We start from the raw sequence: 57,671 nt of genomic DNA, 5'->3' as shown, positions 1-57,671 counted from the left end.
ATCGCGCCGGAAGTCGCAAGCGCAAGGCCGCCCGCCGACTGCAGCGTCCCCTGGTTGTCGACCGGGCCGCTGAAGCTCAGGCTGCCGTCGGCGCCATTGCTGGTGCTGGCGAGGAAGGTACCGGTGTTGCTGAAGCTGGCGCCGGAAACGGCAGTGCCGGCGGTCGCCTGCACCGTGCCCGCGTTGGAGACGACGCCGGCCTTGATGTCCAGCTGGTTGGCGAGCAGCACGCCGTCCGCCTGATTGCTCAGGCTGGACGCCGCGTGGCCGGTTTCGCCGATCGCCAGTTGCGTTCCTGCCTGGATCAGGCCGGCGTTGGCCACGGTGAAATTACCGCCGGCGGTGCTCAGCATGACGCCGGCTTCGCCGATTACCGTGCCGCTGTTCCCGATCGCCGCACCGGTATTCAACCGCATGTCGCCATTCGCGTGGAGCCCACCGCTGTTGCGGAAGCTGGTGCCGTCCGCGGCGGCCGCACTCGCAAGCAGCGTGCCGCCGGCGTCGATGGTGCCGCTGTTGTCGAACGTGTCACCGGAGATCTGCATTGCACCATTGCTGCCGCCGCTTTCGGCGGAGAACGCGAACAGACCACCGCTGTTGGTCCAGGCACCGGCAGCATCGATCGTCACTGCGCCCTTGCCTTGCAGTATGCCGCTGTTGTCGAAGCTGTCGCTGAGCGCAAGGCTGGCGGCCGCGCCGCTGATGTCGGAGGCAATGAAAGTGCCCGCGTTGTCGAGCCGGGCTGCCGCCAGCGTCGTCCCGGCGTTGGCCTGGATCGCGCCGGCGTTCGTCACCGCGCCGGCCCGGATGCTGAGCTGGCCGGCCAGCATCGCAGCGTCGGCGAGGTTGGCGATGCTGGCCGCGACATGGTTGGCGTCGCCAATGTCCAGCCGCGTGCCGGCTTGCATCAGGCCGCTGTTGGTCACCGTGAAATTGCCGGCCGCGGTGCTGACGCTGACGTCGGCGTCGCCGATCACCGTGCCGCTGTTGTCGAGCGCGGCGCCGGCATGGAGCGTCATGCTGCCGGTCGCCTGCAGTGCGCCGCTGTTGCTGAAGCTGGTGCCGGTGTTGGCGGCCGCGCTGGCCAGCAGGGTGCCGGCGGCGTCGATGGTGCCGCTGTTGCTGATCGTTTCGCCGGTCATGCGCATCGCGCCCGCGCTGCCGCCATTGGCGGTGGAAAGCGCGAACAGGTCGCCGCTGTTGGTCAGGCTGCCGGCGGCGTCGACGTTCAGCGCGCCCTTGCCTTGCAGCGTGCCGCTGTTGTCGAAGCTGCCGCTGAGCGTAATGCTTGCGGCAGCGCCGCGGACGTCGGAGGCGATGAAGGTGCCCGCGTTCTCCAGCTTTGCGGCCGACAGTGTGGTGCCGGCGGTTCCCTGGATCGCGCCGGTGTTGCTGACGCTGTCCGCCCGCACGCGCAGGGCGCCATCGGCAACCAGGGTGCCGCTGTTGACCAGGCTTTCGCCGCCGCCGCCGTTGCGGTCGGCCAGGTCCAGCGTCCCGCCGGCGTGCAGCGTGCCGCTGTTGGACGCCGTGCCGTCGATACGGGCGGTCATGCTGCCCGCATCGGCGGTGATGGTGCCGGCATTGTGCAGGCCGTTGCCTGCGTTCAGCGTCAGGTTGCCGTCGGCGCTCTGGATGCCCTGCGCAGCACCGTTCACCGTACTGATCGCGCCGCTTGCGGACAGGTTCAGGTCATTCTTCGCGCGAATGCCGGCAGTACCCAGCGACAGGTCGCCCTGGTCCGCCGTGAGGTCCAGCGTGCTGCCCGCGTAGAGCGTGCCACCACCGGCGCCTACCGCGAGATTCCCGGTATCCGTCATCAGTGCGCCGCCGGCTCCATAGCTGACGCCATCCAGGCTGGCCGCGCCGCTCACATCCAGGGTCAGCCTGCCTGCCGCGAACCGCTTGTTGTTGTCGGCGCCGCCGGTGCTGCTCGCGTCGTCGGTCAGGCTGCCGAGGACACCGGTGAGATCGGTTCCGGCAACCAGCGTGCCGCCGGAGATCGTGGCGCCGCCGCCAGCGGCGGTGAAGTCGAGCTTGCGCTTGGCCGACAGGCTGGCGTCGCTCAGTCGGATCGCGTCGCTGCCGCCCGCCGTGCTGGTCAGCGCCAGGTCGCGTTCCGCCGATACCTTGCTCCTGATGTCCACCTTGCCGGCGGACGTCAGCGTGAAGTCGTCGGCGCTGGCGGCGGCGTCGCCGAGCATGCGCACGCCGACGCCTGCTTCGGTGGCGATGATCCGGATACGGCCGGCATACATGCCGCCCAGCGCGGTGGAGTCGATCGCATAGGCCGGCTTGCCGTCGGCCGGCGCGGTGCCGCCGGTGACTTCCCGCGTCACGTAGCTCCACTGGTTGAGCCCGGTGAAGATGCCGATGCTGCCGCCAGCGGCGGTATTGATCTGGCCGTCGATCCGTACCGACCGGGTGACCAGGTCGAGGATCTGCTGGGCGCTGGTGTTCAGGCCGCCGCCGTTGACCAGGATGTCGCCACGATTGACGCTGAAGCCGGTCACGCTGCCGTCATAGCCGAAGTTCGGCGTGCCGGTGGTGAGGGTGACGCGGTCGGTGTTGATGAAGCCGCAACCGGAGCAGGTGATGCCATACGGGTTGGCGACGATGACGTCGGCGCGGCCGCCGAGCACTTCGGTGAAGCCGTTGAGCGCGCTGCGGTTCGGCGCCACCACTTCGTTCAGGATCACCCTGGCTTCGGCTGCCAGGTTGACGTTGCCGACCACCTGTCCCGCCAGCTGCGACTGCCTCGCCGCCTGCGACGTATTGCCGTTGTTGAGCACCATGCCGTTGGTCTGCACATCGTACCGGGTGTACTGGTTGTGCGAGACGCCGGCGCCGTTGGCGGTATTGATGTTCACCACCGGCACGCCGTTCGGCGAAATGTAGGCATTGGCCTTGCCCCCGGCGACCGGGACCACGGTGGTCGCCGGCACCACCTGGGCCAGCGCGGGCGGGCCGAGGATGACGGCGCCGACCGCGGCGGCGGCAATCGCCTTGGCCCGCGTCGAACGGCTCGCCTTGCTGCGCCCGCGGGCGATTTCCGATGCGACGACGTAGGCGCCGCGGGCGGCGCTCCATACGATACGGTAGGCGCGGTTCATACTTGCATGCTTGTCCATGGTCGGCTCTGGGTCAGATCGAATAATTCAGGCGCACCCAGGTCTGGGAGCCTTCGCGATGAAAGAAACTGGGCATGGAAATCGGACGGGCGTTGGAGATGTCCACGCTGAGGCCCTTCCATGCAGTCGAGATGCCGATCGCGCAGCCGATCAGCTCGCCGCTGGGAATGTCCGCCACGCGGTTGCTCACCTTGCCGTAGTCGAGGCCCGCGTAGACGCGCAGCGGCAGCTGGGTGCCGGCGAGGTTGACGACAGGCTGGGCAGCCAGGTCATTGCGGATGAAGAAGCCGTTGTCGCCGGACAGCGCGTTCTTCACGAAGCCGCGCACGCTGTAGATGCCGCCGATGAGCAACTGCTCCGAACCGTACAGCGTATGCTCCGAACGCTGCCCGGTGAAGCTGGTGGAGATGCTGAAGTTGGTCCCGCCCACCTGGAACGGCCGGAAGTAGCTCAGCGCAAGCTTGTACTTGTTGAACTGCGCGCGCGGCGCATAGCCAGGCAGATAGCCCGGGTCTTCGAGAGCACCGGCGAAATCGAGGCCGCGCGAGATGCCGGGTGCAATCTCCAGCACGCCGCCGGCAACACCAGTGCTGAAGCTGGCGTCGAGATCGAGCACCGACAGCTTCCGGCTGCTCACCGCCAGGTATTCGCCCGCCAGGTAGTTCTTCGAATTCTTGATGTTGAGCGTGCCCGACATGGTCAGGCGCGTGGCCTGGTCCCGATACATCACCCGGTCCAGCCGCCAGGTATCGTTGGCGCTGTTGCCGGTGGCGCGGAGGTCGAGGCCGCTCGGCATGTGCAGCGTGCTGACGTAGCGCGAGCGGCTGGCCGAGACCGAGAAGGTGGAATAGCGCAGCGGCAGCACGAAGCTGGCGCTGTCGCTGGCGGAAAAGGTGCGGCGCGTGGTGTCGGGATGCGATTGCCGGTGGCTGAACAGCAGCAGTTCGTTGAGGCTGAGCAGGCTGTCGCCGATGACGCTGGCGCCAAGCTGGGTCTTGCCCGTGCCTTCCGAACCCTGGTTGTCCACGCTGAGCGACGCATGCAGCGGCGTGCGCGGCGCGTTGCGGATGACCACCTTGCTCGCCCCCGGCCGGTCGCCCGGCTGTATGTCGAGCTGCGCGTTGTTGGAAGAGAGCTTGTTGACCTGGTCGATGCCCTGCTCGAAATCCCGCAGGTTGAACAGCTCGCCGGCATCGGGGAACACGGTGCCGATACGGATGCTGTCCTTGCCGCCGTCTTCAAGCATGATCTCCTCGATCACGCCTTCCAGCACGGTGATCTCCAGCCTGCCGCTGCTCAGGTCCTGCTGCGGCAGGTAGGCGCGCGTGGTGATGAAGCCGCGGCCGATGTAATCCTTGGTGATCTCGCCCAGGATCTGCTCGATCTCGCCGACGCCCAGGCACTGCCCAGTGAAGCGGCGGGAAATGTCCTCCCGCACCCGCTCGCTCAGGTTCGGCGACCCGGTGATCACGATCTCGCGGATGTCACGGCATTTCCTGCCAATGCCGGAAGCGTCGATCCTGGGAACCAGGCTGTCGGTGTCGATGCCGGACGGCACGCGCCGCGGCTCGGTGATGGCCTCCAGCTCGCGTTGTACCCGCTCCTGATTCTGACGCTGCAGGATCTCGGCCTGCCGTGCGGCTTCGCGCGTGTCTGCGGCAGTCTGGGCAAATGCGGCGGGCGCCAAGGCGACGCTGAGGCAAAACAGGAATTGCAGGCGTCGCGCCGACCTGGGCGAATAGCTGCGTGGATGATGCAAGGGCATGGGTATTTCCGGGGGATGAAGCAGTAACTGGCGGGTTTGGTGGATCTTCGGCTATTGACGCAACGGGGCAACCGCAGGAGAAGGAGAATTCTCTGAAGAAATATTACGAGGTGTAACAGTACTGATGCTGGCCGAAGATTTCTAGAGAGAAATAAGAGAAATCGCGGAATCGGTGCGTTCGGTTGCGAAGGAGCAACAAGGGAAACCAGATGGCGCTGAGGCAGGACGTAAAGGCCGAGTTTGTGGACAGGCGCTCGTCGTTGCCCCAGGCGGTATCACGTCGCAGTTATCGACCTGCAGTATGAATTGTGACCGGGAGTCGGTAAGCGCCGCGTCGCGCGCGTGACGGCACGCATCGCCTGCCCCGCAAGCAATCCGATGAACTGAAACTTTTTGCATCGCCTTGCCACGGATGAAGACCGCAACTCCACTTTCTTCCCTATGCCCTTCCCGCCAGTGCACGCTTTGCAAACTGTGGCTCCCATGACGCAGCAGCCTGCTGCCGCAAGCGAAGCCAACGAATCGACAACGACCACCGAAGGATGCGTCCGCCGCCCGGACAGTGAGCCGCCATTGGTCCATCAGGTCGGTGGAAAAAGACCGAGGAGGCTCGTGGATGCGACGCAGAGAGAGATTGCAGCCGCCGACGTTTACCGCGAACAAGTCCTGTATCACGTGACCACTTCCGAGGCGAAGCAATCGATCCAGGCACGCGGCTTCCTCGGAAAGGCGAAATCAGCAGGCGCAACGGCCGAGCTTGCGGCGCAGGTAACCATGCAGCCGGGCTTTAACCGAAACGCCGGGACGCATCATTACGCGTTCACGGATACGACGAGCGCAAAGACATTTCAGAATGCGAATCTCAGAACAGCGCGCAACCCGGCAATCACGCGATTCTTTCGAGGGGAGATCCCGTTCGAGAACGATCCTGATTTTTCGTCGCCCAGTGCGAGAAGGACGCCGATGGACGTCCCTGCCGGGCAAGTGCTGAAATCGCGCAGGCGCCCCGCCACCGCGGAGGAAGGAGAAATGATGCGACGATTGCTCGTTCAGAGAGGGATCGACGTCACGGGACCGGAAGGCGGCCGGCTCCTGCGCGAGGTTCAGTCCGATTCAGAAGACGATTTCTCTCATGATGAAAGCACTGCAAAGCCGTTCTGGCAGGGGATACGCGAAAGCGGGACACCGCATTCAAAAGAGGCATTGACGAAAGAGCTTAACGCTTCGTCAAAATAAGCCCTGGGGCGGGGGGCAGACCCGGAAGGTACGTACCTGACCTTTCCGCACATGCGCCGGCGGCATCACCATCACGCGTGCGAAGTGGAAATGCCAGCCGCCCAGCCATCCAGCCGCCTCCAGCAGGCGAAGCGGCTCATTTCTGCATCGCGCCAAATGCAACCCCCAATGCGAGCCCGATCGCCGTGCCGACCGCCAGACTGTCATACATGGAACCGATTGCGGCACCCAGCGCCAGTCCGATCGCCATCCAGTTGCCCATCGTTTTCCTTCATATAAGAGGGTAAGTCGCCGGGCCCACCCCGGCTTCTTCACCCGCTCCGCAAGCTCGCCTTCATGCAGGACGCGGGGAATGGCAAGCGCCGTGGATCGAAGCGCGGCATGACGATGTGACAGGACGGGGCAATACCCCTCCCGCACCCGCTTTGTTTCCATGCGGCTTCAGCCTCGCTTAAGCTAGCGCAACTATGCTTGGCGCTCCATTCATCCGTTCGCTTTGCCATGACCCGTCGTTCCGGCAACAAGGAGCCGATCCCGGTTCGCGTCTTCCTTGCGGCGGCCCTGCTACTTGCGCCCGTGATTGCGACCGCCTCGTCTCATGGTGATGTATTGCGGCTGTCGCCTGCCGACGGTGTCTTGGACCTTCCGGACCTGCCCGGTGTGCCCGAGGCCGGCAACTGGCAGCTCGACATCGCCGAATCGCAGGCGGCGCTCGGATTCGCGAGCGCGGGAGAACGCTGGGATGCCCGGGTCGACTACCCCTTGGGGATGCCGCCTTCGATGCGACTGACGCACACGCGCCGACTGACCGACAAACTCGGCGCCGGCGCCAGGATGCAGCATGGCGCGGACGCCTCCGAGGTGCTGCTCAATGCCGTGTATGCACACAAGCAGAACATGCGGATCCGCATGGCGGCCGGGCAGCGCAGGATTCCGGGCGACGAGAATGGCGGCGCGCCCGTGGTGCAGCAGAGCTATCTCCTCGGCGCCAGGAAATACTGGCGCCGCACGCCCTGGACCGATGCGTCCATCACCATGTACGCGGGCAGGGCGCGCAATTCATCCGGGTCCATGCCGGAGGTGTTCGAGGACGACGGCATGGCTGCCGCCGACGACCTGCCCTGGCGGGACATCGGCAGCAGCAGGATTCGTGGCTCCTCGCTGCGGCTCGGCTTCGCGCCGGCCATGCATACCCGCGTCGAGCTGCAGCACGACTTCCTGCGCACATCGCAGTATGTCCATGGCCGTTTGCTGGATTCGGAGGCCGAACGGGTCGCGCGGGTCCGGCTCCGGCAGGAGTTCAGGGGTTGCGTCATGCTGAGCGGCGGCTATGCGGACGGACAGGGCGGACGGCAGCTCGACCTGCAGCTGCGACACGCGAACTGGCGCGTCCATTTGCAGCAGAACCTGGCCACCGAAGCAGCGCCCTCCGTCTGGATCGGCTATTCGCGCACCCTCGGCGAGTCAGGCGCTACGGCCACAGCCTGCGCGCGTGCGCAAGACGACCAGCGCTTCGAACCGATGCTCAGTGCGGCGGCAAGCCGGCCGGTCGACTTCGCGTATGCGCCGCCGCCCGACCTTCCTGTGGAATAGGGGCGCCTTCAGCCGCGACGACCATCTTCCGGTGTTCAGCACCCGTTATTCAGCACGCCGATGCGCGCTAGTCACGGATCTCCAGCGCGCGATTGAGGCTGAGCGCAGCCAGCGAACAGACCGCGCCCGACAGCAGGTACAGGCTGACGTAGGACAGCCCGAAATGTGCCGACAGGCCGAGCGCCACCAGCGGCGCGAAACCGGCGCCGACCAGCCAAGCCAGGTCCGAGGTCAGGGCCGCGCCGGTATAGCGGTACTTCGCCGGGAAGTTCGCCGTCACCGCGCCCGACGCCTGTCCGTACGACAGCCCGAGCAGGCAGAAGCCGAGCAGCACGAACAGGTTCTGGCCGAGGACGCCGCCGGCCAGCAGCGTCGGCACGAACCAGCTGAACAGCGCGATCAGCGCCGCCAGCGCACCCAGCGTGGTGCGCCGTCCGTAGCGGTCGGCGATCGCCCCGGAGGCGACAACACCGCCGGCCGCCAGCATGGCGCCGGCCATCTGCACCAGCAGGAACTCCGCCACCGAACGGGTCGAGTACAGCGTGATCCAGGACAGCGGAAATACCGTCACCAGGTGGAACAGCGCATAGCTGGCCAGTGCGGCGAGCGCGCCGATGACCAGGTTGCGGCCTTGCGAGCGTGTCATTTCAATCACGTTGGTCGGCTCGAGCTCGCGTTCGGCCAGCAGCCGCGCATATTCCTTTGTGGAGACCAGGCGCAGACGCGCGAACAACGCCACCACGTTGATGGCAAACGCGACATAAAAAGGATAACGCCAGCCCCAGCTCAGGAATTGTTCATTCGACAGCTCGCCCAGGAGCAGCGCGAACAGGCCGGCCGCGAACAGGAAACCGAGCGGCGCGCCGAGCTGGCCGACCATCGCGTACCAGCCGCGCCGGTGCGGCGGCGCATTCAGTGCCAGCAGTGATGGCAGGCCGTCCCAGGAACCGCCGAGCGCGATACCTTGTCCGATGCGCAGCAGCGCCAGCAGGACGATGGCATTGAAGCCGAGATGGGCATGCGTCGGCAGGAAGGCGATGCCGGCGGTGGACAGCCCGAGCAGGAACAGCGCCGCGGTCAGCTTGGCCTCGCGCCCGAAGCGGCGCTGCAGCGCCATGAACAGCACGGTGCCGAACGGGCGCGCAATGAAGGCGAAGGAAAAAATCAGGAACGCATACAGCATCCCGTACAGGCGTTGCTCGAATGGAAAGAACACCGCCGGGAACACCAGCACCGAGGCGATGGCGTAGACAAAGAAATCAAAGTACTCGGATGCCCGGCCGATGACCACGCCGATGGCGATTTCGCCGGGCGAGATATCCGGGCGGGCGGCGCGCGTGTTGAGTAGGTCGTCCACGATCGAACGCGCGGGCGGAGTACCGGGGCGGCCGCTGCCGCCGACGGTGGTCCTGGATATCGTCATTGCTCCTCCAAACTGGATCAAACGCGTGCGCGCCCCAATATCGTTTTGTTATGGGCGCCGCGGGGACCGGACAGGGGTGGGACAAAATGTCCAATCGCGAGCGGGAACACGCGCGAGTAGAGTAGCAGAATCTTGACCTGTATTCTTGACTCCGCAGAATGACTCTGATATCCGCCCGTCGCTTGCTGATGGCGCTGCCGCTGGCCCTGCTCGCGGGCTGCAACACCATCGTCATGAATCCCTTCGGCGACATCGCCGCCCAGCAAAGCAAGCTGATCGTCATCTCCACCCTGCTGATGCTGCTGATCATCGTACCGGTGATCGCCCTGACCGTGCTGTTTGCCTGGCGCTACCGCAAGGGCAACACCAGCGCAAAGTACGATCCGGAGTGGGACCATTCCACCCGACTGGAACTGGTGATCTGGGGCGCGCCGCTGCTGATCATCATCGTGCTGGGCCTGCTGACCTGGATCAGCACCCACAGGCTCGACCCCTACCGCCCGCTGGAACGCATCGACGCCCAGCGTCCTGTCCCCGAAGGCACCAAGCCACTGGTGGTGCAGGTGGTGGCGATGGACTGGAAATGGCTGTTCATCTACCCCGAGCAGGGCGTGGCCACGGTCAACGAGCTGGTGACGCCGATCGACGTGCCGATCCGCTTCAAGCTGACCGCATCGCATGTGATGAACTCCTTCTACATCCCGGCGCTGGCCGGCCAGATCTATGCGATGCCCGGCATGGACACCACGCTCAACGCGGTGCTCAACAAGACCGGCGAATACGAGGGCTTCTCCGCCAACTACAGCGGCGCCGGCTTCTCCCACATGCGCTTCAAGTACCACGGCGTGTCCGATGCCGACTTCGACAGCTGGGTCGCCAGAACCAAGTCCGCCGGCGGCACGCTGGAGCGCGACGACTACCTGGCGCTGGAGAAGCCGAGCGAGCGCGAGGCGGTGCGCCGGTACGGCCGCGTGGCGCCCGCGCTGTACGACGCCATCGTCAACCGCTGCGTCGCGCCCGGCACCACCTGCATGAAAGACATCATGGCGGCCGACGCCAAGCGCATCCGCGACGCGGCCGCCCGCAATGGCGCGGCCCGCAACGACGCCGGCAGCCGGCATGAAGCGCATAAAGAGCATGACGCGCACGCAGCGCCCGCCCGGACGCCCGCCCCGGTCGCCCGCGCCGAAGGCGACGCCGCCACGCACCAACATACGCACTAAGAGTCCTTATGCAAGTTCATCACGAAACGACCAGCTTCCTCTTCGGCCGCCTCGGCTGGCATTCGCTGCCCTACCACGACCCGATCATCGCGAGCACTTTCGCGATGGTGGCGCTGGGCGGTCTCGCGGTCTTCGCCCTGATCACCCGCCACAAGCTGTGGGGCACGCTGTGGCGCGACTGGATCACCAGCATCGACCACAAGAAGATCGGCATCATGTACATGATCCTCGGCCTGGTGATGCTGCTGCGCGGCTTTGCCGACGCCATCATGATGCGCATGCAGCAGGCGGTCGCCTTTGGCGGCGACCCCGGCTTCCTGCCGCCGCACCACTACGACCAGATCTTCACCGCCCACGGCGTGATCATGATCTTCTTCGTCGCCATGCCGCTGGTCACCGGCCTCATGAACTACGTGGTGCCGCTGCAGATCGGCGCGCGCGACGTCGCCTTCCCGTTCCTGAACAACTTCAGCTTCTGGATGACGACCTTTGGCGCGGTGCTGATCATGGCGTCGCTGTTCATCGGCGAATTTGCCACCACCGGCTGGCTCGCCTATCCGCCGCTGTCGGGCATCCTGCAGAGTCCCGGCGTGGGGGTGGACTACTACATCTGGGCCTTGCAGATCGCCGGCGTCGGTACGCTGCTGTCCGGCGTGAACCTGATCGTCACCATCGTCAAGATGCGCGCGCCCGGCATGAGCATGATGAAGATGCCGGTGTTCACCTGGACCTCGCTGTGCACCAACGTGCTGATCGTGGCATCGTTCCCGGTGCTGACCGCGGTGCTCGCGATGCTGTCGCTCGACCGCATCTTCAGCACCAATTTCTTCACCAACGACCTTGGCGGCAACGCCATGATGTACGTGAACCTGATCTGGATCTGGGGCCACCCCGAGGTCTACATCCTGATCCTGCCGCTGTTCGGCGTGTTCTCCGAAGTCGTCGCGACCTTCTGCGGCAAGCGCCTGTTCGGCTACACCTCGATGGTGTACGCGACGGTGGTCATCACCATCCTGTCCTACCTGGTGTGGCTGCACCACTTCTTCACCATGGGCTCGGGCGCCAGCGTCAACTCGTTCTTCGGCATTACCACGATGATCATCTCGATCCCGACCGGGGCCAAGATCTTCAACTGGCTGTTCACCATGTACCGCGGCCGCATCCGTTTCGAACTGCCGATGATGTGGACCGTCGCCTTCATGATCACCTTCGTCATCGGTGGCATGACCGGCGTGCTGCTGGCGGTGCCGCCGGCCGACTTCGTCCTGCACAACAGCCTGTTCCTGATCGCGCACTTCCACAACGTGATCATCGGCGGCGTGCTGTTCGGCCTGTTCGCCGGCATCAACTACTGGTTCCCGAAGGCCTTCGGCTACAAGCTCGACACCTACTGGGGCAAATGGTCGTTCTGGCTGTGGGTGACCGGTTTCTGGATGGCCTTCATGCCGCTGTACGTGCTCGGCCTGATGGGCGTCACCCGCCGCATGAGCCAGTTCCAGGATCCGTCGCTGCAGATCTGGTTCCAGGTTGCCGCCTTCGGCGCACTGCTGATCGCCGGCGGTATCGGTGCGATGCTGATGCAGTTCTATGTCAGCTACAAGCGCCGCCATGCGCTGCGCGACGTCAGCGGCGACCCCTGGAACGGCCGCACGCTGGAGTGGGCCACCTCGTCGCCGCCGCCGGACTACAACTTCGCGTTCACCCCGCGCGTGCATGCGCTGGACGCATGGGATGACATGAAGAAGCACGGCTACGTGCGTCCGCTGGAAGGCTTCGTGCCCATCCACATGCCGAAGAACACCGCGGCCGGCTTCATCATCGCCGCGCTGTCGGCGCTGATCGGCTTCGCCCTGATCTGGCACATGTGGGCGCTGGCTGCGGGCGGGTTCGCGGTCCTGGTGGCCGGCACGATCGCCCATACCTTCAACTACAAGCGCGACTATTACATCCCGGCGGACCAGGTGGTCCGCACGGAGAATGCGCGCACCCGACTGCTGGAAAGCCATGTCTGACATCACTGCAAATAGCGTCGACGCCCTGCAGGAGGCGTCCAGCTCGCGCTACTTCGTGCGCGAGCATCATCCCGAAAACGGCACGCTGCTCGGTTTCTGGCTCTACCTGATGAGCGACTGCCTGATCTTCGCCTGCCTGTTCGCCGCCTATGCGGTGGTGGGCCGCAACTACGCGGGCGGGCCGACCGGCGCCGAGCTGTTCGACCTGCCGCTGGTGGCGACCAATACCGCGCTGCTGCTGCTGTCGTCGATCACCTACGGCTTCGCCATGCTGGAGTCGCAGCGCAAGCGCCTCAACAGCGCCCTGGTCTGGCTCGGGATCACCGGCCTGTTCGGCGCCGGCTTCATCGCGCTCGAACTGTACGAGTTCGCCCACCTGCTGCACCAGGGCGCCGGACCGCAGCGCAGCGCCTTCCTGACCGCGTTCTTCGCGCTGGTCGGCACCCACGGCCTGCACGTGAGCTTCGGCATCATCTGGCTGGTGACGCTGATGTTCCAGCTGAAGAAGCACGGCCTGATCCCCGAGAACAAGCGTCGCCTGATGTGCCTGTCGATGTTCTGGCACTTCCTGGACGTGATCTGGATCGGCGTATTCACCTTTGTCTACCTGATGGGAGTCCTGCCTTGAGCGCGCACCACGATCTTGCGGCGCATGCCGCCGGCCACGGCCATCACGATCAACACGACCACGGCCACCACGGGGACGACGGACACGACCACGGCAGCGTGAAGAGCTACACCATCGGCTTCCTGCTGTCGGTAATCCTCACCGCCATCCCGTTCTGGCTGGTGATGGGCAATGTGTTCGAGAGCTCCAGCACAACCGCGATGGCCATCCTCGCCCTGGGCGCGGTGCAGATCGTGGTGCACATGGTGTACTTCCTGCACATGAACTCCCGGTCGGAGGGCGGCTGGACCATGCTGGCCTTCCTGTTCACGCTGGTGCTGCTGGTGATCACGCTGGCCGGCTCGATCTGGGTCATGTACCACCTCAACCACAACATGATGCCGGGCATGACGGCGGATTCGCCGCATCAGATCCACGACATGCCATGACCCGGGTGCGCGGCCAGGGGTGCTCCAGGACGTGCCGGCGGCCGTCCGCCCCGCCCGCGCGTCCCGCCGGCCGCGTCGCCCCGGCACTGCTGGCCGTGCTGGCGCTGCTGGCCTGCGCCGTGCTGCTGGGCCTGGGTACCTGGCAACTGCAGCGTTTGCAATGGAAGCTGGCCCTGATCGAACGCGTCGAGCAGCGCGTCCATGCCGCGCCGGTGACGGCGCCCGCCCCGCCCGCCTGGCCCGCTGTCACCGCCGCCGCCGACGAGTACCGCCGGGTCAGCCTGGCCGGGACTTTTCTCGACGACAGGTCCGTCCGCGTGCAGGCGGTGACCGCACGCGGCAGCGGTTACTGGGTGCTCACCCCGCTGCGCACCGATGCCGGCTGGACCGTGCTGGTCAACCGCGGCTTCGTCGGCGTCGACGCCACCGGACGCGCGCCGGCCATTGCCGACCCCGGCGACGCGCGCGTCACGCTCAGCGGCCTGCTGCGCATGGCCGAACCCGACGGTGGTTTTCTGCGCAAGAACGATCCGGCGACCGGGCGCTGGTACTCGCGCGATGTCGACGCCATCGCGCAGGCACAGGGCCTCGGCCAGGTCGCTCCCTATTTCGTCGACGCCGACGCCACCCCTGGCGCTGGCCGCCCGGGTGTGCCCGTCGGCGGCATGACCGTCGTCCGCTTCCACAACAATCATCTGGTCTATGCGCTGACTTGGTATGCTCTTGCCTTGATGGTGGCGGGCGCCGCTGGATGGATCTGGCGCCAGGAACGCAAACAGCGGACGGAGCGGGCACAGTGACGATGGCAGGCGGCAACGACGTGGCGGTACGCAAGGAAGGACATGCCCGGCCGGGCAAACCGGCGGCGGCGGCCGGGCATGCGGCCGGCCACAAGAACATGTTGCAGCTGATACAGCTGCGCTGGCTGGCGGTGATCGGACAGGTCACCACCATCGCCGTGGTGAGCGTCGGCCTCGGCATCCAGCTGCCGCTGCCGCAGATGCTGGCGGTGCTGGCCTGCCTGATCGCGTTCAATATCGCCGGCCACCTGCGCCTGCACAAGTCGTCGGCGGTGACCGACCGCGAGCTGTTCTTCGCGCTGCTGGTCGACGTGGGCAGCCTGACCGCGCAACTCTATTTCACCGGCGGCACCGCCAATCCCTTCGCCTTCCTGTACCTGCTGCAGGTCATTCTCGGCGCGGTGCTGCTGAAGCGGCGCTTCACCTGGACCATCGTCGCCGTCACCAGCCTGTGCCTGGCCGGCCTGTCGCTGTATTCGTTGCCGCTGGCGCGCCCGCCCGAGGGATGGTTCAGCATCACCAGCCTGTATGTACAGGGTCTGCTGCTGTGCTTCGTGCTCAATGCCGGGCTGCTGGTGTTCTTCGTCAACCGCATCACGGAAAACAAGCGCGCGAGCGACGCCATGCTGGCCGACCTGCGCCAGCGCGCGGCCGAGGAGGAGCACATCGTGCGCATGGGCCTGCTGGCGTCGGGCGCCGCGCATGAGCTCGGCACCCCGATGGCCACCATGTCGGTCATCCTCGGCGACTGGAAGCGGATGCCGGAGTTCGCGGAGGATCCCGACCTGCAGGAGGAGATCGCGGTCATGGAGGCGCAGCTGCAACGCTGCAAGAAGATCGTCAGCGGCATCCTGCTGTCGGCCGGCGAGGCCCGGGGCGAGTCCTCGGCCCGCACCACCATCAACACTTTCCTGAACGACCTGGTGAGAGAATGGCGCGCCGGCCGCAACGTGGCCTCGTTCAGCTTCGACAACCACATCGATCCCGACCTGCCAGTGGTGTTCGACTCGGCCCTCAAGCAGACCATCTTCAACCTGCTCGACAATGCCAGCGAGGCCTCCCCCGACTGGGTCTGCCTCGACGCGCGCCGCAAGGACGGCCGGCTGGCGTTCACGGTCACCGACCGGGGTCCCGGGTTCGCCCCCGAGATGCTGGCCCAGTTCGGCAAACCCTACCAGTCCAGCAAGGGGCGGCCAGGTGGCGGCCTCGGGCTCTTCCTCGCCGTCAATGTCTCGCGCACGCTGGGCGGCACGGTGGCTGCCCGCAACCGCGTAGAAGGCGGCGCCGAGGTCGAACTCAGCCTCCCGCTGACCGCCATCGCGCTCGTCCCGGAGAATGCCGATGTCCGATGAACGCCTGCTGCTGATCGTCGAGGACGACGCCGCCTTCGCGCGAACGCTGGCCCGCTCGTTCGAGCGGCGCGGCTACCGGGTACTGCAGGCGGCCGGCCTCGACGAGGTCGAGCGCCTGCTGCAGGCGCATACCCCGGGCTACGCGGTGGTCGATCTCAAGCTCCATGGCAGCACCTCCGGCCTGGCGTGCGTGCAGGCGCTGCACCGGCACGACCCGGCGATGCTGATCGTGGTGCTGACCGGGTATGCCAGCATCAATACGGCCGTTGAAGCAATCAAGCTCGGCGCCTGCCAGTACCTGGCCAAGCCATCCAACACCGACGACATCGAGGCGGCGTTCGGCCATGTCGCCGGCGCCGCCGCGATCGAACTGACCAACCGTGCAACCTCGATCAAGACTCTGGAGTGGGAGCGCATCCACGAGGTGCTGGTCGAAAGCAACTTCAATATCTCGGAGGCGGCGCGCAGGCTGGGCATGCACCGCCGCACGCTGGCGCGCAAGCTGGAGAAGCAGCGGGTGAAGTAGGCTGGTCCGGCGGCTTCGCTGTCGCCGGGAGTCCCTATTGTGGAGTGCCGCGCCGCCTGCCCGCTTCCGCAAGGATCGCCTGCGCCTTGAGAATGACCGGACGGTCAACCATCCTGCCGTCCAGTGCGACCGCGGCGCCATTGGCGGCATCGGCGGCGTCGACGACGCGTCGGGCCTGCGCGATCTCCGCTTCGGTCGGTGCAAAGGCCGCGTGCACATGCGCCACCTGTCTTGGATGGATGCACAGTTTCGCGCCGAATCCAAGGGCGCGCGCCCTGGCGCTGTCCTTGAAGACCTGCGCGTCGTCGTCGATCGCCGTCGTCACGCCATCCACCGGCGCTTCGATCCTCGCCAGGCGCGACACGAGCACGAGATGCGAGCGAAAGTACAGCAAGGGATCCCCCTCGCCGTCGATCCCCATGTCAAGCTGAAAATCGATCGAGCCGAACAGGAGTCGCCGCACGCCGCGCACTGCCGCAATCCCTTCCGCAGCGGCGAATCCTGCGCCGGTCTCGATCAGCGGCAGGATGCACGGGGCGCCGGCCTGCATCACCCGCTCCAGATCATCCCGGCGCTCGGATTTCGGGAGAATGACACCGGCCACGCCGGCTCTGCCGCAGAGCGCAAGGTCCGACTCGAACCATTCGGTATCGGCGCCATTGATGCGAAGGTAGACCGGCGTCGCCGGCGACAGCCAGTCGTCCACCGCTGCCCTGGCGGCACTCTTCTCATCGAGGGCCACCGCATCCTTGAGATCGACGATGACGGCGTCGGCGCCGGCGGCGCATGCCTTGTCGAACCGGTCGGCGCGATTCCCCGGGACGAACAGGTAGGAGCGTATGGAAGATGGTTTCATAAGGGCACCAGCAGCGGTTCAGATTGCGCCCGATTCCCGCATCGATGCGATCTCGCGCGTGCCGTAGCCCAGCTCGGCGAGTATCGCACCGGTGTGGCCTCGGCAGGCCGCACCAGGTTCTCGGCGGTCTCCAGCCCAAAGAACCCGTGTTCGGTATCGATGATGGTGAAATCGAATCCGGAATAGCCGAGGATTTCCAGCATTTCCGGACTCGCACTCTGGGACCAGGTGCCCAGCAGGAATCCGCCGGCATCGAGTTGCTGCTTGAGGTTGGGAGTAGGCATTGCTTTCCACACTTTCGTTGACTGGGCGCCGGAAGGGCGCAACCGCGGGTCAGGGAAGCCGCCCCTGCGGAAGCGAGGCAACCCATGGCGCCGCCGAAGTACCGGCGCGGTTCAACCGTCGATACGTCCGGAGGTGCCGCCCTTGTTGGCAAACCGAAATCGTTTCGGACGAGTGTGGTCTTCCCTGCAAGGCAAGACAATCGGTATTTTCTTAACCCCCCCTTCGGGCTGGACAGAGGGGGAGGAAAGGGACCGAGGGGCGCGACGCCTGGCCTGTTTTCGACACCCGCGCGGCACCCGGTGTTCTCGTCCCAGGCGGTGGCATTGGCAAAGCACCATCCGCGCTTCGGCAAGGCACCGCTTTGCCGATTCCCGACCTCATTCCGATGCCGCGGTCTGTATTGCCTTGCCCAGGTGCTCGGTAGCGCCGTGAGGGCCGGAGCCAGCGGCTTATCCCTGGTTCGCCGCCGCATTCCGTTGTTGCGGCAAAACCATTAAGATAGGCAAGCTTCACTCGACCGGTTTCCGGCTGACCCGGCGTCGTACGGGCAGGTTTGAAACTGCCCGTACGCTGCGGCCGGATTCCCGACTGCTCTCAAGGGTGTACTAGAAAAGCGATGGCAAGCGCTCCAACGGTTTCCGCAGCATGGGTCAAGGGTATCGTGCGATTGTTCGAGACGGTCGGGCTGGACGCGCACGCGCTGTTCCGCCAGGCCGGAATCGACCCCGCCGAGATCGACAACAGCGACGCCCGCTTCCTGCCCGAGCAGATCAGCACCGTGTGGGACGTGGCGGTAGCCCGCACCGGCAATCCCTACCTTGGCCTGGCGATGCCCGACATGGCCCATCCCGGCAGCTTCGACGTTGTCGTGCATGTGATGATGGCCTGCCCCAACCTGCTGAGCGCACTGGACCGCTTCCTGCGCTATATCCACATCGTCAGCGACGCGGCCGAGATCGAACTGGAGAGCGACGCGGCAGGCTACGGACTGACGTTCAACCTCGCCGGCAACGGACATCCGGTGCCGCGCGCGCGGGTCGAGTTCGTGGTGCTGACCATCCTGAACATCCTGCGCTGGCTCACCGGCCTGAGCCTGCGGCCGAAGGCGGTGGACTTCCCCTATCCCGAGCCGGACGAACTGCTGCCCTACCAGACCGCGTTCCGCTGCCCGCTCCGCTTCAATGCCCGCATCCACCGCATCCACTTCTCGCGCTCGGACCTGATGGCGCCGCTGCCCACAGCCAATTCCGCGCTGGTGGAACTGAACGACCGGCTGGTGAATGACCACCTGACCCGTCTCGGCGCGGCAAGGATATCGGTACGCGCCCGCCAGATCATCGTGCGGCGCCTGCCGGACGGCGATCCCTTGCGCGCGGACGTCGCCAGGATCATGTGCATGAGCGAACGCACGCTGCAGCGGCGGCTGCAGGAAGAAGGCACCTCGTTCAACGACCTGGTCGACGACGCGCGGAGAGAGCTCGCCGACCAGTATTTGCGCTCCAGCCGGATCACGCTCGCGCAGGCGGCCTACCTGCTCGGCTTCGCCGACCAGAGCACATTCTTCCGTGCCTGCAAGCGGTGGTTCGGCACTTCGCCGAGGGAATACCGGTTGCGGCTCGCGACCGGCAAGTAGGCGGCTGCGGTCGCGCCGTCCGTCCCTGCGCCATGCAGGAATGCGCAGGTGTCCGGAAGCAGCCAAAGCCCGACCCGCCGGTACAGGCGCGACCGCCTGCACTGCTGGTTCCTGTCCGCCGCATCGCACCTGCGGACTGCCGGGTACACGCCGCCCGGTGCGCATCGAGAATGCCTGCCGCCTGAAAAAAAGTCCCCGATCAACCCGCGTTGGTCGGGGACTTCCTGCTTCGTCACAGGCGTCAAGCGGACGTCGTCGCCTGGCCCAAGTCGCTGCGTTGCCGCCTTACTGAACCGAGATCGCCTTGTCGGTCAGCGTGGCGTCGAAGATCAGCTTCTGCGGCCACGCGTTCCATGTGACCCCGAGCGCGGCATCGTTCGGATTGCCGTTCTTCGCGAACGCACCCAGGCTCTTCATCATGGTATCCGACAAGGCAAGCCGGCCGCCGCGGTTGGCATTGGTGTTCATGATGTTGGACATCAGCGAAGGACCGAAATTGCCGAACATGAAGGGCAGGTCAAAGAGGTGCGCCGCGCCGTAGATGTCGTTCCATGGCGCCGGCTGCTTGTCCCAGTTGAACTGGTAATACCAGACCTCGGACTGCTTCGCCTTGAGTGCGTCGAGGATGTTGTCCCGGCTGGCGAGGAAGAACACCGTGTTCAGCTGGTGGGCCCGCGCCGTGAAGCCGGTGGTCGGTGTATTGACCGGCAGGTAGGACGCATGGATCCAGTCCGAGATGCTGATCGCCGGGGCGGCCTCGGGGTTGTAGTTCAGCTGGGTCGAGAACAACTGCGCATCGCTGACTATCCGGGCATTGGCGGCGCCGCCCACCAGCGGCAGGAAGGACGGGAACAACTTGCCTTCATCCCGCGTGTTGCCCGCCATGACGGGCGCCTTGACATAGTTGCCGGCGTTGATGGCGGCAATGGCGTCGGTCGGCACCGCTGTGCCCTCTGGTATCGGGCCGGAGCCAGCCAGCGCGGGGAGCCTGGTCAGCAGCGTGTTGAACAGCACGGCCGGCGTCTTGCTGCGCATGTATTCGGCGATCTGCGTCGCGCTGCGTCCGGCGATGTAGGCGTTGGCCGTGGCCGTATCGACCGCCAGGTTGTCGGCGATGACGAGTTGCTGCAGCAATGTGGTGCCTTGCAAATCATAGGTCGTCGCTGGGCTCATCGTCGGTATGCTGCCCGCTGGCAGATTGGAAGCCAGCGACAGGCCGCCGCTCATCGGAACGACCTTGTGGAACAGTTTCGGATTGGCGGCGACCATCATCGGCGAGGTCATCAGCGCATAGACGTTGATCGCGCCGGCCGACTGGCCCATGATGGTCACATTGGCCGGATTGCCGCCGAAGCTGGCGATGTTCTTGTTGATGAACTGGAGCGCCTTGATGCTGTCGAGGATCGCAAAGTTGCCCGAATCGGTGGCCGCGTCGGTGCCCGTCTTCAGCTGGGGCACGGCCAGGAAGCCGAGAATGCCGAGGCGGAAGTTGGGCGTGATCACCACCGCGTTGGCGGCCTTGGCGAGATTGGCGCCGTCATATACCGGGTCGGCCGTGTAGCCGGACACGTTGCTGCCGCCGTGGAAAAACACGATGACCGGCAGGTTGGTGTCCGTCGTCGCCGGGCGCCAGATGTTCAGGTAGAGGCAGTCTTCGCTGCCGACCGCCTGGTTGAGCGTGGTGCCGATCGTTTCATCGTAGCGGTTGTTGGTGCCCGGTCCGTAGATGCGTCCGTACTGGGCGCAGGCATTGCCGTATTCCTTGGCGGCTTTCGCCGTGGTCCAGGCGTCCGGGTCGACCGGCGCCTTCCAGCGGAGGTCGCCCACCGGCGGCTTCGCGAACGGTATGCCCTTCCACGAATACGTGCCCGACGTGGCCGAGCTGTCCACGCCTTCGACCTGGCCGTAGGTGGTCGACTTCAGTACCGGCGATACGCTGGGTGCCGGGGCGGGCGCGGGGGACTTCCCGTTGCCGTCGCCGCCGCAGGCGGCAAGCAGTGGTAGCGCAATGCATGCCGCTGCAAGCAGGCGGCGCTTCTGGCTTGCTGATTTCATGTTGTCTCCTCCAATGATTTGGATTTTTTGTGTTGGCAGGCGCGCAGAAAGCGGCGTGTCAGATGGGTTCTGGCGGCGAGTTCATGCACGGCTGCTTGATAGTACCGAGCCGAAATCGCGACAGGTTCCGGCGCATCTGTTTTGTCTTCCGTTGCCAGTAGTTTGGCTTGCGGCGCAAGTGACCATGAGAGAAAAGCTTGCAGTACAGAAAGTTATTGCTGCTGTGGCAGCGCCAGGGATGGGTGTGCTGATGTCAGCAACGAGCGTTTGCTTTCATGTAGAAAGAAACAAGGGGAGGAAGTGCTGTGGCGCAGCGGGTGCTTCGCCGAGGAGCTGCGCCGCCCGGTACTCTCGGCGGCAGTTCGCGGGGACTGGAAGGCCGGTCGCACGCCGGCGCGTCAACCTGCGCCAGGGAAACCAGTACATCGGCCGCCAGCTCAATGGCTGCGATAAGGCTTGCGGTGCGGCTTCCGTGCCTTGCTTCAGCGCGACTCTCGAAAATCGAGGGCAGCGCGAGCGCGACCATGCGCGGGATGCGTTACTGTGCGGGAGCATCCGGTCGCGCAATCGCCCCGACCCTTCATGAAGGGACCTGCGCCGATCGCTGCGGGTGAACGCTGCTCGTGACAGGTCAAGCGCACCGCGCGGCGCGCCTGCCCGGCGAATCAGGATTTCCGGACGCCGTCTACTGCGCGCCCCGCGGCTGAAGCTCGACCTTCAGCCAGCCAGGCTGCCGCGTATCGAAGGCCTTGTATGCTTCCAGCACCGAGGACATGGGTTCATGGCGGGTGACGATGCTGGTGGGATCGATGCTCCCGTTGCGTATCAGTTCGATCAGGTGCGGAATGTACTTGCGATGATTGCAGTTGCCCATCCTGATCGTGAGGTTCTTGTTCATCGCCATGCCGATCGGGAACGAGGTGTCGCTCGGCGGGTAGACGCCGATGATCGACAAGGTGCCTGCCTTTGCCACCGCCTGTATCGCCCATTGTTGCGCCTGCGACGGCGCCTGCCCCGGATGCCAGTTGTCCCCCTGGGGATTCTGCGTCGGCGCGATCTGCTGCAACTCCTGCTGGAAGGCCTGCTGCTTTTGCTGGGCCTCCTGCGCCGCCGGACCGTGGTGCGGGCATTCCGCATCCACCCCCACCGCGTCGATTGCCCTGTCCACGCCGATGCCGCCGGTCAGCTCCTTGATCGCCTGCACCGGATCCTCCTCGTCGAAGTTGATGACTTCCGCGCCCTGGCGCCGCGCCATGTCGAGGCGGTCGGCGCGGTTGTCGATGGCGAGGACACGGCCCGCATCCATCAGTTTCGCCGACGCGATCGCAAACTGGCCCACCGGACCGCAACCGAAGACCGCCACCGTATGACCCGGCTTGATGTCGGCGAGATCGGCACCGAAGTAACCGGTCGGGAAAATGTCCGACAGCAGGATGGCCTGGTCGTCGCTGATCTCGTCCGGCAGCTCGACCAGGTTGACGTGCGCGAACGGCACCCGCGCCTTCTCGGCCTGCCGCCCGTTGAAGCCGCCTGCCGCCTGGGGACCGCCGTAGAAGGCGGTGCCGGCCGAGGCGCCGTTCGGATTGGCGTTGTCGCACTGGGCGTAGTGGCCCTCCCGGCAGTAGGAGCAGTAGCCGCAGGCAATCGTGGATGGAATGACCACGCGGTCGCCGACGACCAGGTTGCGCACACCCTCGCCGACCTGCTCCACGATGCCGATGCCTTCATGGCCGAGGACCGTGCCTTCCTTCATTCCGGGAAAGGTGCCGCGCACGAAATGCAAGTCGGTGCCGCAGATCGCACTTGCCGCCAACCGGACGATGGCGTCGGTCGGCTGCTCGATGCGCGGTTCCGGCACATCGTCCAGGCGGATATCTCCGACGGCGTGAAATACGACTGCTTTCATGTATGCGCTCCTGTGATTCATGCATAAGGGTTGACGCGGGCGGTCTCCTCGCAGCCTGGCCGCTGCTGTCGTGCGGGATTCAACCGCCGGCATGTGCACCATTCGTGGCCGGCATTGCCTCGGGGCGAAGCAATCAGCGCTGCGGAAGATCGCGAACTTGCACTGCGCTGCGCCACGGCGCCACCCTGCCCGTATTGGACACACTTTCAACCGCAGATTTGTCCGCCCGGTGAAGGTTCCTGTGCATGTTCCTTCCTGCTGCTGACGGTCGGCGACCTTCCTGGATGCACTCCGGCAGCATGAGAACAAGGCGATGCCGGTGCGCACGGGGAATGCTGCAAACGCCACCGGCAGTGCCGCTGCCTGAGCGGGCGCGGGATTCGCGATAACCAGCGTGCGCCGGATGCAGGTCGCGGAAATCAGTAAGGCTCGCCGTCACTTCGGCTGGAACGCAATTCGCCGTCGATGACCGATACCGAGTAGCGCATCGTGCTGTCGGCGGCGCCTGTCCAGCGCCTGATGTCGAATCTGCCCGCCCCTTCCAGGCGTTCCACCCGGATGTCATGGGCGGTCAGGGGCGCGTCCGGCACAAGGACCTCTGGCGCTTCCGTCATCTCGAGAAAGTGCACTGCGCCTCCACCGCTGACTTCCGCCCAACCGTTCTCCACCAGGAGCGCCGTCCCGACCGCAACGCCTATCCCCCGCACCGGCCGCTTGCGTGTCTCGGACATCAGGCGTGACATGAAGACAATCAGTCGGCCAAGGCGGTTGCGGCTGTCGAAATGGCTGTCCGTGATGAGGTTTCCAAGGTCGCGGAGCTTGAGGAAATCGCCGGTGAGGGTGATGGATTCATGGAACGGACTGGCCAGCGCGGTAGCAGACCGTAACGATCCCCGTTCTGCCGAGAACGCATACTCGCCGAGTACTGCAAGTCCTGCGCTGGCGCCGGCAATCGGCACGCCTTTCCTGGCAAGGCGGTGGATTTCCTTTTCCAGCAGGCTGCCCTTCCACTGACGGACGTAGTCGCCCTGATCGCCGCCGGCGATCAGCAACGCATCGGCGTTGCGCACCCGCCGTGCAACGAACTCATCGTTCGCCGCATCGCGACTTGGAATAACGAGCGTCTCGACCGAGGACACGCCGCCCAGCGCGTAGATGTACCGATTGTAGGCGTCGGTGCCCGCTGCACGGATGACCACGAAGTTGCCGCCGCCGCCTTTGCGTATCATCCAGCGGAACGCGTCGTCGACCGCCGGTCCTCCCCCCATCAGGACCGCGCGCGGGAGCGCAGGGATGGGTCGCCTGACATCGACGTCAGTGCCGACGAGTGTATGTTCGTATGGTTTGCCGGTCGACGCCGCCGCGCCGCGCCCGGCGAGCACGACGCACGCCATCAGCAGCAGCCAGTATGGAAGGAGCGCGCGCGACACGCCGTGCCCTCTGGCCTGCCTGCAGTGAACGGCTTGTCGATGCATTGCGACGGACGCGTGCCGCGAAACGCTCAGTCAGCCACCGGGTCGTCCGGACCGTCGTCCGCCGGCTTTGCGCGCTCTGCAAGCTCGCGCGGCACTGCCTTCACGTCCGTCCGTGTGGAGGGCCCGCCGTTTCCTGTGCCGGCGCCCTGCCCGGCGGTGAATTCCGCCGGCCCCCCGCGGGAAGAATCGACATCCTTATCGTTGTGCTGCGTTCCGGATCCACCGCCCTGCATGTCCTGCTCCTCTGATGTTCACTGGACTGGCTGTTTGAACTTGCACGGGTCCATCGGTTCACGCGGAATACGCCGAAAACAGACGGATTTCCGAAGGGGGCTGCAGGGGTGAAAATGTGGTTGGAATCGACCGGGAAGAGATAAGCGGCCATGCATATTGGAAGCAATGACGGCCAGCATTGCACGGCTGACGTCCTGTTTCCCGGGAACACCGCTTGTTCCGTATTCGCGCGAGTTGTCCTGCGTGGCGAGAGCCGCTGAACTGCCCGCGACGTTCAGCGGGCGAAGCAGCGACGCGGCAAGAAAGGACGTGCCGTCATGCAGCAAGCGCGACACGTCCAGTGGGTCGGCCAGGCGCTACCGGCCCGGCCGTTCCGTCCTGGGCAAAAGCGCAGCCAGGATCCCCAGCAGCGGGAGGAAGGAAGCGGCCTGGTACACCCGTTCGATTCCCCACACGTCGGCAATGCTTCCCATGGCCGCCGCGCCGATGCCGCTGATCCCGAACATCAGTCCAAAGAAGATCCCGGCGATCATGCCGACTTTTCCAGGCACCAGTTCCTGCGCAAACACGACGATTGCCGAGAAAGCGGATGACATCACGAGTCCGATGATCACCGACAGCACACCCGTCCAGAACAGGTTTGCATACGGCAGCGCGAGCGTGAACGGCGCAGCGCCCAGTATCGAGAACCAGATCACCCGCTTGCGCCCGATGCGGTCGCCGATCGGGCCGCCGGCGAAGGTGCCTGCGGCCACCGCAGCCAGGAACAGGAACAGGTATATCTGGGCGGAGCCGACCGGCAGGTGGAATTTCTCGATCAGGTAGAACGTGTAGTACGTGGACAGGCTGCTCATGTAGATGTATTTCGAGAATACGAGCAGCGCCAATACCACCAGCGCGCCGACGACGCGCGAGCGCGGCAGCGCCGGACCGGCATGTCCGGCAAACTTCGGGGCCGCGTTCCTCAGGTGCGCGCCGTACCAGCGGCTGACGCCCACCAGCACAAGGATGGCCAGCAGCACGAGCAGCGTGAACCAGCCGATCCTGCCCTGCCCGTGCCCGACGATGATCACGGCGGCCAGCAGCGGACCGAGAGCCGAACCGGCATTCCCGCCCACCTGGAACAGCGACTGCGCAAAACCGAAACGTCCTCCTGAGGCCAGCCGCGCCACGCGCGACGCTTCCGGGTGGAAGGTGGAGGAGCCCACGCCGATCATGCCCGCGGCAAGCAGCAGCATGGCGAAGCTGGTGGCCGAGGCCAGCAGCGCGACCCCGCCCAGCGTCACGCACATCCCGGCAGGGAGCAGGAACGGGATCGGGCGCTTGTCGGTGTACAGGCCGATCCACGGCTGCAGGAGCGACGCGGTGCACTGGAAGGTCAGCGTGATCAAGCCGACCTGCGTGAAGCTCAGCGCGAACTCGTGCTTGAGCAGCGGGTAGATCGATGGCAGCACTGCCTGCACGCAGTCATTCAGCAGGTGAACGAAGGCGACGGAGAACAGGATCTGCATGACGGCGCCCTGTGGGGCGGCCGGGGCACCGGCGGAAGCGGCGGAGACGGGTGAAGCCATGGCGGGAGGCAGTAATGGATGGAGCACCAGTGTAATATGTGCAGGCCGAACGCATATTCCATTTTTCGTCGCGTAAATGACATCCTCGCCCCGCCCCCCGAGACCCCGCAAGCTGCGCTCGCTGCCGCGCAGCGTGACCGCCATGCCCTTGCTCGCGCAGCACGGGGAGCACGTGGAAGCGCACAATCATCCCTGGGTGCAGCTGCTGTACGCCAGCGAAGGTGTGATGCGGGTGCGTACCGAGCTTGGCATGTGGATCATTCCGCCGCGGCGCGCGTTGCTGATTGCACCGGGCATCACGCATGAGCTGACGATGCTCAGCCGCGTGAACATGCGCACCGTCTATATCGATGCCGCGGTGGCAGGCGGGCTGGCCGAAGGCTGCAAGGTGCTGGAAGTCAGTCCGCTGCTGCGGGAACTGATCCTCGCCTTGTCGGCGGAGCCGGTCGCCTATCCACTGGGCGGCCGGGGCGAGCACCTCGCATGGCTGATCCTGTCCGAGCTGGCCGCGATGGAGACCGTGCCGATCGCCGTGCCGTGGCCGCGGGACCGCCGGCTGCAGGCGCTGTGCGCGGACATGATGGACCATCCCGGCACCTCCCGTACGCTCGAAGACCTGGCGTTCGAGGCGGGCGCCAGCGCACGCACGCTGATCCGGCTATTCCCGAAGGAGACCGGGTTGCGCTACCGCCAGTGGGTACAGCAGGTGCACCTGGCGCACGCGTTCGAGATGCTGGCGCGCGGCGAAAGCGTCGGCGCGATTGCGCAACAACTCGGCTATGCCAGCCCGAGCGCCTTCACCAGCATGTTCCGGCGGATACTCGGCAAAACGCCGCAACACTACCTGGCGGAGTGGCGCGGACGCGCCTGAACGCCGCAGCCTGCGCGCTCCGCCCCAATCCGCACTGACGTTGCGCCGGCCGCCGCGCCTCGCGCCACGCAACCTCCGGCTCTTGCCGCGAGTGCGCTGGACGCGCCTGCCGCTTTATCCTTTCAGGAGGCGGGCCAGCAGTCCGGTCAGCTCCGGGGTGCTGATCGGCTTGACAAGATGAAACGCAAATCCGGCCGCGAGCGCCGCCTCCCTGTCTTGCGGCTGCCCGTACCCGGTGACCGCGACCAGGTGCATGGGCTGCTCCTGCGGCAGGGCACGGAGCCGGCGGGCAAGCGCGAAGCCGTCCATCTCCGGGAGGCCGATGTCGAGCAGGCAGACATGCGGCCGAAAGACCGCCGCGCGTTCCAGCGCGCTGGCGGGGTGATGCTCCACCGCGACCTCGTATCCGGCGGCGCCCAGGAACATGCCGAGCATGTCGGCGGCATCGACATTGTCGTCCACCAGGAGTATCCGGTACGGCCGGCTCGGGCGCGACTGCGCCCGATGCTCGACTTCGGGCCGCCGCCCTTCTGCCTGGTCGACCCGCGGCAGCGAAACGGTGAATTCGCTTCCGGCATCGATGCCCTTGCTGTAGGCCGCGACCGTGCCGCCATGCAGTTCCGCCATGCTCTTGACCAGGGCCAGGCCGATGCCCAGTCCGCCCTGGGACCGGTCCGCGGTACGCTCGCCCTGGGAAAACAGCTCGAAGGCACGCTGCACCAGCTCGGGCGTCATGCCGCTGCCGTTGTCACGTACGGAGATCGCGACCCGCTCTGCATCGACGCGCACGCCCAGGTCGATCCTGCCCCGGCCCGGCGTGTACTTTGCCGCATTGCTGAGCAGGTTCGCGAGAACCTGGACCAGGCGCTTCTTGTCACCCAGGACGACCGCGCTTTCGAAGGGAAGGTGCGTTTCCAGCGCGTGGCCCCGTTCCCCTACCAGGGGACGCACCTGCTCGAGGGCTTCGGCCACCACCATCTTCATGTCCACCGGCTCCTTGTGGAGCGTGACCAGCCCGCGCGTGACCCGGGACACGTCCAGGAGATCGTTGACAAGCTCGGTCATGTGATGCACCTGTCGCCCGATCACGGCGGCGATGTGGTTCATGCGCGCGTCCGCGCCCGCCATCATCGATAGCAGCTCTGCGGCCGCGCTGATCGGCGCGAGGGGGTTGCGCAGTTCATGCGCGAGCATGGCCAGGAATTCGTCCTTGCGGCGGTCGGATTCCTTCAGCGCCTCCCGGACCAGCTTGTGCTCATGGATATCCGTGCACGTTCCCATCCAGCGCGTGATGCGGTCGTGATCGTCGCGGACCGGAAGCGCGCGTCCCAGTACCCAGCGGTACTGCCCGGAACGGTGGCGCAGACGGTACTCGATCTCGTACTGCTCGCCGGTCTCCAGGCAGTGCCGCCACAGTGCCATGGCGCGTTCCTGGTCATCGGGATGGAAGATGTCGTTCCATGCATCGCCGTCGGTGGAACCCTCCGGCATGCCCGTGAAATCGTACCAGCGCTGGTTGTAGTAGTCGTGGTAGCCATCGGGCGTGGTGGACCAGACCATTTGCGGCATGGCGTCGGTGATGGTGCGGAACCTGGCTTCGTTTTCGCGCAGCGCCGCTTCACTTCGCACCCGGTCGGTGATGTCCATCTGCGCCACCACGCCGCTCACGATATCGCCTTCCGCATTGCGCACCGGGGACGCACGCAGCAGGACGGTCCGCCGCGTCCCCGGCATTCCGAAGGGTTCGATCTCGATGATGTCATTCGTCACCTCCGTGCCCTGCAGGGCGCGCACCAGTCCCCATTCATGCGGCTGGATGCGCTGGCCGTGCCGCGCCGACTGGTCCGCCCACCAACCTTTCCATTCGGCGTACTCGGCGACGCTTTCGGACATCGGGTGCTCGCCCCAGATACGGCGGTTCTCGCTATTGCCGAGAACGATCCTGCCCGATACGTCGGCGAAGGTGATGCCCACTGGGGCGGCCTCCAGCAAGGCCCGCAGGCGGCTCTGCTCGGTGCTCGTCAGTCGCGCGGCGTCCATCGCCTGCCGCTCGCTGCTGCGGAGGCGCTCCTCGGTATGCTGGTGATCGGTGACGTCGTACCCTTCGATGAAGATGCCGTTGACCGCGCCCTGGACATCCCGGATGGGCTCGAAGACGAAATCGATGAAACGGTCGTCGAGCGGGCCTCCGGATTGCCGCTGGAGCCGGACCTGCGCCTTGCGCCCGACGTACCGCTCGCCCGTCCGGTACACGGCATCGAGGATCTCGAGGTAGCCCTGCCCCGAGAGTTCCGGGAAGACGTCCCTGACGGACTTGCCGACCAGTTCGCGCTGCCCGACGAAACGCAGGTAGGCGTGGTTCGCCAACTCGTAGATATGGTCAGGACCGGAGAGTACCGCCATGAAGCTGGGGGCGCGCTCGAACAGGCCGTAGAGCCGCTCGGTCTGGCGTTCGCGCTCCCGCTCGGACAGCACGTGGTGTGTCGTCTCCACCAGGGCGCAGTGAAACCCGCCTATCGTGCCGTCAGCCGCGCGGATGGGGGTATAGCCGAAACTGAACCAGGCACTTTCATCCTTGCCATTGCGGTGCAGGGTGAACAGCTTGTTGCGATAGCGAAGCGGTTCGCCGGCCATCGCCCGCTTCACCAGGGCTTCGATGTCGGGCCATACTTCCGGCCATGCTTGCTCCAGCGGGGTGCCGAGCGCCGACGGGTGCTTGTCGCCCAGGACATCCAGGTAGGCATCGTTATAGAGCAGGCACAGGGCCGGCCCCCAGGCGATGAACTGCGGTGTGCTGGAATCGAGGACCAATCGCACGATCGTCTGCAACGACTGCGGCCACGCCAGGGGGTTGCCGAGCTTGGAAGTCCGCCAGTCGAGGGACCGCATCAGCTCCCCTACTTCGCCCCCGCCGGCCATCAGCAAGGGCGGCAATTCAGCTTGTGCGGTCACAGAGGAGTCCCGATTCAGTTACACGGCTGCAGACGGTGCAGGGAAGCGGGAATCTTACCTCATGAGGCGAACCTGTTTCGCGGAGCGTGTGGTGGGAAGCCTCGCCGACGGCACTGCATCGGCCGTGCAGGAGGTCCGGGCAGTGGCGTCGGATTCGTCGCGCACGGGCAGGACGCGACACGCCGGCAGTACCGGGGAATGCCGGCGTCGCGGCGCGCGACGAGTGGCGGCAATGCCGCTTCAGGCATATTGCGCAAGCCCATGCCCGAGCGACCAGTTTTCCTTCGACACTTCGACGAGGCTGACGAAGACATCCTCGGGCCGGAGGCCGGGACTGTCTGCGAGCAGTTCGGCGATGCGGCGGAACAGCGCCTTCTTCTGGTCCAGGGTCCGCGTATTGTTCGCGGTGATCTGGATGTAGACGAGATCGTCGCTCCGGTTGACGCCGAGATAGGTCGCGCCGTAGCGGAAGTTCGCCGCGTCGTGCTCGGTGATGGTCATGAACTGGTCGTCTTCCGGCACGTTGAACGTCTCGTGCAGTGCGCGGTAGACATTGTCGAAGATGGCTTGCCGGTAGGTTTCCGGCTTTCCGGCGCGCAGCGCGATATGGGCAAGTGGCATGGCAGGTCCTTTCGAAATGGGTAACCCCATGTTATCCATGCTGTTATGCTATAGCCATTTATACCAGTAATAAACATTTGAAATGATTGAGCGCACCCTCGACCTGGACGCGGTCCGGGCCTTCGTCCGCATCGTCGAGCTCCGCAGCTTCACGCTGGCTGCCGAGGCAATGGGAACCACACAGGCCGCAATCAGCCTGAAGCTGAAGCGGCTTGAAGAACGGCTGGGCTTGCGGCTGGTCGAGCGCACCCCCCGCTACGTGGAGCTGTCGGTGCAGGGCGCCGCGTTCCTCGACCATGCGCGGGAACTCCTGGAAGTCCATGACCGCGCGCTCGGCGTGTTTGCCGGCGCCCGGCAGCGTCTCGCGATCGGCATCAGCGACCATGTCGCGGGACCGGAGTTGCCCATGTTGATTGCAAGGATGAATGCCCAGGACGCGCAGCTGCTGACCGAGATCCGTATCGGGTCATCCGGCGAGCTGCTGCAACGGTTCGACCGGCGGGAGCTCGACACGGTGATCGTCCGGCTGGATGCCGGGCGGCGCGACGGCGAAGTCCTTGCCGAGGAAAAATTCGGCTGGTTTGCGGCGCCGGGCTGGCAGCACCGCGCGGACGAGCCGCTGCCGGTCGCCACGTTGGCGGAGCCGTGCGGCGTGCGGGTGATGGCGGGCCAGCTCCTGGACGCGGCGGGCGTGCCATGGAAGGAAACGTTCGTCGGTGGCGGCGTCGCGACGGTGGCGGCAGCCGTCATGGCCGGCCTGGGCGTCGCGGCGCTGGCGCCGCGCATGCTGCCGTTCGGCGCCGTCGACGTCGGGCCGAGGCTCGGCCTTCCCGAGCTGCCGCGCTTGCCGGTCGTGCTGCACACCCGGGTCAAGGACAGCCAGGCGCGCAAGGCTCTTGCCGCGCTGTCGGCAGCGTTCAAGGGCGCAGTGCGGAACTGACGAACCGGCCTGCCCCGGGGGCGGCACCGGCAGCTGCGGCGACAACGTCTCTCTGCCGGCCGCGCGAAAAGGAAGCATGCGCGCAGGTTGCGTTCGACACCGAAGCGGCATGCAATATGGCGAAAGGAGTTCGTGATGGAACACGCTCTGCGGCACCGTCGGGTCAGGGTCGGCAATGTCGACGCCTTTTACCGCGAGGCGGGAACGGAAGATGCGCCGGCCTTGCTGCTACCTCACGGCTACCCGTGCTCGTCCTACGAATTCCGCAACTTCATGCCGCGGCTGGCGGACCGGTGGCGCCTCCTCGCGCCCGACTATCCGGGCGCCGGCTACAGCGCGACTCCGCATGACTTCGACTACAGCTTCGACGGCTACGCCGACTTCCTCGACGACTTCGTGAAGACGCTCGGCCTCGACCGGTTCGCCTTGTACCTGCATGACTTCGGGTCCCCGATCGGCGCCCGCCTGGCGATCAAGGATCCCGGGCGCATCGCCGCGCTGATCATTCAGAACGGCGACATTCCTTACGAAGACGCCTTGGGGCCGAAATACGCGGAGATAGAAAAGACCTGGGCGCTGCCGATGCCGGCGATGCGGGAGCAACTGGCGCAAGCGGTCAACGAGGAGACATTCAGGGAAGAGTTTCTGAACGACCTGCGACCGGAGCTGGCCGACCGCATCTCGCCCGACCTGTGGGCCCTGCACTGGTCCCTGGTGACGCCGCAGCGCAAGGAGATTGCGGTGAGCCTGCTTGCAGGCCTGAAGGAAAACCGCGCGTGGTTCCCCCAGCACAGGCGCTACCTCGCCGAACATCGGCCGCCAACCCTGATCGTATGGGGGCCGCAGGACGGCTACATGCCGGAACAATCGGCGCGCGCCTACCTGCGCGACCTGCCCGATGCCGAGCTCCACCTGCTCGATGGCGGACACTGGCTGCTGGAGACGAGGCTCGATGAAGTCGTGGCGCTGGTCCGTGACTTTCTCGGACGGGTCCATCCAGGCTGAGGCGTCCGCGGACCGCGCTCCCGACCGATCGGGGAAAGCGCCACCCGGCACCCGCGCCGGGACAACAGGTCACCGTGAGGCCACCAGCAGATGCACGCCGAGTGCGATCAAACCAAGGAACAGGCATCTGCGAAAGACGCTCAGGCTCAATCGTTGCCTGATCCCCTGTCCAATCGCCATGCCGGCAAGCGCGGGGAGCAGCGCGAAGATCGACAGCGTTGCTTCCGACGTGCCGATATCGCTGCGCAGCCCGAGCATGATGGCCAGCGCCACGGTCGATACCGTGAATGCCATCCCCAGCGCCTGCACCAAGCCGTCCTTGTCCAGCCCAAGGCCCTGCAGGTAGGGAACGGCAGGTATCACGAACACGCCCGTCAGCGACGAGATCGCGCCGGTCAGTACACCGGCTGCCGGCCCCGCCCAGCGCTCCATGGCCGGCGCCACCCGCAGCCGCAGCGATGACAGACCGGACAGGCCGTAAAGCACCAGCAACACGCCCAGCAATGTCTTGCCGTGGCCCTCGACCTCCGGCGCCGCCAGCATGCCGGCCGCAAGCGTTCCCGCGACAATCCCGGCAAGCAGCGGCCAGAGCCGCGCGGCAAGCGGCAGCAGGGCATTCCCGGCCACCATTTGCCACAGGTTCGTGACGAGCGACGGGATGATCAGGATGGCGGCCGCCTGGGCCGGCGGCATCGCAAGGCTGAGCAAGGCAATCGATACCGTAGGCAGGCCAAGGCCGACGACGCCCTTCGTGACGCCGGCAATGAAGAAGATGCCGGCGACGGCGGTCCAGAGCTGCGCGGTGGGATGCAATTCCATGTAAATTCCTCCGAAGAAGTATTCTGCGCAAGCCGGAGCACTTCCGGATATGCATTTGCAAAAGGCTGTCTCTTGCGAAGCGAGAGGCCTGCGAAGGAGAGAAGGAAGCGATGCGCTACGACATTACCGACCTCAGGCTGCTGCTCGACATCGCGGAGACTGGCAGCATCACCAGCGGCGCCGAGCGCAGCAACCTGTCGCTGCCGGCCGCGAGCGCGCGGGTGCGCAACCTGGAAAGCGAAGTCGGCGCCCCGCTTTTCCTGCGCAACAGCCGCGGCGTGTTGCCCACCCGGGCGGGCGAGGTCCTGCTGCACCATGCGCGTATCGTGACGCTGCAGCTCGAGCAGCTCGACGGCGAGATGGCGGAGGTCCGCGGCGGCATGAAGGGCCGGGTGCGCCTGCTGTGCAATACCTCCGCGCTCAGCGAGTTCCTGCCCGATATCCTCGGCGCTTTTCTGGCACGCCACGGGGACGTGGACGTCGACGTGGAAGAACGCATGAGCTACGACATCGTGAAGTCCGTCCGGGACGGGGCCGCGGATATCGGCATCGCGGCCGACTCGGTGGACATGGGCGGCCTGCAGACCCGTCCGTTCAGGCGTGACCGGCTGGTCGTGATCGGCGATGAAGCGCGCCTGCGGACGCAGGCGGGGACGGCCGGCAGTATCCGGTTCCAAAATCTGCTGGACGCCGACTTCGTAGGGCTGACCGCGGACAGCGCGCTGCAGCGTTACCTGTCACAGCACGCGAGGACCGGCGGACGAACGATCAGGCTGCGCGCCCGGGTCCGCAGTTTCGATGCTGTCTGCCGGCTGGTGCACGCCGGCGTCGGGATCGCCGTCATCCCGGAGACCGCTGCGGTGCGCGGCGCAAACGCATATCGCCTCGGCGTGCGCCCGCTATCCGATGCCTGGGCGTCGCGGCTGCTGCAGATTTGCGCGCGGGATTTTTCCGCCTTGCCCCGCCATGCACAAGCCCTGGTCGAACGAATGGCCGATGCGGCAGCTGCAGGGATCGAACACGGCTGAGCGGCAGACCGCGATGCAGGTGCGACGCAAACGGCCTTGCATTCCTCTTCCCGTGATGCTTGCGCGAGCGACGCACGCCGCAATCCTGTTCGGTGTCGGCGCGCTTACCTCACCTCCGGCGTCCAGCGCTTCCGGACGGCGAAAAGTCGTCTTCGGAATCCGACTGAACCTCGCGCAAAAGCCGGCCCGCTTTCTCGATATCGACATCGATGCCCTCCCCGGCCAGGAGCGCGCGCATCATCTCGCTCTCTCCTTGCGCTGCCGGCATCCTGCGCGAACCGAGGATCTGGCGGGCCGGAATATCCTCTTTCGTCCTTTCTGCCGTTGCCCATTCATGAAAATCGGGATCCGGCTCGAACGGAACCCCATCCCGGAAGAACCGCACCACGGCATGCCCGCCCGGAGATAACAAGCGGAATTGTCTGGCGCTAGCAAGGCCGGTGAAGGCGTAGTGGTGCCGGCGCGCGTTATCAAGAAACGCCGGGTCGGTATCGAATATTGCGGAAACCAGGGATGCCGCACCGGCCGACTTTGCGTCCGCCAGGAAGCCACGCGCACGAATCGACTCCTTGCCGGCGTCGCTGGTGAGGTGATAGAGCACCTGTTCGCGGTAGATGCGCGCCGCGGCGACCTTCGTTGCCGCCTCGTCACGCGGCCTCAGCACCGCGGGCCTGTTCATGCCGGCGGCGTGTACAGGCGCTCGCTCGTCGCTTGGCCTGACGGCGGGGCCGGGTCTGGAGGCCGGGGCCCCGGCATTGTCATCGGCGGCCGGGTCGCTGCCATGGGGTTGCGGGACTGGCATTGCACGCGCTGGTTGGATTGGCATCGCTACGGCGCTCCTTGAAATAGAGCTGTGTGGCGCCAGGATCCTTGCGGTTCCGCCCGAGGCATCCGACATGTGGTGATGTCGTCTGCAGGCTGTTTCCACGGCGCGTGAAGGCCTGGCCATCCTGCGGCAGCCGCATATTCGCAGGAGTAACCCACCAGAAGCGTCTGCCCTGGCGTCGCTAAGGATTTTGGCTGAGCAGATCGTTGATGAACCGAAAAGTCACGGAGCAACCCAGCAAGACCTAGAGGACGCAGTGGTGTTTTTAAAGACGGCCAATACAAGAAATCCGCAGCCGGAACTATGTTCGTTCATTCCTTTCCTGGAGTCTCGTCTTGGTGCTACAAATGAGCCATCTTCATAACTTGTCGCCGGGGACCGGCACGCAAACGAGCCGGCTAGCTCAGCGTTAATGTCTGCTTTCGCCGCCCGCGGCCAGAGGCGGCCTTTTCGAAGCCTGACATTTGCGCTCGGAGCGTGACCGGTAACGTGTGATAGTACGGCGGCGCAAGGCTGAAGTGCTGCGTCTAGGATAGCTTTCGGACTTCGGTCTCATCAGGGGACACGACACGGCCATCGGCGGCGCGGGGGGCCATGAAATGCAAGGGCCTGCCTGTTCTCTTCTCGATGAGCTCGGCGTGGCGCTCACCCTCTGCGAACAGATGCTGCTCCCCCCACTGGCGAAGCGCCACGACAATCGGAAACAAAGCCTGCCCTTGCTCGGTAAGAACATACGCCTGATAGGCGCTGCCGTTCGCCGCAGGTTGAACCGCCAGGATTCCCGCATCGACCAATCGACGCAGTCTGTCGGACAGGATATTGCGCGCGGCCCCAAGGCTTCGCTGGAAGTCACTGAACCTGCGCACGCCATCGAATGCGTCGCGCACCACGAGCAAACTCCAACGGTCACCGATCACATCGAGTGAGCGAGCGACCGGGCAGGGTTGCGCGTCCATAGTCTTGCTGTTGTTCATCTATCACTCGCCGGCTGAGAAGCGGTTGCAGTTTAAAACCGATTCGCGTATCCTTCAACTGGTAGCGTTTTGAAACCAGTTGGAGATGGCACTCATGCAAGCAGAACATGCCGGCGCTTTCCCTGCCCACGGAGCTTCATTGCCGGTGATGCCTCGCAGCACCGTGCTGCTGTTTGCGTGTGCGAGCGGACTGAGTGTCGCCAATGTGTACTACGCCCAGCCGCTCCTCGACGCGTTGGCGACGGCTTTCTCCCTTCCTCTTGCGACGATAGGTGGCGTGGTCACGGCAACGCAGGTGGGCTGCGCTCTTGCGCTGATGTTGCTCGTTCCGCTTGGCGATCTTCTCGAGCGTCGACGCCTGATGCTGGTGCAGGCACTTATGCTGACGGCCGTCCTGGTCCTCCTAGGCCTGGCGCGAACCCCTGCCATGCTGTTCGCGTCCATGCTCCTGACGGGAGCGCTTGGAACTGCAATGACGCAGGGGCTTATAGCCTACGCTGCCAGTGCTGCGACAGAGAATGAGCGAGGACGCGTGGTAGGCGCCGCCCAAGGCGGTGTCTTTCTCGGATTGCTACTTGCCCGGGTGCTGGCTGGAGGCATCAGCGACATGGCTGGCTGGCGCTCGGTTTACTTCTGCTCCGCGGTGGCAATGCTCGTGCTTGCCGTGCTGCTCTGGTCAAGGCTGCCCCGCATTGCGATCCCACTGCGGAGAATGAGCTATCTCCGTCTGATCGGCTCCATGTTCCAGCTGCTGCAGCACAACCGCGTACTGCAAATTCGCGGTGTGCTTGCGCTCCTGATGTTCGCCGCTTTCAACATCTTCTGGAGCGCGCTGGTATTGCCGCTGAGCGCACCACCGTACGCGTTTTCACACACGGCCATCGGCGCTTTCGGTCTGGTTGGCGCTGCGGGCGCGCTCGCTGCGGCCCGTGCTGGTCGTTGGGCGGACCAGGGATTTGAGAAGAGCGCCACATTGGCTGCGCTTGTGCTGCTACTGGTCGCCTGGCTGCCATTGTCCTTGCTGCCTACGTCACTGACGGGGCTTGTCATCGGCATAGTGCTGCTCGATCTCGGTGGGCAGGCGATTCACGTCACTAACCAGAGCCTGATCTTCCGATCCCATCCAGAAGGACATAGTCGCCTGGTGGGTGCGTATATGCTCTTCTATGCAGTCGGGAGTGGCATGGGGGCTCTGTCGACTACAGCGGTCTATGCAGCCACTGGCTGGCTCGGCGTCTGCCTCCTGGGGTTTGCAGTCAGCCTGCTGGCGCTTGTTTTTTGGGCCGCAACCCTGCCATACATGAAGGTCGCCACATCGGCGAATTAACGCGCAGGCAGTACCGGGACATGTTCCGACGTGTTCTGCTGGCCAGCCAAGATCAGAATCAGCACGCAATGCGTGAAGTCCCTGCGCTAAGCGACGGAGCGCGGCACTTTGGCGGGGAGCGGCGGTATCCACTCATCAGCCTCAACCAGGGCGAGGCTGTGCAAGGACGTGCCTTCGAGCTGGCGATGAATTGGCGTTTATGCCTCACCGGCCGCGGTAGGCAAGTGAGGCGGTCACCAAGTGGACAACCGGCTCACCGTTGTCCATCCGGTTATCCCCGCGGTCTCCCGTAGGGAGTTGTCCACGGCCTGCGATTGATCTGACTGCCGGTGCTAAAAAGACAGGCGAGGTGTAGACGTAGACTTATCCCCGGTTTCAGTGGGCAAGTCTGTGGGTAAGCTTGGGGCATGTACCCTAAGTGCCTGTTCTGACAGTGAAAGTTGAGCATGGCTCAACGCAAGCGCCACTGCTCCTGTCCACAGGGTTGCACGTCGCCCCATCCGCAGGAAAACCGCCCGGCTTGTACACACGCTGCCCGTGGAGTCATCAACAGGCGGCGCAGAGCTATCCCTTTCCTTGCCGACCTCTGTAATCAGGGAGGGGACGGCTGAACGGTAACGGGGGCCAGGCGCTGTGCCTGGGCTGGTCCACGTCGACTTAGCTCTTTCGAGAGACGCGTTGCTGGAAGGTGTTCGCGATCGGCCAATTAGGGCCGATACGGCATAGCAGAGGCATGAAAACCATTCCACTCTTTAATGCCTCTGCCCCCTTGAGCAGTTCCTAGATCTCGATAGCGAGTTTGCCCCTTTTTATCTGGCCGTGTACAAGTCGTCAATACGTCACTACAACACTATTGGTACCTGATACTACATAGGGCGAGCCTGGAACGTCGTTGATCAGGTTTCCATCAGCCGGGTCAATCCTGTATACCCTGATCCGCGCCGCAGTGGTATGAGCCACATAGATGAATTTGCCGGCGGCGTCAGACGTGATTTGGTACGCCATGCCTGTACCGAAATTCACAGTGTTAGTGAACGACAGACTGCCATCCGTGTTTACCGAATACACTCTAATCGCGGCCCCATTGACGGCATAAACATACTTTCCATTCGGCTCGACCACCAAGCTGAACGCCGCACTGGATGGCACGCCGGCCCCGATGAGGCTGAGAGACCCATCAGAATTAATGGCATAAGCCGACATGTTATTGGCCGGATCCACCGCATAAAGAATGCGTTTTTCAGGATGGGTTGCAATGGCGTAGCCTCCTGAACTTACCGACAGCACTTCACCCAGGGGAGTCAACGCACCTGTATCGCCATTGACGCGGTAGCCATATACCTTTTGCTCAGGAAGGCAGATGGTATAAGCGAAAGTGGCTGTGGGGTCGAAGAAGAACCTTTCGCACTGCTGCCCTGTTGGCACTGGTGGACCCGCACTGCTCAGGCTGCCGTCAACGGCATTGATGTTAAAGACGGCAATATCGTCGCTAAAAAAGTTAACTGCATAAACGAATTTTCCGTTGGGATGAACAGCAACAGTTCTTGTGCCATTGCCAGAATTAATGGTGGTTCTGCTGTCCGGCACGCCTACTGGGCTGACTGCACCATCTATCCTGAAACGGTAAACGGAAGTATCACTACCTATATAAAGAAATCGCCCGGCCGGGTCAACAGCGCTGCTCCATGGACCGCCAGGAGCACTTACCGTGGCCGGTGTCAGGCTGGTCAATGCACCGGTAGACTCTACCTTGTATGCTGAAACTGTACTCCAGCCCGGACCAGCTGGTGAATATGCAAAGCGCGATACTACGTCTGCACAGGTAACGGTAATGTTCGTCACGTTTTCGGATGCCACGTTGCCGGTGCCATTGCTGACCGTACAGGTTTGCAAGGGAGATCGTGGCCGGGACTTGACGCTAATTGCATAGGCCGATCCGCTAGCCAGCCGCTTAGAAAATGTCTTTAGGCCATTGGAGGCGACTGCAAGATCGTCTCCTTCGCTGTTCTGCAGCACCAGCCCGCTGCCGTTTAAACCGCTGACCGTTATGTTCACGGCATAACTGTCAGATCCAGACGGAGGTCCAGACGGGGAACCTGCCGGAGGATTCTTGCTTTCGCCACCTCCGCATCCAGCCAATACCAGAGCACTGCACAATGCCCATTTCGTCCATCCTTGCTTTGCTGCCGCCATATTTACCCTTCAAACGTATTGCACTTATTATTATTCATGAATCCTCAATCTTACCGAATTATTTCCATGGCGATATGTCGATTTAATGACAGCTTATGCAAGAGCGGCAGATGATGTACCAGCGCAAAAAGAGCGTAGGTCATTCTGTTTGATGCCATTGGCGCCGGTCTCTTCGGTGTGTATGCACCTGGATTGCTCCTTTATATAACCGTATGGCAGCTTGGCAGACTATTGTTGTGAGGCTTGAGTGTTCGCTATTCTACGTCTCCACTTCTACCGACTATGCAATATGCCCGGATTGTCTAATCATGGTTGGAGTCCATAGGTTTAGAAGTCTCTGCCTGTGGCATCAATTCCATGCGCCGGACTAAGGCAACATTGATTTACCAACAAACAAAAAATATAAGGCCAGTCCAGTTGCTTCTTAGGCATACCTAGCTGGGAAGCACCGTTCGTTATCTTGGCAATGACGTAGATGATGCGCTGGAATAGCTGAACAAACAGAAGTTTGATCGCTTAGCTGATCGTAGAAGTCCGCTATCGGCCAGAAGCAGACGTTCGCTAGAAAGTCACATTCGTTTCGCAGCCTGCCGAGTAGCAGCGAGAGTTGCCTGTTTATATAACCGATAGGCTTCCGTGCATAATGGGGCCGAACTATCCAACTTGGTTCAGCCATGTAGGGGAAACGCATGCAGTCACAAATGCCCGATTTTTACGAGTCTCGAAGGTCACTGCTACGGGCAATGCTTCCTGTGCTTGGGCTGATCGCTCTTGCCGGCGGTGTAGGCCTTGCCGTTTTATCTGCGGCAATTGTATATAAGCAGGTTACTTACTATGGAAGCTTGCCGGCTGAACCCTTCATTTATGTGACCATTTTTTCGATGATCGCGCTCTTCTGTTTAGTTGCTGGCTTTCGCCTGATTTTCTTTCGGAAGGACCGAGCCGCTTCAATAATGCCCCCTATAGTTTGGAGTGTACTCGGCTCACTATTTTTGATTGCCGGCATTGTGCTGCTAGTGGAAAGACTGTTTGCAGGCGAGTACTCAAGGATTGGTGCACCCGGCGGCTTCTTGTCTTTATCTGTCTTGTTTTTTATAGTCGCCAATCATGCGAAGCCTTCTGGTCCTGATGACCCGCAGATACTGTAGCTGTGCTCTTGGGCGGTCGAGAGGCCCTTCACAACACCGCTTTGGGCGATCGCTTTCGTAGCGCGAATGTCTGGTTAGGGTCGGGACCGGTCACTATCTCGCGCAGAAACTCGCCATTCCTTCAGCGACATTCTCGCGACACTATAAAAGTGGCTTGGATTAAAGGAATCTATTCAATGCTGGCGGGCTCAGCTTGGTGCAAAAGAACTGGTATCAACGCGACGCAGGCCGTCATCATCGGCTGCTTGCTTTCAGTCCTCTTCGGCTGCGGCGGCTTGCCTCATAATGCAAAAGTTGATTTAACCTATCCGCAAGAAATCAATGTTGAGTATCTGTCTGCGCCTCGGGTAATTGTTCAGGTATGTGTGCCAGACCGAACCGTTAGTCTTGCACCAATAGAACTGGACCTTACAAAGGTGCCATTGACCCGCTCGCGGTTAACTGGGCTCATAACCGTTCCAGGTGGCGTGTCGGATACGAAGGAAATGCTCGCAGCACGACGGATATACCATTCGGAGATCGCAGCGCACTCGGTGCCAGACATCGCAGCGTGGCTCATCTGATGCAGTTAGTGCAAGGTATAAGGGATACGGACATAACCACGCCGCATGCCAGATATGGAGATGTCCGACACCTTGGGCATTCAGGCGGCGAGAGCTTGCGTGGAATTTCTCTAAGGGGCCGGACGACACGGGAGCAACCGGTCTATGAGCTGAGCACTAGGACTAGACCAGAGTTCCTCACGGCGACGTGGTTTCGCGCGATGCATCGATCAGGAACTAAATATTGGTACAAGTTACCAGAATCTATTCCTCAAGGGGCATTTACCGAGTGGCTAGCGCCCTTTACTGAGGAGGACAAGACAACCGCCGCACCGGGAACTCAGGACGTCGGGTACAGGTTGGTGTATCAAAGGAAGGTAAGTCCGACGAAGTCAGATCCACTTGCACCGAGGGTCCGGTACAAGTTGATGAGCGTTGTAGAAGAATTTGAGTACGAAGGGCGTTTCCGGGATAGAACGCAAAAGGCGATTAACGCTTATAAACTGTCGCAAAACCTTCGGTCGGGTTCAAAGAAATGGGAAGACGTTCATTTTGTACCCGCCGACAAGATTGAATTGCCTCCGTGCTGAAACAGGAACGGGAAGCTAGTCGGTTTCAAGTATAAATACTGGTCGCTCCGGGTCGCGTTCCATCTGGTCAGACACGCGAGTTTTCCGTCCTGTGGAAAGTCCGCTTCGGGTCGAAAGCGCAGGTCACCGGCAGGCGCCAGACGGCCACAACCGGACCTTCCTGCTGCGCGCTGATTCAAGTCCGGACTGTTGCCACTACTACATTTTCCCCCTACACTGCAGTCGAACGCGGACTGAACCAGTAATGCCACGCAAGGTGTTCGGGATAGGATGAAAGCAAGGAAAGGAGATCAGAAGTGACCTGTTCTGTTTCCAGATTACGATTCGACGCCGGCGCCCAGCGCGCCGGTCAATTACGTCGTTAGGCCACTTGGGGAAAACTCCAGCATGCGTCGTCAATTGCTAGCCGCGGTGCTCCTTGCGGTGCTCATGCCTGCCGCCGCACAGCAGATCGTGAAGTTCGAGCGCGGTACTGTGGCCTTGGGAGACTCCGTCGAGAAGATGCTCAAGATTGCGGGCAAGCCTCACGCGATCCTTCCACCTGAAGAGTCGCCACCGGGCTTCAAGGTGTATGAGTACCTCACTCCAACCGAGAACATCAGATTTACGGTCGGGGCAGGCAAGGTCGTCGGTTTGGGCATTGGTCGCCGGTAGTGCAGGCGCCGAGACCTGACAATTCGTCCAAGCTGACGCCGCTTCGCGGCGCAGCCTAATTCCGGTGTCAGACGCCGCTTGCCGCGTGATCGACTGGCGGCTCAGGGTCGAATTCGGACGATAACCGGAAACTGACAAATGCACTTAATACGCCTGTTCTTGCGTGCGCTCGTCCACGCATCAATCCTCCCGTCTTTGTGATTGATTGGCTGGAGTGAATGCGGACGGGATGTGGCAGGATCCGGTCGAATGGTGCAGCAGCAAGCGCTTCTGCTGCAAGCGGACTTGGGGTCAGGTAGCCTTACGTACCGCTCGACTCCTTCGGCGCGCGTGGCCTCTCGATATCATGCTGGGAACAGCGAATACGTCGGTCACACTATGACGTTCTGTTCGCGCTTTTCTGCAGCGTCGGCTATCGATCCTTTCTACGACATGTTGGTCGCCCTCAAGCCACGCGTCGGTATGCGAATCGGCATATGGGTCGAGCAGGGACGGCCGGAAAACACAGTGGTCCGCAAGCACATCCCTCGCGGGATCATGATCCTCGCGTCGATCACCCTGGTGTTTGGTATCGGTATTCTGGCCGCAGCCGACAGAAAAAAAACCGGACATTCGGCACTCATAGGACGACGGGCACACGCAGGGAGCCGTGTTGCATGGCGCGAGACTGTACTTCGCTTCGTCGGGCCGACGTCTTCTCAGGACCGGCACTGGGCGATTACCTGCCAAAAGGAGACACTGGCCAACAACCGAAACGCTCCTGGAAGTCTCTTCGCCTATCCCAACTTCACCAGATCAAGCGCTGGCAGGGGCCCTCCGGGAAACTGGGTCAGTTTGCCGCCTATGCTGATCGAACCCAAGTCGATACCGAAAAATCCCAGTTGACTGATCAGTCCATTTACGCCGGCCTTGGCCTGGTCATCGTCGCCCGAATAAAACAAGACTCGCTTGCCACCGTCGGAAGCCGGATCCTTCAAGAGCATTTGCGGCTGGAGATGATTGAATGCCTTGACCACCCGAGCCCCCGGCACCAGGTCACGAAATACTTCAGTCGAAAGACGGCCATGCAGTTCCGCAGGCCTGAACAATGGAGCTTCAATCGGATTGTTGGCATCGATCACGATGCGACCATCAAAATCCGGAAGCCCTGCAAGCGCTTCCGGCAGTTTTGACCAGTTGACCGCCACCAGTACGATCTCTTGAGAGGCGGCTTCTTGCCGCGTTCCTGCCTTGATGGTCGGCCCTAACTCCCGAACCAGTTCTTTCAACGATTCCGGGCCACGGCTATTTGAAATAATCGCTTCAATGCCCTTGTTGCCGATGGCTTTGGCGAAGGCTGCACCGATGGCACCCGCGCCGACGATTCCGATGGTTTGCATGATGACTCCTTTATCCAAGTCTCGGCTGGGGATTAAGCAGTAAATCCGCCGTCTGCAACGATATCCGCGCCCGTCACGAATGCGGCTTCCGGACTGGCAAGGAAGGCAACCACACTGGCGATCTCATGCGATTTGCCATACCGACCGATGGCCATCCCGGGGCCGACGATTTTGCTGACCGGGCCGCCGTCCGGGTTCATGTCGGTATCGGTGGGACCAGGATGGACGGTATTGACGGTGATTCCTTTAGGACCCAGATCACGGACCAGACTACGGTTGAAGCCTGACACCGCACCTTTGGTCAATGTATAGAGGGATGCGCCAGGAAAGGCGGCGTAACGGGTCATTGAGGAGCCGATATGGATGACGCGGCCACCTTCCTTCATGTGACGAACAGCTTCTTGCGTGGCGACGAAAACGCCGGTGACGTTGACCGCGATCATGCGCTCGTAATCTTCAAAAGCGATCTGCTCGATAGGCCCTCCCAAAGCCACCCCCGCATTGTTCACGAGAATATCAATGCCGCCGAAAGCTTCTACTGCCTTTGCGACCGAAGCGCGTACTGCCTCAGGATCGCCCGCATCGGCTTGTATGGCAATTGCCCTGCCGCCTGCCTGCTTGATCGCGTCGACGACCTGCTGGGCTTTGTCGGGAGACGCGCTGTAAGTCAGCGCCACCGAGGCGCCGCCGGCAGCCAGCTTCCTGGCGATAGCCGCACCGATTGAACGTGAACCTCCGGTAACGAGAGCGACTTTTCCAGCGAGAGTAGTGGATGTCGTGGATGTCGTGGCGATCATTGGTTTTACTCCTTCATGGTTGGGTTAATGGAGCGAATCATAGGCCTTCGATTGCGATATGATTAGTTAGCAATCAGTTGAATGACTTTCAAATGCAAATTGAAGGCGACCAATGGAAACCCTGGCAAATCTGGAATCTTTTGTCCGCAGTGCAGAAACCGGCAGTTTCTCCGAGGCGGCACGGCGACTGGGGCTAACGCCTGCTGCAGTCAGTCGAAACGTGTCGATACTGGAAAAGAACATTGGCGTACGCCTGTTCCAGCGATCGACCCGCAAGTTGATGTTGACCGAGGCCGGAGAGCGCTTTCTTCCGGGAGTCAGGCAGCATCTCGACGGACTGGAGGGCGCGATTGCTTCCGTCGCAAGGGATACGGGCGAGCCGGCAGGTGTATTGAAACTCAGCCTTTCCCCGACATTCGGCCTGACATATATCCTTCCTTTACTACCATCCTTCATGGCGCGTTATCCGCTGATTCGCCCGGACTGGTATTTCGAGAACCGGCAGGTCGACCTGATCGGCGAGGGCTACGATGTTGCCATCGGCGGCGGCTTCGCGCTGGCGCCAGGCCTGATATCGCGGCCTCTGGCGCCGGCTCATATCATTGCCGTGGCTTCGCCTGCCTACATGGCACATCGAACACGGCCGGTAGACCCGGAGGGACTATCGGAACTGGATGGCATCGTGATGAGATCGGCGAACACGGGCCGTGTGCGCCAGTGGGCGATGCGCAATGCCGCAGGTAGTGAAATGCCGGCTAGGTTGACGGAAAAAATATCGTTCAATGACCCGGCTGCGATGTGCCAGGCTGCGCTGATCGGGCTAGGTGTCGCACCGTTGGCAGTGTCGGATGTGCTTCCCTGGTTGGAAACCGGCGACTTGGTCAGGCTGGCGCCCAACTGGTATGCCGATGCCGGCGCCATTTCCATCTACTATCCCAGCCGTTCGCTTTTGCCGGCTAAAACGCGGGCATTCATTGATTTTGTTGTGGAGACCTTCGAGCGGGAGCAGTTGGCGAAGCGGTTTGCCGGAAGCACCAGCTGAAAAATGCAGGGCTTGCATGTCCGGGAACGGTCTTCCTGAGAGCCGGGGCACGGGTGGATGACCTCATTCCTCGGCCTGCATGTCCTGTTTTCTCTCTCGTCCAATGGCGTAGGGAACGGCGGCTTTCCCGGTAAGCTAAAGGCGGGTCCCGTTCGTCGAGGCCAGGCGCCTCGCGGCCGTTTGGACATTCGGGCGCGGTGCCCGGCGCAGCAGTTCGTGCGTTGCCCCCTATTCTTCCATCATGGGAAGGTCAAGTCCAAACCGAACGTCCTGCCAAGGACGAAGGTGACGAGCCCCAGACCCAGGAGCGATAGCATGAAGATTGCGGCCGTCTTGCCGCCCGCGCGCAGCACGATGGGCTTCTCCTTCCCCTCCTCCTTCTCCTTCTTTCCTTGATCGTAATGCCACTTGATGGCGAAGAACATGCCCGTGCCGAGCACGATAACCTTGAACGTACCGAAGACTATAGGGATCCAATTCATCATTTTGCGTGTTTCCTGGCTGAGCCATTCTACTCAAATGCAGTGCCGCGCATTGAGACAAACTGTCTCAGTTGAAAACCATGCAAGGTGAAAATTTGCCGGTTCTGGCTAAGGCGATCGGCCGTGGACGGCCGGCTACGCCCCCTGGAGACTGCAGGTGCGTTCCAGGCGGCGGCAGAGCGATTTGAGAGCCGGACTACGCGACCAGATGGAAGAATTTGCCGAGGCGCGCCGCGCACTTGCGCGTCTCCGCGTTCGGGTCGATTGGACTGTACCCGTCCATGCGGAGGCGCGCTTCAGCGTTACTTCCTCAGCCGGCCTGCTCGCGCTATTGCCCGATGAGGCGCGGCGTACCGCAGCCCCGCGCGCCAGCTGCGCCGCTCTATCAAACCGAAGCAAGTGGGCGCAACCGTGCGCTGAGCGACGACGGCAGCAGCGGCCAGGGTCTGCATTCTCCGTGCAACCGGCGCTCAGGCGATCGGGAAGCGAAGGCTGCCTTCATCGAGGCATGTCCGGACCCCGTTGGCGCGCCTCGCCAGCCCGCTTCGCCATCCGTCGCGCGCCATTGCCCGCGCTGAGCGGCGACACATCGGCGGCAATATCTGTCGATGCTCCGGCGCCGGGGTTACGTGCCTCTGCCGCCGGCTTCTAAGGCAACGCGGCTCTTGTCCGGCCGCCGTTCACCGGCCCTCCCCGATGTCACTCGTGAATGCGGACGAACTGGCCTGAGAACGACGCGGTAGGCGGTCCGTGCTTCCGCTTACAATGCTGCAACCTCATCGAGCCCGGCCCCAAAATCATGCGCATTCGCTCTCGTCTGTTGATCCTGCTGTTCTCCATCCTCGTTCCGGCGCTGATCGGGGCCGTACTGGGGATCTATTATGTCTACGTGCAGCAGCAAGACTCCTACCGGGAAAGCGTACAGGAGCTGACCAATGCAATGGCCCAATTGCTCGACAGGGAGATCTCCGAGCGTCTCAACACCTTGCAGACACTCGCGGCTTCGCCCGCGCTCACCGACCACAACCTGCCCACGTTCTATCGCTACAGCAAGGAAGTGGCATCGACGTGGGATACGGCGATCATCCTGGCCGATGCCGATGGCAATCAGCTGTTCAACACGCGCGTCCCCTACGGCGAGGGTACGCTGCCCGGCGTGCATCCGTCGGTTCTCGCACTGCGCAAGAGGATTGGTCCGGACGCTCCTCTGATCTCCGGCGTCTACCACGCGCGCATAGCCGGCCAGTACAGCTTTTCCGTGCAGTTGCCGGTGATGCGGGACGGTCGCGTCTTGTACTACGTGCAGATGAGTTCAGTCGCGAGCGAGCTGCAGAAGCTGTTCGAACGGCAAAGCATGCCCAGGGGATGGACCGCCACGATTCTGGATGGCCAGGGCGTTGCCGCCGCGCGCTCCCGCGAACCGGAACAGTTCGTCGGCAAAGTGGCAGACGCTGCACTACGCGCGAGGATCATGGCCAACCGGACGGGAACCAACGAGGGCATCAACTTCGAGGGTACGCCGGTGACCGCATTCTTCAGCAAGTCGCAGGGTACGGACTGGTCTTTCGTGATCAGCGTTCCCAGGGAACAGCTTGTCGGGCCCGCGCGCAATGCCGCAGCAATGGTCGTGGCTATCGCGTTGCTGCTGCTGAGCGGTGGCACTGCGGTGGCGATCGCAATTGCGCGCAAGACGGCGCAATCCATGGAGATCCTGCGCCTGTCGGCGGCCGACCTTGGCCGAGGCCGGGTAATTGCGCGACAGGCGTCGGGCATCGCCGAAGTCGACGCCGTGAGCATGGAGCTGGCCCGGGCCGGCGAGAACATACGCAGCGCGCAGGCGCAGCTGGAGCATCGTGTGGCAGATGCCGTCGCCGCAGCGGAACGTTCGCAGAAGGCCCTGGTGCAATCGCAGAAACTCGAGGCACTGGGCCGGCTTACAGGTGGCATTGCACACGATTTCAACAATATCATGCAGACCCTGACGACCGGGTTGCAGCTCTTGTTCATGGCCGTCTCGGAACCGCGGCTCCGGCATACGGTAGAGGCCTGCGAACGGGCGGTGGAGCGAGCGGCGGAACTGACGAGGCAGCTGATGGCATTCGGCCGTGTGCAGGAAGCCCACCTCGCGGTCGTCGATCTCGGCAAGCGCATCAATGACATCATGCCTCTATTGCAAGGGGGCGTCCGCGGCGATATCTCGCTGCGCCTGGATGCAGTGGCCGCCTCATGCACGGTCGCCATCGATCCCACCCAGTTCGACCTGGCTATGCTCAATGTCGTGATCAATGCCCGCGATGCGATGCCGAGCGGCGGGTGCATCACCATCGGTCTTGCCAATGTCATGCTGCAGGACGCGGTCGGGGAGCTTGCACCGGGAGACTATGTGACGGTGACGGTCACTGACACCGGAGAGGGAATGCGGCAGGATGTGTTGAGCAAGGCGCTCGACCCGTTTTTCACCACGAAACCGGTTGGCAAGGGGTCGGGAATGGGCCTGGCGCAGGCCTACGGTTTTGCAAAACAAGGCGGCGGAGGCCTGACGCTGGAAAGTACCGTCGGCGTTGGGACAACCGTGACGTTCTACCTTCCGCGTGCGACGGGCGAAGCGGAACCGAGGCCGAGCGGACCGACGTCGGTTCCGATTCCTCAGGGCTTGAGAGGAAAGATTCTGTTCGTCGAGGACGACCCGCTTGTGGCCGCAGTGGTCGGCCCGGCACTGAAGGAGGCGGGTTTCGACGTCCATCACGCGAAGGACGGTGCCGAGGCGCTGGAGATGATCGAGCATGCCGGTCCGTTCAGTGTCGTATTCTCCGACATCGTGATGCCCGGGCCTACGAACGGCGTCGAGCTGGCCAGGCATGTCGTACGCCACGCTCCGGGGACGAAGGTCGTCCTCGCCACCGGATATTCCGAGCAGCATGCGCACCTGGAAGGCGTGGAGATCCTTGCCAAGCCCTATGACGTACGCAAGGCGATTGAGGTCCTGGCCGGAGCCTGACGCCGCCAACCGGCCAAGCGCGGGAATGCCCGTGTCTCGTCGGCCTCGCAAGCTCCGCGAAGCGTACTGGCCCTCTGAGCGATACAGTATGGGAGCAACGTCATGCAAGTGTTGCTGTATCTCGTTGCCTGCGCCAATAATAATCTACCCATACACGTGAACCTCGCGGAGGAAAACATGAGCGTCGCGACTATCGTGCATGGAAGCTGTCTTTGCGGAGCGATCATATACGAAGCCACGGGACCGTTTCATGTGATGGTCCACTGCCATTGCAGCAGATGTCGCAAGTCGACCGGAACAGGGCACGCAACCAATCTGACGGTCGCTCCGAGCCAATTCCGGCTATTGAAGGGCGAGGATTCCATATCGCGATTCGACTTGCCCCGGGCGCAGAGTTTTGGCAAATGGTTTTGCCATACCTGCGGCTGTCCCGTTCCGCGCAGGACGAGAGATGGGACACTAATCGTTATTCCTGCCGGGTCGCTGGATTCGGACCCGCTGCTGTCTCCCACTGATCACATTTTCTGGGACTCGCGCGCTTCCTGGGGCTGTTCGCAGGGTGCCTTGTCCGTACATGGTGGGTATCCGGAATCTTGGAGAAAGCATGGCGGCAACAAGTGATCTTGAAGAAATGCGAGGTCTCCCTGTGATTCGAGGGGGAATGCTGGTACGGCTGGATGGCCGGAATCTTCATGAACTCGCTCGCCTATGCGCAGAGTGCACCAACTTCTTCCAGCTTGTTTACGGTCAGCCAGGCGGGGAATCGACTTCCAAGGAAATTCTGGGACCGGTTCCGCCGCACGTAAAAACGGGCTGCAAGCACATATTCGGTATTTATATGAATGATGAAATGGAAGGGATTGTCGAGCTGCTTGAGAACTATCCAAAGACGTCTGAATGGTATTTGGGTTTGCTAGTTATTCGTCCGGAATGTAGAGGGTATGGGTTGGGGACTTCGGTCTGGGCTGGATTGAAAACCTGGATTCAAACTGGAAATGGTTCCATCGTCCGACTTATGGTGCAGAAGCAAAATCCGAACGCACTTCGGTTTTGGGAACGCAATGACTTTGAGATTGAGGGAGACATTCATGACCGCTCCTCAGGTGTGGCAAGTTGCGCATGGAAGCTAAGACTTTCGATTCAAACTGTCTTCAAATAGGCCGTTGAGGCGCGCTCGCTTCCACCATTCACGCTGAAATCACTCGGCGAAAGCTTCTTGCCCGCAGAGCCGCCAGCTTGATCCTCATCTCCAGGACTATCAAATGCGCAAGCAATAGTCGAACCTGGTCGATGCCAAAACTTACATCGCTGCTGGGCCGCTGCCATGAATAGGCTTCCGTAGATTGATAACGTTTCTCAACATACCCTTATGTACTCATCGACTTTTATCTTTGCAAAAAAACAGTACGACGAAAAATTCTTTCGACTTGATGAAGCCATTGCCGATGCGGCCAGAAAAATTCCTGGCTACGTCGGCGAGGAAACTTGGGAAAATCATGCAGCTGGTTTGGTCTCGAATGTCTACTACTGGGAATCCATCGAGGCCTTGCGGGCCCTGATTAAGCATCCGAAACATGTCGAGGCAAAAAAAGCGCAGGGACAGTGGCTTGACGGGTACCAGGTCATCGTATCGAAAGTGATTCGAGCGTATGGGGACAACAAATTCAGCCATCCTGTCGGTAGCTTTGATGGTGACACTCATTGCTCGGCACGCGAACTGCGTACGGATTAGCTAAAACACCAGGCATTCGTATTCCGCAGAAGCGGCAAGCTGGTGCGTACCAATTGCCGGCAGTGAAGTCAAATGTCGGCAGCCAAGATCAGTCGGTGGACACTCCTCGCCTGAAGCAGGTTGCGTCACCAGCGTGGAGCCGCATTTCTGCCGACGTTTTTGAACGGTGATCGCCGCGACAGATCGCGCTGATTGCGGCAGGACGCTCGACGGCGTCGTGTTCGCCGTTCCTGCCCTCTTCTTGTGCGAATGCCTGAAAAAGCCCCCGCGCAAGGCGGGGGGAATCCGCCGGGCCGCGGCGGAGGAGACATGCTCAAGCACTAACGGCGCGCGCAGATCATCCCACCGAGACGAGTGGCACGCACACCCAGTCGATGAAAACCGAGGGCATCGCTTCGCTCGCCGAAGTAGCGGGCGTGGATCGCGTCCGACGGCAAGTCCACTACACTGGAGTAGCCGAATTCCTGCATCCTCGCAATGAGAACCGGCGGATCGAAGAATCCGCGCCACGGCTCGCCGATTCGGCTATAGCGGCGCGCGAGCAGGCGTCGAAGCATTCGTCCGAGCGGGTGAAGTGCGCGGTCCGCGCGGATGTAGTCGAAGGCGACGCCGCTACCGCGCGCAAAGCCGCTGGCAATCGTGTGCAACGTGTCCAGCACCTGAGCCTCTGTCAGATACATCGTCACACCCAGCCAGGAGAAGAACACTGGCAGGCCGGTGTCGACCCCTGCGTCGATCAGCTTGTTGCGCAGAATGTCGCGTTCGAAGTCCACCGCTACGTACTGCACATTGTCCGGCACCGGAATGTCCGCGGCGCCAAGCAGTTTCATTTTCCATTCCTGCATCGCCGGCAGATCCACCTCGAACACCCGCAGTCCTCGATGGCGGTGCGGATTGCGGTAAGCGAAGGTATCAAGCCCCGCTCCAAGCACGACGTATTGGCGCACGCCACGTTCGACCGCCTCATGAAGCATATCTTCCGCGATGCGGGCTCGTCCAACAAGGGCAGCGCGCATACCGCGCCGCATGGCGCCACTGGCAACGGTAGCTGAAGCCTGCAGGCGGGTCGCTGCCTCGTCCCCGAGGATTTTTACCGCCAGCGGATCGTCGAATATCAAGGGCCGGTCGTAGAGCTGGTGCGTAGCACGGCTGACGGCAGACCGAAACGCCGTGGTGTTATAGAGTGCAGTAGTCAAGAGATCTCCCCATGTCGGAGGGTGAGGCAACGGGCGCGGTAGCGTGTTCAGCGGACGGGCGTATGCAAGCGCCACGCGCGCTGCAAGCGGCGCGATGCGTTATGCACGGGCGCTCGCCCGAGTTCGCTGCGGGGGTGTGCAGCAATCCGTACCGGACTTACGCACCGCCCGCCGAGGTGGGACGCCGTCGGTCGGCTTACACACCTTCGAGCTTGATGCCTTGCTTCTCGACCACCGCCTTCATCTTCTCAAGTTCGGTGCGTACCTCTGCCGCATGCTCCGCCGGGCTGTTGCCGACCGCTTCCGCGCCCTGCTGGCGCAGCTTCTCCTTGACGTCGGGTGAGCTGAGGACCTTGACGGCCGCTGCATTGAGTTTCTTTATGATTTCGGGCGATGTTTTGGCGGGAGCAATCAGGCCATACCATGCGGGGTCGTTCACTTGGCGCAGACCTAGTTCAGCAAAGGTCGGCACGTTGGGCAGTGTATCGAGGCGTTTCGGCCAAGCGATGGCCAGTGCGCGAAGTTTGCCCGAACTGATATGCGAGATGGATGAAGGCAGGTTGTCGAACATCATGTGTACTTGTCCTCCGAGCAGATCATTGAGTGCCGGGCCCGCGCCACGGTAGGGCACGTGAAGGATGGACGTCCCCGTCGCGACCTTGAACTGCTCGCCCACCATGTGCTGAATGCTGCAATTGCCAGAGGTCGCGTAACTCAGCTTGCCATCGTTTTTCTTGACGTGTTCCAGGTACTGCTTGAAGTCCTGCGCCGGAAACCTGGCATTCACCGTCAGGACGTTAGGCGTGCGGGCGATGTTGGTGATAGGCGCAAAGCCGTTGATGGGGTCATAGCCCAGGCGAGGATTGCACGCCGGATTGACCGCATGCGTAGATACTGTAGAGATGCCGAGCGTATAGCCGTTTGGCTCTGCCTTGGAGATGGCGGATGCCCCGATGCTGCCTCCACCACCGCCACGGTTCTCCACTATCACCGCTTGGCCCAGTTCCTTGCCCAGGCGGTCGGCGAAGATGCGCGCGACGATGTCGGTGGTGCCGCCCGGTGCAAACGGCACGATGATGGTGATCGGCTTGGCAGGATAGTCGTCGGCGTGTGCGATGGGGCCGATAGCAAGGCCGAACAATGCTGCGACGAAGGCTTTCTTCATGTTGCATCTCCTCTTTTGTGTACGACTGGGCGGGTGTGGTGTCCACGTTCTTGTGGGCGCAGTCGCATTAGCATTTGACGTGCCCACCGCCCTCCGCGTGCAAGTCCCTGATTCTTAACAGGGTGGGCAGACGGGTGCGCATCAGTAGAGCGGAAATCCAGAATCGGTCGCCGCAGGATTCCGGGCTCTCGCGTGGCGCTGCAGGCGTCGCATGCCGGCAAAATGCGTAGATGGCGTTGGATCCAGATGTTCACGCCATTTTCAGATGTCCCACTTCCGGGCGAGACGGATGCGGCGCAGCGCGAGGCGCATACCCTGTTTGGGGTATGGCACAATAATTTGTTTCCTACGAGAATCTGGTTGGCGACCGCGGTGCAGGCGCGGCCAGGTGAGTGAAGACAGGGTAGAACCACAAGCTGCGGCCTCGGGCGCAAGGCCACTGGCCCAGGCGTGTGAAAGAAACCCATCCTGAACAAGCGGCATAGGCTTGCCCCTTTGCCCCGAACAATCGCTTCAGAGACGGGCGAGGCAGGTAGTGATTGGCGAAGTAGAGGTTGCCGGCTAACAGTGAACGAAAACCTGCCGGAGATTGCAGCTATTAATTGAGCATCAGAAGAAAAGTTATGAAAACTATCCGTACTTTTGCATCTTCACTATTACCTATTCTGGCCCTGTGCTTTCTAACATCAGCGCGTGCGGAACAGCCTGAGTTCAGTTGGTTGGAAATGAATTGTTCCGACGCTGGCTACAGCGGTCGCCCCGCGTTCAAATGCACGACGTACGCCAATTCGTTGAAGTCGGGCGACGTCGGTGCATTGCTGGCACTCGAGGTATGGTCAAACCCTAGTATCAAAGCGCGGTTGGACTTGAATTTATGGTCGAATGTCCGTTCAGGAGCAGACAAGGCGCCAACGGATCCAATTACCTTGAAGGTGGACGGGCAGACTGTCCATCAATTCAAGGCCGCCGAGCTTCTCGAGCACACGGGAGGAGATAAGCACTTTTCGGCGACCTATACATTTCCCGAAGATGCAATTCCAAAGCTGGCTTCTGGCAAGGAGCTTACCCTGGAATTCACTCAACCCAGCGGAGAAGCCGTTTCTCTCACATTTCCGACGTCGCCGGCGTCACAAAAGAATCTTGCTCAACTAACGTCCCAGACCCGGTCCAAATACCAAGCCTACTATGCGCCCCCCAAGGGGAAACCAGCAGCAAGGAAGGAAGGCAAGGCACACGTTGTCAATGCTGAAGTCTGGGACATGCTCGGAGAAGCAGCGGATCGTTCACCTACCTGGATCAACAACAAGTATGGAACGTTGCAGATCCTTGAGATGAAATGGGTGGAGTTGCACGTGGCATTGCAGATGCGCATATCAAGTTGCAAACAAGGTAGTTGCAAAGAAGGTTATACATGGCAAGTACGCTTGAACGAGAATGCCGTAGTCGGCAACAAGCCGGCCGCCGTCCTGGTTTTTTATAACGAATCGCATCAGCCTGTTTTCCGATATGTAGAGGCTAAAGTCTATCCCTGGGTGCCTGGCAAGACCTTTCATCGAGATACCTTTGATCCCATCCTGATGGCAGACACAAAGCGCTCACTCGACCATATGAACGTCCCGACATCCTTCGGCGTTTCGGATAAGCCTTGCTGTATCAAACTCAACTCGGTTGACTTCACGCCGGCATCGCAGCGCGAGATCCAGAACTTGATTGGGGAAGCCGCAGACAAGGAGCGTCAGCGTATCGCCCAGGAAAAGGAGCAGGAGCGCCGGCGGATGGAAGCCGAAATGCAGGCAAAGGCTGCAGCTGACCGCAGAAGGGCGGAGATTGAAGCAGAGAATGAAGAATTTGACCGGGAAATGGCGGCGCGCCAGCGCGCAGCCCCGTCATTTGCACAAACCTTTGCCAACACCTTTCGGAATGAAATGCAGGCCAAGCAGGCACAGCAGAATAACCAGCAGGCTTTCTTGAATAACCTCGCCCAGCAAACGCATCAAACCGCAAGGGTTCGTGAGCGGGCCGCGGACGCCAGGGAGCGATCGGCAAAGCAGAATTCCTACGTGCCGCCGGCAGCTGCCAAGGTGAGCAATCCGGAGGCAACTCACAGCGGCAGCGCTGCCAAAGGCACTTATCAACCTTTGAGTTCTGCTCAGGCTCCTTCAAGCACCGTTGGCAGCCGCAATGCAGGAGATGCACAGGTAAGTAAAGACAAGGTGGAAGCGCCGGTTGCGGTTACACGGGGCAAGGCCATGGCCTGGTGCATGAAAAAGAAGAATGGCGAATTCTGGTGTAACGGCCCCCTGCAAAATGGCGGTTGGGGCACTACCCTGGAGCGGGCACTCAGCATGGTCGATTGCCCGGGGGGTACAGGCTACACACCGACTGTAGGGACTGGTGGACGGTCTTTCAGCTGTGGCCGGGACCTCAGGCCGAGTGAACAAGCGGTACCCACTTACGACCCCTTCGCCAAATACAAGAGCAATTTCGAAGAGGGGCCGATCAGGTAGCCGGCCCGTTCTCTCCCATGCCATTGGTTTAGTCCCGGGCTCGTCCGCTGCACGGATGGGGACCTCCACAACGCAAGCAAATATCCTGAATCCTTTTGTTCGTCCGGCGCCTCTTTGTATGTGAGACCAACTCAAAGGAGATCAGCATGTTCTACTTGAAACGTAACCTTCCATCCTGGGAACGCATCCTGCGCTTGGGCGGCGCGGCGCTTCTCGCCGTATCGGCATACGCCGGCCTGCTGCCCGTCGCGGACTGGATATCCGGCAGTACGGCCGCCATTCTCGGCCTGACTGCGCTGGCCGGCTTTTGTCCGGCGTGTGCGGTCGTAAGGCGTCGGCAGATTCGGGAAAGACCATGATGCCGTCCAGGGCCGCGCTGGTTGAGGCGGCACAAGGTGGCCAGCCCGACGCCATAGCCGCGCTGCTGACCGATTGCCAGCCCGATATCCGACGCTTCGCCCGGCGCGCCTGCAGCCGTGCCGAAGACGCAGAGGATGCGGTGCAGACCGCGTTGTGGCAACTGTATCGCAAGATCGGCGCACTGCGGACTGCCGCAACGCTCGCCGCCTGGCTGTTCCGCATCGTCGAGCGGGAATGCTTTCGCCTTTTCCGCCAGCGCTCGCGTCTGGAGCTCGAGAGCGAGGCCGAAATCGAATCGCTCGCCGCACCGGGCGTTCCGCTCGACCTGCGGCTTGATCTGATCCGCGCAGTCGCCGCGCTGCCGGCGCCGTACCGCGTTGTACTCATCCTGCGGGACATCGAGGAACTGACCGCGCCGGAAGTGGCGTCTCAACTTGGCCTCGGCCTCCAGGCCGTCAAGACGCGGCTGCATCGCGCACGCGCGATGGTGCGGGAGCGTCTCATGGAAAGTGGTTATTGGTCCGGTGTCGAGGGGGAGGACGAGCAATGAAGCGCGACCCATTCCCGGCCGGCCTGCACTTCGCCGGGAGATGGCGCGCCTGACACCGCCGGAGGTCCGGGGGTTCTTCGCCTCGGACCACGCAATCAAGCGCCATGACTAGACGGTGCGGCGATTGCCTCCCGTTGCATGGCGCCGCCGCGCGCAAGTTGCGCGCCACATGCGGCGAGCTGGTCGCGGTGCAGCGATTGCTGTCGCCGCCCGGGTCCCACCTCGCTGTGCTCACGCGATGCAACCGGCTCACATCGCGGACATTCATGCTGCGGAATGATGACGTTGGCCCTATTCCGCCCGACGCTGTTTTCCGTTGCGCTGCATGTCACTGCCCTGCCGGCGGCTTTCCAGTGCTCCCGACGCCGCTGCCCGGAGCAGGCGCTGGAAGGTCGGGCATTCGGCGTGGCTCGGCGCCCTGCACGCGGCGGCATGACGCAGGCCCCGGCTCACTGCCCGTAGTTGCCTGATCGTCCGCTCGATCTCGTCGGCCTTGTCGACCAGCAGCCGGCGGTTGATCGCCGGTCCGCCATTCGGCGACAGCATGGAGCCGATCTCGTCCAGCGACAGCCCGGCAGCCTGCCCCAGCGCGATCAATGCCAGTTGATCCAGCACGCCCGGCGCGAAGCGGCGGCGGATGCCCTGGCGGCCGACCGAAGCGATCAGACCCTTTTTTTCATAGTAGCGCAGCGTCGAGGCAGGCACGCCTGTGCATTTGGCGACTTCAGCGATATCCATGGCAAATCATCCTTGACTTGAAGTTGACTTCAACTTCTATAGTGGACGCATGGAGTTCATCAGTCAATCGATAGGAGTGTTGCCATGACAGTCGCTGAAACCA

General features: G+C 62.8%; 48 protein-coding genes and 1 pseudogene (2 of these 49 only partly in view). 27 read left to right on the top strand and 22 right to left on the bottom strand.

Annotated features, from left to right (window positions below; all coding sequences use genetic code 11):
* Positions 1-3,113 carry the 5' end (the start) of a hemagglutinin repeat-containing protein gene (locus VIM12_RS14395; RefSeq protein ID WP_331942351.1) on the bottom strand. Its footprint begins 6,328 nt before the window's first position, so 3,113 of the gene's 9,441 nt are visible here — the first part of the coding sequence; its start codon is at positions 3,111-3,113; its stop codon lies beyond the left edge, outside the window.
* 31 nt (positions 3,114-3,144) lie between these two features.
* Entirely contained in the window at positions 3,145-4,896 is a 1,752-nt protein-coding gene (locus VIM12_RS14390) for a ShlB/FhaC/HecB family hemolysin secretion/activation protein (RefSeq protein WP_331942350.1), read from the bottom strand.
* Positions 4,897-5,379: 483 nt separating this feature from the next.
* On the opposite strand from VIM12_RS14390, the gene VIM12_RS14385 reads away from it, so the two are divergent.
* Positions 5,380-6,132 (top strand): hypothetical protein, encoded by a 753-nt coding sequence (locus VIM12_RS14385; RefSeq protein WP_331942349.1) that lies wholly within the window; start codon positions 5,380-5,382, stop codon positions 6,130-6,132.
* A gap of 136 nt (positions 6,133-6,268) precedes the next feature.
* Here VIM12_RS14385 and VIM12_RS14380 read toward each other — a convergent pair whose 3' ends face one another.
* On the bottom strand, positions 6,269-6,394 hold the full coding sequence (locus tag VIM12_RS14380; protein ID WP_331942348.1) for a hypothetical protein: 126 nt from the start codon (positions 6,392-6,394) through the stop codon (positions 6,269-6,271).
* A gap of 239 nt (positions 6,395-6,633) precedes the next feature.
* On the opposite strand from VIM12_RS14380, the gene VIM12_RS14375 reads away from it, so the two are divergent.
* Positions 6,634-7,725: a hypothetical protein gene (locus VIM12_RS14375; protein ID WP_331942347.1), complete on the top strand. Its 1,092-nt coding sequence runs from the start codon at positions 6,634-6,636 to the stop codon at positions 7,723-7,725.
* A gap of 67 nt (positions 7,726-7,792) precedes the next feature.
* Here the strand turns inward: VIM12_RS14375 and VIM12_RS14370 are convergent, their stop codons facing one another.
* Positions 7,793-9,148: an MFS transporter gene (locus VIM12_RS14370; protein WP_331942346.1), complete on the bottom strand. Its 1,356-nt coding sequence runs from the start codon at positions 9,146-9,148 to the stop codon at positions 7,793-7,795.
* A 158-nt stretch (positions 9,149-9,306) separates the two neighbouring features.
* On the opposite strand from VIM12_RS14370, the gene cyoA reads away from it, so the two are divergent.
* From cyoA to VIM12_RS14335, 7 genes are read left to right on the top strand one after another with little or no spacing between them, the layout of a single operon-like run.
* Positions 9,307-10,371: a ubiquinol oxidase subunit II gene (gene cyoA / locus VIM12_RS14365; protein WP_331942345.1), complete on the top strand. Its 1,065-nt coding sequence runs from the start codon at positions 9,307-9,309 to the stop codon at positions 10,369-10,371.
* Between the two features lie 8 nt (positions 10,372-10,379).
* Positions 10,380-12,383 (top strand): cytochrome o ubiquinol oxidase subunit I, encoded by a 2,004-nt coding sequence (cyoB, locus tag VIM12_RS14360; protein ID WP_331942344.1) that lies wholly within the window; start codon positions 10,380-10,382, stop codon positions 12,381-12,383.
* Complete coding sequence (cyoC, locus tag VIM12_RS14355) at positions 12,376-13,011, top strand: cytochrome o ubiquinol oxidase subunit III (RefSeq protein WP_331942343.1); 636 nt, start codon at positions 12,376-12,378, stop codon at positions 13,009-13,011. Before cyoB ends, cyoC begins: the two co-directional genes overlap by 8 nt.
* Positions 13,008-13,439, top strand: a complete 432-nt coding sequence (gene cyoD / locus VIM12_RS14350; protein ID WP_331942342.1) for a cytochrome o ubiquinol oxidase subunit IV — start codon at positions 13,008-13,010, stop codon at positions 13,437-13,439. Before cyoC ends, cyoD begins: the two co-directional genes overlap by 4 nt.
* Positions 13,436-14,239, top strand: a complete 804-nt coding sequence (locus VIM12_RS14345) for an SURF1 family protein (RefSeq protein WP_331942341.1) — start codon at positions 13,436-13,438, stop codon at positions 14,237-14,239. Before cyoD ends, VIM12_RS14345 begins: the two co-directional genes overlap by 4 nt.
* A gap of 2 nt (positions 14,240-14,241) precedes the next feature.
* Positions 14,242-15,591 (top strand): ATP-binding protein, encoded by a 1,350-nt coding sequence (locus tag VIM12_RS14340; protein ID WP_331942517.1) that lies wholly within the window; start codon positions 14,242-14,244, stop codon positions 15,589-15,591.
* Entirely contained in the window at positions 15,581-16,117 is a 537-nt protein-coding gene (locus tag VIM12_RS14335) for a response regulator transcription factor (RefSeq protein ID WP_331942340.1), read from the top strand. The genes VIM12_RS14340 and VIM12_RS14335 overlap by 11 nt, the downstream gene beginning before the upstream one ends.
* A 34-nt stretch (positions 16,118-16,151) precedes the next feature.
* Here the strand turns inward: VIM12_RS14335 and VIM12_RS14330 are convergent, their stop codons facing one another.
* Both VIM12_RS14330 and VIM12_RS14325 read right to left on the bottom strand, forming a co-directional pair.
* Positions 16,152-16,973, bottom strand: coding sequence for a CoA ester lyase (locus VIM12_RS14330; protein WP_331942339.1), 822 nt, complete (start codon positions 16,971-16,973; stop codon positions 16,152-16,154).
* On the bottom strand, positions 16,970-17,257 hold the full coding sequence (locus VIM12_RS14325) for a hypothetical protein (protein ID WP_331942338.1): 288 nt from the start codon (positions 17,255-17,257) through the stop codon (positions 16,970-16,972). Before VIM12_RS14325 ends, VIM12_RS14330 begins: the two co-directional genes overlap by 4 nt.
* A gap of 617 nt (positions 17,258-17,874) precedes the next feature.
* Here VIM12_RS14325 and VIM12_RS14320 point away from each other — a divergent pair.
* Positions 17,875-18,891, top strand: a complete 1,017-nt coding sequence (locus VIM12_RS14320; RefSeq protein ID WP_331942337.1) for an AraC family transcriptional regulator — start codon at positions 17,875-17,877, stop codon at positions 18,889-18,891.
* Between the two features lie 285 nt (positions 18,892-19,176).
* Here the strand turns inward: VIM12_RS14320 and VIM12_RS14315 are convergent, their stop codons facing one another.
* From VIM12_RS14315 to VIM12_RS14300, 4 genes are all read right to left on the bottom strand, one after another.
* Positions 19,177-20,946, bottom strand: coding sequence for a carboxylesterase/lipase family protein (locus tag VIM12_RS14315; RefSeq protein ID WP_331942336.1), 1,770 nt, complete (start codon positions 20,944-20,946; stop codon positions 19,177-19,179).
* A 685-nt stretch (positions 20,947-21,631) separates the two neighbouring features.
* Positions 21,632-22,852: a zinc-dependent alcohol dehydrogenase gene (locus VIM12_RS14310; protein WP_331942335.1), complete on the bottom strand. Its 1,221-nt coding sequence runs from the start codon at positions 22,850-22,852 to the stop codon at positions 21,632-21,634.
* A gap of 419 nt (positions 22,853-23,271) precedes the next feature.
* Positions 23,272-24,327, bottom strand: coding sequence for a cyanophycinase (locus VIM12_RS14305; protein WP_331942334.1), 1,056 nt, complete (start codon positions 24,325-24,327; stop codon positions 23,272-23,274).
* A gap of 590 nt (positions 24,328-24,917) precedes the next feature.
* Complete coding sequence (locus tag VIM12_RS14300) at positions 24,918-26,132, bottom strand: MFS transporter (RefSeq protein WP_331942333.1); 1,215 nt, start codon at positions 26,130-26,132, stop codon at positions 24,918-24,920.
* A gap of 76 nt (positions 26,133-26,208) precedes the next feature.
* Here VIM12_RS14300 and VIM12_RS14295 point away from each other — a divergent pair, with 76 nt between their 5' ends.
* Positions 26,209-27,003 (top strand): helix-turn-helix transcriptional regulator, encoded by a 795-nt coding sequence (locus VIM12_RS14295; protein ID WP_331942332.1) that lies wholly within the window; start codon positions 26,209-26,211, stop codon positions 27,001-27,003.
* Positions 27,004-27,117: 114 nt separating this feature from the next.
* Here VIM12_RS14295 and VIM12_RS14290 read toward each other — a convergent pair whose 3' ends face one another.
* Positions 27,118-29,955 carry a PAS domain-containing protein gene (locus VIM12_RS14290; RefSeq protein WP_331942331.1) on the bottom strand — a complete coding sequence of 946 codons (2,838 nt, stop codon included), beginning with the start codon at positions 29,953-29,955 and terminating at the stop codon, positions 27,118-27,120.
* Between the two features lie 240 nt (positions 29,956-30,195).
* On the bottom strand, positions 30,196-30,576 hold the full coding sequence (locus tag VIM12_RS14285) for a tautomerase family protein (protein WP_331942330.1): 381 nt from the start codon (positions 30,574-30,576) through the stop codon (positions 30,196-30,198).
* An 82-nt stretch (positions 30,577-30,658) separates the two neighbouring features.
* Here VIM12_RS14285 and VIM12_RS14280 point away from each other — a divergent pair, with 82 nt between their 5' ends.
* Both VIM12_RS14280 and VIM12_RS14275 read left to right on the top strand, forming a co-directional pair.
* Positions 30,659-31,516: a LysR family transcriptional regulator gene (locus VIM12_RS14280; protein ID WP_331942329.1), complete on the top strand. Its 858-nt coding sequence runs from the start codon at positions 30,659-30,661 to the stop codon at positions 31,514-31,516.
* A gap of 135 nt (positions 31,517-31,651) precedes the next feature.
* Positions 31,652-32,521: an alpha/beta hydrolase gene (locus tag VIM12_RS14275; RefSeq protein WP_331942328.1), complete on the top strand. Its 870-nt coding sequence runs from the start codon at positions 31,652-31,654 to the stop codon at positions 32,519-32,521.
* A 69-nt stretch (positions 32,522-32,590) separates the two neighbouring features.
* Here VIM12_RS14275 and VIM12_RS14270 read toward each other — a convergent pair whose 3' ends face one another.
* Positions 32,591-33,340, bottom strand: coding sequence for a sulfite exporter TauE/SafE family protein (locus VIM12_RS14270; protein WP_331942327.1), 750 nt, complete (start codon positions 33,338-33,340; stop codon positions 32,591-32,593).
* 110 nt (positions 33,341-33,450) lie between these two features.
* Here VIM12_RS14270 and VIM12_RS14265 point away from each other — a divergent pair, with 110 nt between their 5' ends.
* Entirely contained in the window at positions 33,451-34,368 is a 918-nt protein-coding gene (locus tag VIM12_RS14265) for a LysR substrate-binding domain-containing protein (RefSeq protein ID WP_331942326.1), read from the top strand.
* A 109-nt stretch (positions 34,369-34,477) separates the two neighbouring features.
* Here the strand turns inward: VIM12_RS14265 and VIM12_RS14260 are convergent, their stop codons facing one another.
* Positions 34,478-34,969, bottom strand: a complete 492-nt coding sequence (locus VIM12_RS14260; RefSeq protein ID WP_331942325.1) for a hypothetical protein — start codon at positions 34,967-34,969, stop codon at positions 34,478-34,480.
* A gap of 752 nt (positions 34,970-35,721) precedes the next feature.
* Positions 35,722-36,168: a helix-turn-helix domain-containing protein gene (locus VIM12_RS14255; protein ID WP_331942324.1), complete on the bottom strand. Its 447-nt coding sequence runs from the start codon at positions 36,166-36,168 to the stop codon at positions 35,722-35,724.
* Between the two features lie 94 nt (positions 36,169-36,262).
* On the opposite strand from VIM12_RS14255, the gene VIM12_RS14250 reads away from it, so the two are divergent.
* Entirely contained in the window at positions 36,263-37,495 is a 1,233-nt protein-coding gene (locus tag VIM12_RS14250; RefSeq protein WP_414691792.1) for an MFS transporter, read from the top strand.
* Between the two features lie 831 nt (positions 37,496-38,326).
* On the opposite strand, the gene VIM12_RS14245 is transcribed toward VIM12_RS14250, so the two are convergent.
* Positions 38,327-39,550 carry a lactonase family protein gene (locus tag VIM12_RS14245; protein WP_331942323.1) on the bottom strand — a complete coding sequence of 408 codons (1,224 nt, stop codon included), beginning with the start codon at positions 39,548-39,550 and terminating at the stop codon, positions 38,327-38,329.
* 390 nt (positions 39,551-39,940) lie between these two features.
* Here VIM12_RS14245 and VIM12_RS14240 point away from each other — a divergent pair.
* The 3 genes and pseudogenes from VIM12_RS14240 to VIM12_RS14230 form a co-directional block, all read left to right on the top strand.
* Positions 39,941-40,200: pseudogene (locus VIM12_RS14240) on the top strand (integrase); the annotation flags it as partial.
* Between the two features lie 177 nt (positions 40,201-40,377).
* Entirely contained in the window at positions 40,378-40,836 is a 459-nt protein-coding gene (locus VIM12_RS14235) for a hypothetical protein (RefSeq protein ID WP_331942322.1), read from the top strand.
* 1,519 nt (positions 40,837-42,355) lie between these two features.
* A complete protein-coding gene (locus VIM12_RS14230; protein WP_331942321.1) occupies positions 42,356-42,622 on the top strand; it encodes a hypothetical protein in 267 nt (88 codons plus the stop codon).
* Between the two features lie 776 nt (positions 42,623-43,398).
* Here VIM12_RS14230 and VIM12_RS14225 read toward each other — a convergent pair.
* Both VIM12_RS14225 and VIM12_RS14220 read right to left on the bottom strand, forming a co-directional pair.
* Entirely contained in the window at positions 43,399-44,001 is a 603-nt protein-coding gene (locus tag VIM12_RS14225; protein WP_331942320.1) for an NADPH-dependent F420 reductase, read from the bottom strand.
* 32 nt (positions 44,002-44,033) lie between these two features.
* A complete protein-coding gene (locus tag VIM12_RS14220) occupies positions 44,034-44,798 on the bottom strand; it encodes a 3-oxoacyl-ACP reductase family protein (protein WP_331942319.1) in 765 nt (254 codons plus the stop codon).
* A gap of 112 nt (positions 44,799-44,910) precedes the next feature.
* Here VIM12_RS14220 and VIM12_RS14215 point away from each other — a divergent pair, with 112 nt between their 5' ends.
* Positions 44,911-45,840, top strand: coding sequence for a LysR family transcriptional regulator (locus VIM12_RS14215; protein WP_331942318.1), 930 nt, complete (start codon positions 44,911-44,913; stop codon positions 45,838-45,840).
* Between the two features lie 239 nt (positions 45,841-46,079).
* Here the strand turns inward: VIM12_RS14215 and VIM12_RS14210 are convergent, their stop codons facing one another.
* Positions 46,080-46,325: a hypothetical protein gene (locus VIM12_RS14210; protein ID WP_331942317.1), complete on the bottom strand. Its 246-nt coding sequence runs from the start codon at positions 46,323-46,325 to the stop codon at positions 46,080-46,082.
* A gap of 706 nt (positions 46,326-47,031) precedes the next feature.
* Here VIM12_RS14210 and VIM12_RS14205 point away from each other — a divergent pair.
* The 4 genes from VIM12_RS14205 to VIM12_RS14195 all read left to right on the top strand — a co-directional run bounded on the left by VIM12_RS14205 (position 47,032) and on the right by VIM12_RS14195 (position 51,052).
* Entirely contained in the window at positions 47,032-49,320 is a 2,289-nt protein-coding gene (locus tag VIM12_RS14205; protein ID WP_331942316.1) for an ATP-binding protein, read from the top strand.
* Between the two features lie 102 nt (positions 49,321-49,422).
* Positions 49,423-49,941 carry a GFA family protein gene (locus VIM12_RS21300; RefSeq protein ID WP_414691791.1) on the top strand — a complete coding sequence of 173 codons (519 nt, stop codon included), beginning with the start codon at positions 49,423-49,425 and terminating at the stop codon, positions 49,939-49,941.
* On the top strand, positions 49,925-50,479 hold the full coding sequence (locus VIM12_RS14200; protein WP_331942315.1) for a GNAT family N-acetyltransferase: 555 nt from the start codon (positions 49,925-49,927) through the stop codon (positions 50,477-50,479). Before VIM12_RS21300 ends, VIM12_RS14200 begins: the two co-directional genes overlap by 17 nt.
* 210 nt (positions 50,480-50,689) lie before the next feature.
* Entirely contained in the window at positions 50,690-51,052 is a 363-nt protein-coding gene (locus tag VIM12_RS14195) for an antibiotic biosynthesis monooxygenase (RefSeq protein WP_331942314.1), read from the top strand.
* A 320-nt stretch (positions 51,053-51,372) separates the two neighbouring features.
* Here VIM12_RS14195 and VIM12_RS14190 read toward each other — a convergent pair whose 3' ends face one another.
* Both VIM12_RS14190 and VIM12_RS14185 read right to left on the bottom strand, forming a co-directional pair.
* Positions 51,373-52,248: a class I SAM-dependent methyltransferase gene (locus tag VIM12_RS14190; RefSeq protein ID WP_331942313.1), complete on the bottom strand. Its 876-nt coding sequence runs from the start codon at positions 52,246-52,248 to the stop codon at positions 51,373-51,375.
* Positions 52,249-52,444: 196 nt separating this feature from the next.
* Complete coding sequence (locus VIM12_RS14185; RefSeq protein WP_331942312.1) at positions 52,445-53,413, bottom strand: tripartite tricarboxylate transporter substrate binding protein BugE; 969 nt, start codon at positions 53,411-53,413, stop codon at positions 52,445-52,447.
* A gap of 602 nt (positions 53,414-54,015) precedes the next feature.
* Here VIM12_RS14185 and VIM12_RS14180 point away from each other — a divergent pair.
* From VIM12_RS14180 to VIM12_RS14170, 3 genes are all read left to right on the top strand, one after another.
* A complete protein-coding gene (locus tag VIM12_RS14180) occupies positions 54,016-55,920 on the top strand; it encodes a hypothetical protein (protein ID WP_331942311.1) in 1,905 nt (634 codons plus the stop codon).
* Positions 55,921-56,066: 146 nt separating this feature from the next.
* On the top strand, positions 56,067-56,279 hold the full coding sequence (locus VIM12_RS14175; RefSeq protein WP_331942310.1) for a DUF2892 domain-containing protein: 213 nt from the start codon (positions 56,067-56,069) through the stop codon (positions 56,277-56,279).
* Complete coding sequence (locus VIM12_RS14170) at positions 56,276-56,830, top strand: sigma-70 family RNA polymerase sigma factor (RefSeq protein ID WP_331942309.1); 555 nt, start codon at positions 56,276-56,278, stop codon at positions 56,828-56,830. The genes VIM12_RS14175 and VIM12_RS14170 overlap by 4 nt, the downstream gene beginning before the upstream one ends.
* Before the next feature lie 291 nt (positions 56,831-57,121).
* Here the strand turns inward: VIM12_RS14170 and VIM12_RS14165 are convergent, their stop codons facing one another.
* Positions 57,122-57,568: a helix-turn-helix domain-containing protein gene (locus VIM12_RS14165; RefSeq protein WP_331942308.1), complete on the bottom strand. Its 447-nt coding sequence runs from the start codon at positions 57,566-57,568 to the stop codon at positions 57,122-57,124.
* 84 nt (positions 57,569-57,652) lie between these two features.
* Here VIM12_RS14165 and VIM12_RS14160 point away from each other — a divergent pair, with 84 nt between their 5' ends.
* On the top strand, positions 57,653-57,671 hold the 5' portion of the coding sequence (locus tag VIM12_RS14160; protein ID WP_331942307.1) for a DUF2938 domain-containing protein. It continues 476 nt past the right edge of the window; the window shows 19 of its 495 coding nt (coding positions 1-19); it begins with the start codon at positions 57,653-57,655; the stop codon falls past the right edge of the window.

Origin of the sequence: Noviherbaspirillum sp., assembly GCF_036563305.1 — a bacterium.
GTDB lineage: Bacteria > Pseudomonadota > Gammaproteobacteria > Burkholderiales > Burkholderiaceae_D > Noviherbaspirillum.
This window is presented reverse-complemented; position numbering and strand designations above follow the sequence as displayed.

Bases quoted from the DNA above. Each gene is read 5' to 3' on its own strand.
- VIM12_RS14390 (WP_331942350.1), bottom strand. From the start codon at position 4,896: ATGCCCTTGCATCATCCACGCAGCTATTCGCCCAGGTCGGCGCGACGC.
- VIM12_RS14385 (WP_331942349.1), top strand. From the start codon at position 5,380: ATGACGCAGCAGCCTGCTGCCGCAAGCGAAGCCAACGAATCGACAACG.
- VIM12_RS14380 (WP_331942348.1), bottom strand. From the start codon at position 6,394: ATGGGCAACTGGATGGCGATCGGACTGGCGCTGGGTGCCGCAATCGGT.
- VIM12_RS14375 (WP_331942347.1), top strand. From the start codon at position 6,634: ATGACCCGTCGTTCCGGCAACAAGGAGCCGATCCCGGTTCGCGTCTTC.
- VIM12_RS14370 (WP_331942346.1), bottom strand. From the start codon at position 9,148: ATGACGATATCCAGGACCACCGTCGGCGGCAGCGGCCGCCCCGGTACT.
- cyoA (WP_331942345.1), top strand. From the start codon at position 9,307: ATGACTCTGATATCCGCCCGTCGCTTGCTGATGGCGCTGCCGCTGGCC.
- cyoB (WP_331942344.1), top strand. From the start codon at position 10,380: ATGCAAGTTCATCACGAAACGACCAGCTTCCTCTTCGGCCGCCTCGGC.
- cyoC (WP_331942343.1), top strand. From the start codon at position 12,376: ATGTCTGACATCACTGCAAATAGCGTCGACGCCCTGCAGGAGGCGTCC.
- VIM12_RS14345 (WP_331942341.1), top strand. From the start codon at position 13,436: ATGACCCGGGTGCGCGGCCAGGGGTGCTCCAGGACGTGCCGGCGGCCG.
- VIM12_RS14340 (WP_331942517.1), top strand. From the start codon at position 14,242: ATGGCAGGCGGCAACGACGTGGCGGTACGCAAGGAAGGACATGCCCGG.
- VIM12_RS14335 (WP_331942340.1), top strand. From the start codon at position 15,581: ATGTCCGATGAACGCCTGCTGCTGATCGTCGAGGACGACGCCGCCTTC.
- VIM12_RS14330 (WP_331942339.1), bottom strand. From the start codon at position 16,973: ATGAAACCATCTTCCATACGCTCCTACCTGTTCGTCCCGGGGAATCGC.
- VIM12_RS14325 (WP_331942338.1), bottom strand. From the start codon at position 17,257: ATGCCTACTCCCAACCTCAAGCAGCAACTCGATGCCGGCGGATTCCTG.
- VIM12_RS14320 (WP_331942337.1), top strand. From the start codon at position 17,875: ATGGCAAGCGCTCCAACGGTTTCCGCAGCATGGGTCAAGGGTATCGTG.
- VIM12_RS14315 (WP_331942336.1), bottom strand. From the start codon at position 20,946: ATGAAATCAGCAAGCCAGAAGCGCCGCCTGCTTGCAGCGGCATGCATT.
- VIM12_RS14310 (WP_331942335.1), bottom strand. From the start codon at position 22,852: ATGAAAGCAGTCGTATTTCACGCCGTCGGAGATATCCGCCTGGACGAT.
- VIM12_RS14305 (WP_331942334.1), bottom strand. From the start codon at position 24,327: ATGCATCGACAAGCCGTTCACTGCAGGCAGGCCAGAGGGCACGGCGTG.
- VIM12_RS14300 (WP_331942333.1), bottom strand. From the start codon at position 26,132: ATGGCTTCACCCGTCTCCGCCGCTTCCGCCGGTGCCCCGGCCGCCCCA.
- VIM12_RS14295 (WP_331942332.1), top strand. From the start codon at position 26,209: ATGACATCCTCGCCCCGCCCCCCGAGACCCCGCAAGCTGCGCTCGCTG.
- VIM12_RS14285 (WP_331942330.1), bottom strand. From the start codon at position 30,576: ATGCCACTTGCCCATATCGCGCTGCGCGCCGGAAAGCCGGAAACCTAC.
- VIM12_RS14280 (WP_331942329.1), top strand. From the start codon at position 30,659: ATGATTGAGCGCACCCTCGACCTGGACGCGGTCCGGGCCTTCGTCCGC.
- VIM12_RS14275 (WP_331942328.1), top strand. From the start codon at position 31,652: ATGGAACACGCTCTGCGGCACCGTCGGGTCAGGGTCGGCAATGTCGAC.
- VIM12_RS14270 (WP_331942327.1), bottom strand. From the start codon at position 33,340: ATGGAATTGCATCCCACCGCGCAGCTCTGGACCGCCGTCGCCGGCATC.
- VIM12_RS14265 (WP_331942326.1), top strand. From the start codon at position 33,451: ATGCGCTACGACATTACCGACCTCAGGCTGCTGCTCGACATCGCGGAG.
- VIM12_RS14255 (WP_331942324.1), bottom strand. From the start codon at position 36,168: ATGAACAACAGCAAGACTATGGACGCGCAACCCTGCCCGGTCGCTCGC.
- VIM12_RS14250 (WP_414691792.1), top strand. From the start codon at position 36,263: ATGCAAGCAGAACATGCCGGCGCTTTCCCTGCCCACGGAGCTTCATTG.
- VIM12_RS14235 (WP_331942322.1), top strand. From the start codon at position 40,378: ATGCAGTCACAAATGCCCGATTTTTACGAGTCTCGAAGGTCACTGCTA.
- VIM12_RS14230 (WP_331942321.1), top strand. From the start codon at position 42,356: ATGCGTCGTCAATTGCTAGCCGCGGTGCTCCTTGCGGTGCTCATGCCT.
- VIM12_RS14225 (WP_331942320.1), bottom strand. From the start codon at position 44,001: ATGCAAACCATCGGAATCGTCGGCGCGGGTGCCATCGGTGCAGCCTTC.
- VIM12_RS14220 (WP_331942319.1), bottom strand. From the start codon at position 44,798: ATGATCGCCACGACATCCACGACATCCACTACTCTCGCTGGAAAAGTC.
- VIM12_RS14215 (WP_331942318.1), top strand. From the start codon at position 44,911: ATGGAAACCCTGGCAAATCTGGAATCTTTTGTCCGCAGTGCAGAAACC.
- VIM12_RS14210 (WP_331942317.1), bottom strand. From the start codon at position 46,325: ATGATGAATTGGATCCCTATAGTCTTCGGTACGTTCAAGGTTATCGTG.
- VIM12_RS14205 (WP_331942316.1), top strand. From the start codon at position 47,032: ATGCGGACGAACTGGCCTGAGAACGACGCGGTAGGCGGTCCGTGCTTC.
- VIM12_RS21300 (WP_414691791.1), top strand. From the start codon at position 49,423: ATGCAAGTGTTGCTGTATCTCGTTGCCTGCGCCAATAATAATCTACCC.
- VIM12_RS14200 (WP_331942315.1), top strand. From the start codon at position 49,925: ATGGCGGCAACAAGTGATCTTGAAGAAATGCGAGGTCTCCCTGTGATT.
- VIM12_RS14195 (WP_331942314.1), top strand. From the start codon at position 50,690: ATGTACTCATCGACTTTTATCTTTGCAAAAAAACAGTACGACGAAAAA.
- VIM12_RS14185 (WP_331942312.1), bottom strand. From the start codon at position 53,413: ATGAAGAAAGCCTTCGTCGCAGCATTGTTCGGCCTTGCTATCGGCCCC.
- VIM12_RS14175 (WP_331942310.1), top strand. From the start codon at position 56,067: ATGTTCTACTTGAAACGTAACCTTCCATCCTGGGAACGCATCCTGCGC.
- VIM12_RS14170 (WP_331942309.1), top strand. From the start codon at position 56,276: ATGATGCCGTCCAGGGCCGCGCTGGTTGAGGCGGCACAAGGTGGCCAG.
- VIM12_RS14165 (WP_331942308.1), bottom strand. From the start codon at position 57,568: ATGGATATCGCTGAAGTCGCCAAATGCACAGGCGTGCCTGCCTCGACG.